Raw genomic sequence first — 56,975 nt, 5'->3', positions numbered from 1 at the left:
CGGCGGGCACGCCGCTCGGACTCGAAGCGCGGGCGCGAATCGACAAGGGCCACCTCGTCAGTGATGAGGTGGTCATCGCCATCGTCGAGGAACGGCTCACTCGACAGGACGTGGCCGCAGGGTTTATCCTTGATGGTTTCCCGCGTACGGTCGGACAGGCTGAGGCGCTGGACGGGATGATGGACGGGCGGTCGCCGTTGACCGTTCTGCACCTGGTGGTACCGGTCGACGTGCTCGTGGGCCGGCTGCACGCGCGCCGCGTGTGCAGCGTCTGCGGCACCCATGCCGATCCCACCAAACCCGACGAGGGCGTGTGCGCCAACTGCGGGGGCGCGCTGGTCACGCGGGCCGACGACGATGAGCAGGTGGTGCGCAACAGGCTGCGGATCTACGAAGAGCGGACCGCGCCGCTGGTGGAGTTCTACCGCGGCAGGCAGACGTTCTTCACGATCGACGGCAACCAGGCGCCCGACGCGGTGGCCGAGGCCATGCACGCGGCATTGACGTCGGCGCTGGCGGTGGCACAGGGAGGGGCACGGTGATCACGTGCCGGTCGGCCGACGAACTCGTGAAGCTGCGGGCGGCCAACCAGCTGGTGGCGCGGATCCTCGGCGAGTTGCGCCGGCTGGTGGTGCCGGGTGCAACGACGGCCGGGATCGACGCCGAGGCCGAGCGGCTCGTCCGCGAGGCGGGCGCGCAGCCGGCGTTCAAGGGGTATCGCGGGTTTCCCGCGACCATCTGCGCGTCGCGCAACGAGGAAGTGGTGCACGGCATCCCCTCGTCGGACGTACTGGTGGAGGGCGACATCCTCTCGATCGACATGGGGGTGAAGCTCGACGGGTACTACGGCGATTCGGCCGTGACGGTAGGAGTGGGGAGCATCGCTCCCGAGGCACAGCAGTTGCTCGACGTGACAGAAGCGTCGCTGTACCAGGGGATCGACGCGGTGAAGCCAGGGGCGCGCGTGTCCGACATCGGGCAGGCGATACAGGCGTACGTGGAGGGCCGCGGGTTCTCGATCGTGCGCGAGTTCGTGGGACACGGCATCGGCACGAAGCTGCACGAGGAGCCGCAGATCCCCAACTACGGTCCTGGCGGACGCGGTCCGCGGCTGGCGGCGGGCATGGTGCTCGCCATCGAGCCGATGGTGAACGCGGGGCGGCCGGGCGTGCGGGTGCTGGGCGATGGCTGGACGGCGGTGACCGTCGACGGCCTGCGGTCGGCGCACTTCGAGCACACGGTCGCGGTGACGGCCGACGGCGTGGAGATTCTCACGCTGAGGCCGGCTCCGGCGGTCGTAGGCGAGTGAGAGGCACCCACGGCGGTTCGCCGTGAGTGAGGCGCCAATGGGCGGCGGACTGCGCGGCACGGTCATCGAGCAACTGCCGCAGGCGCTCTATCGCGTCAGCCTCGATTCGGGGCACGTGATCACGGCGCACGGTACCGGGGATGTCCGCCGCAACTTCGTGCGGATCCTGGTGGGGGATCGAGTGGTCGTGCGGGTGTCGCCAGTCGACGTCACGCGCGGCCGGATCATCGAGCGGCTGGCTCCGGGGGGCCGCCGGCAGAACGACGATGGCGGGTAGGGTCGACGCTTCGAGACCGGCCGCCGGCAGGGCGGCTTTCCGGGGCGATAGACAAGGCCGACTCTCCGAGTCGGCAGGTAGCGCCGGCTCTCCGAGGCCGGCCGAGGACGAGATGAGATGAAGGTCAGAGCATCGGTCAAGCGCATTTGCGTGAAGTGCAAGATCGTCCGGCGGCGTGGTGTCGTCCGGGTGATTTGCGACAACCAGAAGCACAAGCAGCGGCAGGGATAGGGCATGGCACGTATCGCAGGTGTGGATCTCCCGCGGACCAAGCGCGTCGAGATCGGACTGACCTACATCTTCGGCATCGGGCGCAAGCGCTCCGGTGACATCCTCCAGGCGGCGGGCGTGAGCCCAGACGTGCGGGTCAAGGACCTCACGGAAGAGGACGTCCGATCGATTTCGAAGGTCATCGAGGACGTGGGCGGCGTGGAGGGCGACCTCCGCAAGGAGATCTCGCTCAACATCAAGCGCCTGATGGAGATCGGCTGCTATCGCGGCCTGCGGCACCGCCGCAGTCTGCCGGCGCGCGGCCAGCGCACCAAGACCAACGCGCGCACCCGCAAGGGCCCGCGCAAGGGCGCGATCGCCAAGAAGAAGACGGTGTAGGACATGGCAGACGAGAAGAAGTCAGGCGCGGGCCGCAAGAAAGTCTTCAAGAAGCGCGGCGAGAAGAAGGTCATCCCGACCGGCGTGGCCCACATCCAGGCCTCGTTCAACAACACGCTGGTGACGATCACCGACACCGAGGGCAACGTGGTGTCGTGGTCGAGCGCCGGAGCCCTCGGCTTCAAGGGCTCGCGCAAGGGCACGCCGTTTGCCGCCACGCAGGCGGCGATGAACGCGGGCACCGCGGCCAAGGGTGTCGGCATGCGGACCGTGGAAGTGCGGGTCAAGGGACCTGGCGCCGGACGCGAGTCGGCTGTGCGCGCGCTGTCCAACGTCGGACTCGACGTGAAGACGATCCGCGACGTCACGCCGATCCCGCACAACGGCTGTCGTCCGCCGAAGAAGCGCCGCGTCTGACGCGTCGCACGCGTGTGCCGTCGTGGAAGTCGCCGCGAGACGAGGTCTCGCGGCAGGTCGAGCTGCACCGGGTCGGTGCGGGTAACGGCCATCGGGAGGTCCGCCGGACTGGCGGGCGCCCGGGCATCATCTCAGACTGGAAAGGACTACATCGATGCTGTGGAAGGGGTTCCAGCGCCCGAAGCGTCTCGACGTCGACCGCGAAGGCCAGACCGGCCGGTTCGGGCGGTTCACCGCGCAGCCATTCGAGCGCGGGTGGGGTACCACCATCGGCAACGCGATGCGCCGCGTGCTGCTGTCGTCCATCGAGGGCGCGGCCATCACCGCGGTGAAGATCGAGGGCGTCCAGCACGAGTTCTCGCCCGTCGAGGGCGTGGTGGAAGACGCCACCGACATCATCCTCAACCTCAAGCAGGTGCCGTTCAAGCTGCATGGGGATGACACGAAGATGCTGTACGTCCGCGTCGACAAGGCCGGGCCGGTGCTCGCGCGCGACATCGAGGTGGACCAGTCGGTCGAGGTCCTCGATCCCGACGCGCACATCGCCACCGTGTCCGAAGGCGGCAAGCTGTACATGGAGATGCGCCTGCGCAACGGGCGCGGCTACGTGTCGGCCGACCGCAACTTCGACGAGGATCTCGGTATCGGCTGGATCCCGGTGGACTCGGTGCACTCGCCGGTGCGCAAGGTCAACTACCTCGTCGAGTCGGCGCGCGTGGGCCAGAACACGGACTACGACAAGCTGATCCTCGAAGTCTCCACCAACGGCGCCATCTCGCCCACCGACGCGATCGAACTGGCCGCGCAGCTCCTGCGCGATCACCTGTTCATCTTCGGCGGCGACGATGACGACGACGTGGTGATCGGCGAGCCCGGCGACACCACGCCGGCGACGCTCACCGAGGAGAGCAACGAGCACCTCGACAAGAGCATCGAAGAGCTCGAGCTCTCGGTGCGGTCGTACAACTGTCTGAAGAACGCCAACATCCGCACGATCAGGGAGCTGGTGGCCAAGACGGAGAACGACCTGCTCAAGACCAAGAATTTCGGCCGGAAGTCGCTCAACGAGATCCGGGAGATCCTCCAGACGATGGGTCTCAGCCTCGGGATGAGCGTGGAGCAGCCGGCGCAGTAAGAGCCAGGCGAGACGAGTAGACCCATGAGACACGGTGTTGCCCATCGCAAGCTCGGACGCGTGACCGAGCACCGCATCGCCCTCCTGCGCAATCAGGCCCAGGCGCTGCTCCGCCACGAGCGGATCGAGACCACGCTGCCCAAGGCCAAGGAACTGCGTCCGTACGTCGAGCGCATCATCTCGATCGCCAAGCGCAGCCTCGTGGCCACGGGGACTGACGAGGAGAAGCGCGTCCGTCGCCTGACGGCCGAGCGCCTCGTGGCGCGCGACGTTGCCGACAAGAAGGTCGTCACCAAGCTGTTCGACACGCTCGCACCGCGCTTCGTGGAGCGTCCGGGTGGCTACACCCGCCTCCTCAAGCTGGGTCATCGTCGCGGCGACGCGGCGGAAGTGGCACAGATCGAGCTGGTCGGCAGTGAGTACGACCCGAACGCCGGGGCCGAGACGGCTGCCGAGGCGACTCCGGCCGCCACGGGACTCCGCGGCCGTGCCCGCGCTGCGGTGAAGAAGCTGCAGGACGAGGGTGCCGCGCCCGCCGAGGGCGAGGCGAAGCCCCGGCGCGCCCGCAAGTCGGCCAGGAAGACGGACGAGTAGGGCCGGCTCAGAGAGAGCTTACGGGTTCATGACGGCCGCGTCGCACGACGCGGCCGTTGCCGTTTGATGGCTTACGGCTCACGGCTCACGGCTTACGGCTTACGGCTTACGGCGCAAAGGTGCAAGGGAGCAAGGGGCAAGGGGCAAAGGGATGGAGCGAACGGGTTTCAACCCGTTCGGTACGTCTCTGGTACGGCGTTTGACACCCTGACATGGTGCTGCAACCCGCCACATCGCTGTCGACGCGCGTCGTCGGCGGACGCGGGCTCTGGGCCTTGGTCGCCTTCCTCTTTCCCACCCTCGCCGTCGTCAAGGATCAGAGCGTGGTCCTCGCGATGCTGCTGTTCCTGATGGAGACGCTGCTGGCGTCGGCGTTGCTCGGCGTGCGACTCGCCGCGTCCCGGCGAGCGATGAGCGGCGACCATACGGCGCTCCGCCGATTGCACGAAGTCGGCAAGGCGCTGGGGATCTTCGTCCTGCCGTTCAGTCTCGGCTGCGTGGTGCTGCTCGGCGTCGTGACGTTCATCGAAGTGGCCAACGGGAGAGCGTCGCACGACGTGGCGGCGTTTGCCGATCGCGCCGGATGGATGGCGGGCATGCTGCTTGCAACGGCGGTGCTGGACTCGCTCGTCGCGCCCGTGCGAACGGTGACGTGGCTCGAAAGCGCCGTCTCATGGCAGAGCAGCCGTACCGCCGTGATGTTCCTGGCGGTGATGGTCGGCTGGCCGGTGATGCTGTGGACCGGTACGACGCAGGGCCTGTTCTGGGGCTTCTTCGGCCTCCGGCTGCTGAGCGACCTCGGCAGCCTGGCCCCCGGTGAGCGCGAACGCATCAGGGCCACGATGTTCGGCGACGCGTTGTAGGTGTACCCCACGCATGCCAGGGGCTGAAATGACGCCCCTGGCCTCCATCGGCATACCGAATACTGCTGCCCGGTGCCCGGTGCCCGGTGCCCGGCCGTGCCGACCGTTGCCGGTTGCCTGGTTCTTCTACTCGTCGCTCATCGCGTGATCGGGCTTGTGGGCGGCGACGATCTTCGACTGCAGGTGCGCGGGCACTTCCTCGTAGTGCGAGTGGGTCATGCTGTACGACCCGCGACCGCCCGTGGCCGACGTCAGGTGCTGCTCGTACGTCAGCATCTCGGCCATCGGCACCTGCGCCTTGATGATCGTGGCCTGACCGCGCGCGTCCATGCCGCTGATGCGGCCGCGCCTGCCGTTCAGGTCGCCCATGAGATCGCCGGCGAAGTCGCTCGGCGCGTGGACCTCCACGTGCATCACCGGTTCGAGCAGCACGGGCTTCGCGCGTGTCATCGCATCGCGCAGCGCCAGCCCGCCGGCCATCTTGAACGACAACTCGTTGCTGTCGACGGGATGGAACGAGCCGTCGAAGACGGTGGCCTTGAAGTCCACGAGCGGGAAGCCCGCGAGCACGCCGCGCATGCGCGCTTCCTGGATCCCCTTCTCCACGGCCGGTACGAACTGGCGCGGGATCGCGCCGCCGAAGATGTCGTCCTCGAACTGGAAGTCCGCGCCGCGCGGCAGCGGCTCCACGCGAATCTTGCAGTCGCCGAACTGTCCGTGGCCGCCCGTCTGCTTCTTGTGCCGGCCGTGCGCCTCGGTGCTCGCCGTGATCGTCTCGAAGTACGGAATCCGCGGCAGCTTGAGCGTCACGTCCACGCCGAAGCGACGTTTCAGCTTCGCGACGGTCACCTCGATGTGCATCTGCCCCTGGCCCGAGATCAGCAGTTCGTGCGTGCGCGGATCGCGGTCGGTGTGAATCGTGGGGTCTTCCTCCTGCAGGCGATGCAGGGCGGTGCTGATCTTCTCTTCGTCGCCACGCGACTTCGGTTCGAGCGCGTACGCCATCAGCGGCGACGCGAACGCCACGGCCGGCAGCACGATGTCGACGGCCTTGTCGGCGAGCGTGTCGCCTGTCTGGGCTTCCTTGAGCTTGGCGATGGCGCCGAGATCGCCGGCCTGCAGGTCGTGGACCTGTGTCTGCGTCTTGCCCTGCACGGCGAGCAGGTGCGCGATGCGCTCCTGCGATCCGCGCGTGAGGTTGGTGAGCGTGGTGTCGTTGCGCGCCACGCCGCTCACGACGCGGAACAGGGAGATGCGGCCGGCGAACGGATCGGCCACCGTCTTCCATACGAAGATGCGCGTCGGCGCCGCGGCGTCGGCTGCGACAGCCGTCTCGGCGCCGCCGGGTTGCGAGAGCGCCGGCAGCGGACGGTCGGCAGGCGACGGCGCGTACTGCGTGATGGCGTCAAGCAGGCGATCGGCCGCGATGTTCTCGGCGCCGGACGCACAGAACACAGGCACGACGGCGCCCGTGCGGACCGCGGTGCGCAGGCCCGCCGTCAGCTCCTCGTCGGTAAGCGTGCCCTCGTCGAAGAACCGCGCCATCAGCGCATCGTCGGCTTCGGCCACCAGTTCGACGAGCGTTTCTCGCGCGTGCTTCGCCTCGGCGGCGAGATGTTCGGGAATCGCCACGGCCTTGCCGCGACCCGTGCCGCCCTCGTACGTGAAGGCGCGCTGTCCCACCAGATCGACAACGCCTCGGAAGCCCTTCTCCTCGCCGTATGGCAGTTGTACGGGCACCAGCGTGCGGCCGAAGACATTCTGCAGATCGGCAAGCGCGCTCGTGAAGCTGGCGCGCTCGCGGTCGAGCCGATTCACGACAACGAAGCGCGCGAGCCCCTGCTCGCCCGCGAGCGCCCACACCCGCTCGGTCTGGACCTCGACGCCCGACACGGCGTCGACGACAACCACGGCGGCGTCGGTCACGCGCAGCGCGGCGCCCGTCTCGCCGAGGAAGTTGCCGAAGCCCGGTGTGTCGACCACGTTGATCTTCGTGCCCTGCCAGTCGAGCCACGCTGGCGTGGCCGCGAGCGTGTGCTTGCGGGCGATGGCTTCCTCGTCGAAATCGGTCGGGGCTGTCCCGTCATCCACGCGCCCGAGCCGCGTCGTCGCGCCGGCGGTGAAGAGGAGGGCCGAGATCAGTTGGGTCTTGCCGGAGCCGTTGTGTCCGACGACGGCCACGTTGCGAATGGACGCCGCTGCATAGGTAGGCATGAGCACCCTCGGAATTTCAGAACGTCACGATTGCACGACATCTGGATCGCCGGGCGCTCCGAGCGAACGGGCGCTCCCGGATTCCGCACTCTTGAACTTCGAGGGCCCAGAAGTCAATCCCACCCGATCATGCGCCTGCACGCGGGGCTGATCGGCGCTGTTGCGCTGCCAGCCGCATGAATCCGGCGGCTACGTGCAGGTGGTTCCGGTGTCCGGCGCCCGGCGTTCGGTCACCCGGCCGAATTCACTCGTAGCGCAGGGCTTCGATGGGATCGAGCTTGGCGGCTTTGACGGCGGGGAGCATGCCGAAGAGGATGCCGACGGTGGCGGAGAAGCCGACGCCGATCACGAACGACCAGATGGGCAGCGCAACGGGGAAGCCGGCGAAGACGTTCACCGCGTAGCCGATCCCGGCACCGAGCAGGATGCCGATCAGGCCGCCGAGCATCGTGAGGAAGACCGCCTCGATCAGGAACTGCACGAGGATCTCCCGTCGGCGCGCGCCGAGGGCCTTGCGGACGCCGATCTCGCGCGTGCGTTCGGTGACCGAGATGGTCATGATGGCCATCACGCCGATGCCGCCGACCATCAGCGCGATCGACGAGATGACGAACAGCGCCAGCACGACCGCCTGCGTGAACTGACGCAGGAAGTTGACGATGAAGTCGGCCGTCACCGTGTCGAAGTCGTTCTCCTCACCGAGTTTGAGGCGATGCCGCGCGCGCATGATCGACTCGATCTCGGTGCGCAGGTCGTCCACGCCCACGCCGTCGACAGCGGCGACGACGATGGTCAGCGGGCGGAAGAGGATGCCCCTGAATCGCGGCGAGGGGTAGTGCTTCTCGTACGTGGTCCACGGGATGACGGCGAAGCCGTTGGCGTCGCCGAGCGCGCCGGGGCGCTTGTCCATCACGCCCACGACGGTGTAGTTGTCGCGTCCGATGCGGATCAGCTTGCCGATCGGATCGATGCCGCGCGTGAGGAAGAGCGACTCGGCTGGCGAGTAGCCGAGCACGATCACGTTGCGGCGGTTGCGCACCTCGAAGTCGCCGAAGAAGCGGCCCGCGAGGAACGGGATGTAGTTCATCTCGCCGTAGTTGGCCGTGGCGCCGATCACGGGGAACTGCCTGGTGGCCTGGCCCGCGAACGACATTCGCTCCATGGCGGCGAAGGGGCCGCCGCCGCCGAACTGCAGGCCCACTTCCTTGACCAGCGGCGAATCGGCCAGCGCGCGCGCGTCGTCGGTCGTGAGGTTGGGCCGCTTCATCACCTCGAGGAAGTCGCGGCCGCTCGAGAAGCTCTGGAAGCCGAGTTTCTGGATGAAGACGGTGTTGCTGCCGAACGCACGGATCTGGCTCTCGAGCGAGTTGCTGAACCCCGTGATCAGCGCCGTCATCGCGACAACGGACATGACGCCGATCACCACGCCGAGGATCGTCAGCGCCGAGCGCAGCTTGTTGGCGCGCAGCGTGTCGAGCGCGATGCGGAGGATTTCCCAGAGCATGCCGACGCGGATCGCCACGATCTACTCCCGCCTCAGGGCTTCGATGGGATCGAGCTTGGCGGCCCGCGTCGCGGGGTAGAGCCCGAAGAACAGCCCCACCACCGCCGTGATGCCGATGCCGAGCACGACCGACCAGGGTTCGATGCGCGCCGGAATCGGCGTGAAGTACGCCACGAGCGACGCCACGGTGAACCCGAGCAGCGTGCCGACCATGCCGCCCACCACCGACAGCGTCGTCGACTCGGTGAGCACCTGCCAGACGATGTCGCGCCGCCGCGCCCCGAGCGCCTTGCGCAGGCCGATCTCGCGCGTGCGCTCGCTCACCACCATCAGCATGATGTTCATGATCACGATGCCGCCGACGAGCAGCGAGAGCGACACGAGGCCGATCAGCACCGCGAACGCGCCCTGGCTGAAGCTGGTCCAGAGCGCCATGAACGTGTCGGACGTCACGATGCCGAAGTTGTCCTTGTCGCGCGGCCGCAGCTTGCGCGAGGTGCGCAGGGCGACGCGCGCTTCCTCCATCGCCTGCGGGACCAGCGACGGGTCGGTGGGCTTGACGGTGATCTCGAAGCTGCGCCGCGATCCGAACAACTTCTGGAACGCGCCGAGCGGGATCACCACGAAGTCGTCCTGCGAGTTGCCGAACAGGCTGCCCTTCCGTTCGTTCACGCCGGCCACGCGGAAGTGGACACCGTTGACCATGATGATCTGGTCGATCGGATTGCGGCCCTTGAACAGCTTCGTGGCGGTCTCGATGCCCAGATAGGCGAGCGGGCGCGAGCGCTGGATCTCGATGCGGCTGATCGTGCGGCCGCGTTCGGCCTCGTACCCGCCGAACTGGTCGTAATCGGCAGACACGCCGCGCACGCTCACGTTCTCGACGGTCACGTTCCTGAACGAGACGTTCGCGCCGCTCCCGGCCTGCGCCATCACCGCGTCGATCGTGCCCCCCATCGCCTTGATCGCGCGGAGGTCGACGAGCGAGACGTCGGGGTTCCGGCGACGCGCTTCTTCTTCCTCGTCCTCGTTGGTGATGACGCCCACACGCGCGATCTGGAACGTGCCGACGCCGACCTCGGAGATGATCGTCTCGGCCACGTACCCGTTCATGCCCTGGATGAGTGACACGACGGCGATGATCGACGTTACCGCCACCACGTTGCCGAGCACCATCATGAACGACCGGAGCTTGTTGGCCCAGATCGACGACAGCGCGAGGCCGACCGCGTCGAGGAACTTGTTCATGAGGCGACGTTACGATTTCTTCTTCGCCGCGTCGGCGCCGAGCCGCACGGCATCGCCATCCTGCAGGTCGCGCACCGAGTTGAACGGCCCGGTGATCACCTGATCGCCGGCCTTCACGCCGCCCAGGACCTCGAAGTACCGCTCGCCGGCGATTCCGGTCTGCACGGGAACGAACTCGGCGTTCTTGTCGCGGAGCACGAACACGCCTTCGGTCTCCTTGCGCGTCTGGCCTTCCGGCAGGTCGGCTGGCGTTGTCGGCGTCGGGGCCTTCTTCTTGCCGTCCTGCTTCGGCGGCCTCACGATGGAACCCGACGCGTCGTAGATGATGTCGCGCACGGCCATCGCCTGGATGGGCACGGCCACGGCCTTCGACCGGCGCGCCGTCTCGATTTCCGCCGAGCACGTGAAGCCCGGACGCACCTCGTCGATCGTCTCGTCGAGCTGCACGGTGACCTTGAAGTTCGTGGCCGACTGGCCCGCGCTCGACGAGGCGGTGGTCGTCTGGATCGGGCTGTTGCCGATCTCGGTGACCGTGCCCGTGTACGATTTGCCCGGCAGCGCGTCGATCGTGACCTTCGCGACCTGGCCGATGCGCACCGACGGGATGTCGGTCTCGTCCACTTCGACCTCGGCCTCGATGATCGACATGTCGGCGATGGTCAACAGTACCGTCCCGGCGTTGTTCATCGTGCCGATGACGACCGTTTCGCCTTCCTCGATGTTGCGGCGCGACACGATGCCGTCGATGGGCGATTCGATGCGCGCGCGACTCAGGTTGTACTGCGCCTGGTTGAGGGCCGCGCCTTCCTGCCTGATGCGTTGCTCCTGCGTCCGGATGTCCTGCTCACGCTGGCGCAGTTCGGCTTCGCGGACCGTCACCTGGTTGCGCGCCTGATCGAGCGCCTGCCGCGTGGTGAGCTGCTGGGACCACAGTTCCTCCTGCCGCTTCAGCTCCGCGCGGGAGAGATCGAGGTTGTCGCGCGCCGTGAGGATCGCGAGCCGCTGCTGTTCGAGCTGCGATCGTGCGGCCTGCTGGCCGGCCTGTCCCGACTGCACGGCCGACGCGAGGTTGCGCGGGTCGATCTGCATCAGGAACTGGCCGCGCTTCACGCGGTCGCCTTCTTCCACCGACAACTGCGTGACGCGTCCCATGTTGTCGGCGCTGATGTTGACGGTGCGCTTTGCCTGGATCTTGCCGGATGCCGTCACGATGGCCGTCAGGTCGCGCGTCTGCACGCCCTCGACGGTGACTTCCTTGCCGGTGTCCTTGCGGAATGCGAAGTTGGCGTAGGCGAGGCCCGCTGCGATCGCCACCACCACGGCGGCGCCGAGCCACCGCTTGGTCGAACGTGTCATCTTCCCCCCATTACCGCTTTGATGGCCGCGACGGCCAGACCGATGAGGACGTACAGCACGAAGAATCCGCCTGCCACCGATGTCCACTTCCGGCGGTAGGTGGCGGCCACGCCGATGGCGAGGACCACGAGGTACCAGACCCAGAACAGGTCCACGAAGCCCAGTACGGATGCCAGGACCGATCCTTCGGCGAGGTTCGGGAAGAACACGCCGAGGTTGGTCGCGCTGGCCATGGACTGGCGCTGGTAGTTGATCGGAATCGTGAACAGCAGCCCCAGCAGGCTGATGATCCCTGCGTGCGAGACGACCGAGAGCACCGTCGTGTACTTGCTCTCGCCGCCCATCACCGTGAACACGCCATACAGGACGCCCGCGACGACGAGCGTGAAGATGGGGCCCATGACCAGGATCGAGACACCCTGAATCGCCGCCGCATAGTTGGCAAACTGCTGGATGCCGGCGTACTGCTGTTCGGTGACCGTCTGGCCCCAGGTTTCCGACGACGCCACGGCCTGATCCACGTAGGCGGCCTTGCCGACCTCAGTGGAGAGGAAGAGCGCGAAGAGGGCGGCAGACAGGACGGTCGTGAGGGCCAGGACGTCCAGCCACCGCGGCGCCGCGACAATCCGAGCCATCGTCTCGCCGGGCGAGACCACCACGCCGATGACGCGCTGCACGAACGAGAGCGGCTGGGCCGCTGGTGTCGATTCCTGAGTCATGGGAAACCGTTGGGACCAAGTGGATGCACGCCGACGCGACGTGTCCCGTCCAAAGGGGCTTGGCCGTCCACGCGTATAGTACGCAACCCCCGTGCCGGATGTTCGGAAGCGAACACACGCGTCAGGCCAGGACAACGGGGCCCGGCCGCACACTGCGGCGATCGGCAGGGTCGGGGCCCTCCGCTCACCCATCGAGTCGTTCGGCGTTCCTCCTCGCATTCCCGGCATAGCGGCATTCCGGCATTTACACTGTCCGAATGATGTTCCGCGTGGCTGTCGGGCTGGTGATGGGGGGGCTCGTGTGCGTGGGCACGGCCCGGGGGCAGGGGTTCGAGGCGGTCGGGATACGGGCGCTCGGGATGGGCGGGGCGTTCGTGGCCGTGGCAGACGACGCGTCGGCGACGTATTGGAATCCTGCAGGCCTCGTGACGGGCGATCTGGTGTCTGTCGTCATGGAGACAGGTGTCGCACAGGCTGACGCCCTCCCGGCGCCCTCTCGTCTCGGGGGCACGCTGGTGGCGCTTGGCACCTGGCCCGTTGGTGCCACCTTCTATCGACTGTCCTCCACGGCTGCGCGCCACGTGCCTGCCCGCGACCCGGCGGCTCGGTCCACCGCCAGTCTTGGCCGGCTCACCACGACCCACGTCGGCGTCAACGTGCTCCAGACCCTCGCACCGGGACTGCATGTCGGGACGACGCTGAAGTACGTCCACGGCTCGGCGGGCGCGGATGTGGTGTCGCCGTCCCCGGGCGATCTGCTCGACGCGGCAGGGCGTGTCGGCCGTGCGGGCAGTCAGCGCTTCGACATGGACGCCGGGGCGATTGCCGACATCAAGCGCGTGAAACTGGGGCTCACGGTCCGCAACCTGTTCGAGCCGTCGTTCCGCACGGAGCGGGCGGGCGAGTCGCTCGAACTGACGCGCCAGGTCCGCGCGGGCGTTGCCGTTCGCGCCACCGACAGCCTGCTGCTCTCGATGGATGCCGATGTCACGCGAACGCCCGACCTCGCGGGCGACACGCGTGTCCTGGCCGTCGGCGCCGAGCAGCGATTCTGGCAGCAGCGCGCCGCCGTGCGCGGCGGGTTCCGTCTGAACACCGTGGGCGACACGTGCGCGGTGGCCACCCTCGGCGCCAGCATCGCGGTCCGCAACGGCCTCTTCGCGGACGGTTACGTGGCGCTCGGCCTCGACGACACCGCCCGCGACGCCTTCGGCATCGGCCTGCGCGTCGCATTCTAGTTGTGCCCCCAGCGCGCACGCGTGCGCGGTTACCGCACGCCGACAGAAAAGGTCCGGGGGGCTGTCAATTTTTGCCAGCTCCTGCCGATTGACCTCTGCGGATATTGCACTTCGTGTCCGGGGCGCCTCGCCCCGGACGTGCCCGCGGCGTCCCACCGCGGCGGCATCCGTAGTGCATCAGGTCAGCAGGGGAACATGGCGGTCAGAATCGGCGAGCTCCTCCTGAAGGAGAAGAAGATCACCCCGACGCAGCTGCAGGAGGCGCTGGGTTACCAGAAGGCCAACGGCGGCAAGTTGGCGATGAATCTCGTCAAGCTCGGTTTCGTGCGTGATGAAGAGATCACCGCGCTGTTGAGCCGTCAGTATGGCGTCCCGTCGATCGATCTCGGCAGGTTCGAGATCGACGCGGCGGTGGTGAAGCTGATACCGGCCGAGACCGCGCAGAAGTACCAGGTCGTGCCCCTCAGCCGCGCCGGCGCCACGCTCACGCTGGCGATGACCGATCCGACCAACGTGTTCGCCATGGACGACATCAAGTTCATGACGGGCTACAACGTCGAACCCGTCGTGGCGTCCGAACAGGCGGTGGCCGACGCGATCCAGAAGTACTACGCGGCGCCCGTGCGCGCGCAGGCCAACACCGCCAACGCCTTGGACCTGGCCAACCGCGCGCTGGAGGAGCACCAGACCGACGCCTCGAACGAGGCCGTCGAGGTGCTCGACGATCTCGAGGAGATCGATGTCGCGGCGCTCGAGAAGCAGACGGGTGAGGCGCCCGTCATCCGCATGGTGAACATGGTGCTCACCTCGAGCATCCAGCGCGGCGCCAGCGACATCCACATCGAGCCGTACGAGCGCGAGTTCCGCATCAGGTTCCGCATCGACGGCATCCTCTACAACGTGATGCAGCCGCCCATGAAATTCAGGGACGCGATCATCTCGCGCCTGAAGATCATGGCCAAGCTCGACATCGCGGAGAAGCGTCTGCCGCAGGACGGCCGCATCAAGATCCGCATCAACGACCAGGGGCACAGCAAGGAGATCGACTTCCGCGTCTCGTGCCTGCCCACGCTGTTCGGCGAGAAGGTGGTGCTCCGCCTCCTCGACAAGGACAAGCTGATGCTCGACATGACGAAGCTCGGGTTCGAGCCGAGCTCGCTGTCGAAGTTCAAGACGCAGATCGACAAGCCGTGGGGCATGGTGCTGGTCACCGGCCCGACGGGCAGCGGCAAGACCAACACGCTCTACTCGGCGATCTCGTCGCTCAACACGCCCGAGACCAACATCATGACCGCCGATGAACCTGTCGAGTTCAACCTCGCCGGCGTCAACCAGGTGACCGTGCGCGACAGCATCGGCCTCACGTTCGCGGCGGCCCTGCGCTCGTTCCTGCGCCAGGACCCGAACACGATCCTGGTCGGCGAGATTCGTGACTTCGAGACGGCGGAGATCGCGGTGAAGGCCGCGCTCACCGGCCACCTCGTGCTCTCCACGCTGCACACCAACGACGCGCCGAGTACCGTCAGTCGCCTGATGAACATGGGCATCGAGCCCTTCCTGGTGGCGAGCTCCGTGAACCTGATCTGCGCCCAACGTCTCGTGCGCCGCGTGTGCACCAAGTGCAAGGTGCCGCACCCGCTGCCGCCGCAGACGCTCATGGACATCGGCTTCACGGCCGAAGAGGCGCAGACGGTCACCCCGATGCGCGGCACCGGCTGCGACACGTGCAACAACACCGGATACAAGGGCCGCGTGGGCCTCTACGAGGTACTCGAGATCACCGATGAGCTCCGCGAGCTGATCCTTGTCGGCGCCTCGGCCCTCGACATCCGCAAGAAGGGGATCGAGGAGGGGATGATTACCCTCCGCCACAGCGGTCTTCTCAAGGTCAAGGACGGGCTGACCACCACCGAGGAAGTCACGAGGGAGACGGTCAAGTAGACCGGCAACCGGCAACCGGCAACCGGTAACCGGCAACCGGCAACCGCCAACCGCCAACCGGTGGACCGCAGGCTTTGAGGCTTGCGCCGTACGCCCCAAGGCCGCGAGCCCGCCGTGTCCCCGATCGCAGAAATGTCGTTCTTCCGTCACTGGCGGTACGCAAAGACCGCCATCTCCGCGTGTCACCGCCCACGGTCGGCGTGGGACATGTGCGTGCAAGTCCCGGTGATTGAGTCTGTTACGGGCGTGAATCGGCGCGTCGCCGCGGCTGACGATTCTGGCGTCGGGGTTGCACGGCGCAACGGGTACGCGTTCACGTCGCGAGGCGGCCTGCCGATTGGTGGGCTGGCGCGTGAGCGCCGTGCGCGGTCTGCGGCCGGATGTGCCGGGGCCGCACACCGCTCGCGCCGACAGGCTGGCGGGACCTCGACATCATGGCCACACTGCCCGAACTGCTGAAGACGACGGTGGAGCTCAACGGCTCCGACCTCCACCTCACGACAGCCGCGCCACCGACGGTGCGCGTGCACGGCAAGCTCGTGCCGCTCAAGCTCCCGGGCCTCACGGCCCCCGAGACCAAGCAGCTCGCCTACAGCGTCTGCACCGATGCACAGAAGAAGCGCTTCGAGGAGACGCAGGAGCTCGATTTCTCCTTCGGCATCCGGGGCGTGGGCCGCTTCCGCTGCAACATCTTCAACCAGCGCGGCGCCGTGGCCTCCGTCTACCGTCTCATCCCCGAGAAGGTCCGCGGGTTCCAGGAACTGAACCTGCCGCCGATCCTCGCCAAGCTCTCCGAGCGTCCGCGCGGCCTCGTGCTCGTCACCGGACCTACCGGCAGCGGCAAGTCCACGACGCTCGCGGCGATGATCGACAAGATCAACACCGAGCGCAACGAGCACATCCTCACGATCGAGGACCCGATCGAATACGTGCACCAGCACAAGGGGTGTCTCGTGAACCAGCGCGAGGTGCACAGCGACACGCAGGGCTTCGGCCTCGCGCTGCGCGCCGCGCTCCGTGAAGACCCCGACGTCGTGCTCATCGGCGAATTGCGCGACCTCGAGACCATCGAGTCGGCGCTGCGGATCGCGGAGACGGGCCACCTGACCTTCGCGACGCTGCACACCAACTCCGCCGCGCAGACGATCAACCGCATCATCGACGTGTTCCCCGCGCACCAGCAGTCGCAGATCCGCACGCAGCTGAGCCTCGTGATCGAGGGCATCGTGTGTCAGTCGCTGCTGCGCCGATCCAACGGGCAGGGGCGCGTCGTGGCGCTCGAGATCCTCGTGCCCACGCCCGCCATCCGCAACCTGATTCGCGACGACAAGGTGCACCAGATCTACTCGATGATGCAGGCCGGCCAGGAAAAGCTCGGCATGCAGACGATGAACCAGTGTCTGGCGTCGCTGTACATGGCGCGGCAGATCACGCTCGAGACAGCGATGTCGGCCTCGTCGATGAAGGAAGAGCTGCAGGAAATGATTCAGCGCGGCACCGGCGTGGTGCCGGGCGCCGGCATGCACCGGTCGATGGCACCGGGCGTCCCGGTCCGCCGGTAGTGGATTCGATGTTCGAAGGCCAGGGCCCGATGCCCGACGTTCTTGAGAGGTTGACCTGATGCAGGCGTTTGCATTCTCCGGACGCACGAGGGGTGGCGAGACGATCAACGGGCAGCGCGAAGCGGAGTCGCTCGAAGCGGCCGTCGCCTCGCTGCGCCGCGAGCAGATCCTGATCACCCGCATCGATCCCGTGAAGGCGAAGGCCTCGCGCGGGGCGATCCCCAAACCCGGCGGTTCGGTGCCCGCCAAGAGCCTCGCCATCTTCACGCGGCAGTTCAGCGTGATGATCGACGCGGGCCTGCCGCTCGTGCAGTGCCTCGACATCCTGGGGCGCCAGGAACCGCACAAGCGCTTCGCCGCCACGATCCTCAAGACGCGCGAGGACGTCGAGAGCGGCATGTCGCTCGCCGACGCGATGCGCAAGCATCCGCGCACGTTCGACGCACTGTTCACCAACATGATCCAGGCGGGGGAGGCGGGCGGCATCCTCGACACGATCCTGAAGCGCCTCGCGACCTACATCGAGAAGAACGTCAAGCTCATCTCGCAGGTCAAGTCCGCGATGATCTACCCCGTCGCGGTCATCATCATCGCCGCCGTCGTCGTGTCGGTGATCCTGTGGAAGGTCATCCCGACGTTCGCGCAGATGTTCGCCGGCCTCGGTGCCCAGTTGCCGCTGCCCACGCGCATCGTCATCGCGATGAGCAACGGACTGGTGGCGTACGGACCGTTGCTCATCATGGCGCTGGCGGCGATCGCGTTCGCGATCCGGACGTACTACAGGACCAACCAGGGCCGTCACACGATCGACAGGCTCTTGCTGAAGGCGCCGATCCTCGGCCTCATCCTGCGCAAGGTGGCCGTGGCGCGGTTCTGCCGCACGCTGTCCACGCTCATCAGTTCCGGCGTGCCGCTGCTCGACGGCCTCGAGATCACCGCACGCACCGCGGGCAACGCGATCATCGAGGACGCGATCATGGAGACGCGCGCGAGCATCGAGCGCGGCGAGACGGTGTCCAAGCCGCTCCAGGAGACCAAGGTGTTCCCGCCGATGGTCACGCAGATGATCGGCGTGGGCGAGGCGACGGGCGCACTCGACATGATGCTGGCCAAGATCGCCGACTTCTACGAGGACGAAGTCGACACGGCGGTGGCCGGGCTGCTCACGCTGCTCGAGCCCATCATGATCTCGTTCCTTGGCGTCATCGTGGGTGGCATCGTCATCTCGATGTACCTGCCGATCTTCGACCTCATCTCGAAGCTGACCTAGTCATGCAGACGCCGCTGACGGCGATGGCCTTCGACCGACCGTACGCCGCGGCACCTGATGCGCCGCGCGGGACGGCGCTCGCGTGGCTCGCGGGCCTGCGCGCCCTCGTGGCCGTGGCGGTGCTTGCACCCCTGGCCGCGTTCACGGCAGGGCAGGGACTCACGACGCAGGCGGCCTGGCTCGCCGTGCTGCCGCTGATTCCGCTGCTGAGCAGCGGGGTCGGCCTCGCGCTCGGCACGCGGATTGCCCCGGCGGTCCAGGCCGTGCAGATGTGGGCCGACGTGACCGTGGCCATTGTCGTTGTGTGGGTCACGGGCGGACTGCTCAGCCCGTACACGCCGATCCTGCTGCTTCCCGTCCTCGCGTCCAGCGTGGTCCTGGGACGCAACGCCGGGCTGAGAGCGGCAGCGGCGCTGAGTGCCGCGGTGGTCCTGCTGGCGGGCGTGCAGTACGGCTGGGTTCCCGTGCCCGCGCTGTTCATCACGCCGTTGCGGCTGTCGGCGTTGCCGCCCGTCCCGCTGGCGACCTACACCGTGGGCGCCAATGTCGGGGGCTTGTTCGCCACGGCCCTGCTCGTGGGCCACCTCGCCGAATCACTCACACGCACGGGCGCCGACCTCGCGCGTGCCACGACGAGCCTGGCGGACCTCACCGCGTTGAGCCACCGCGTCATCGACAGCATGGCCGGCGGACTCATCGTGACAGACGCGCACGATCAGGTCGTGCTGCTCAATCGCACGGCCGAGACGATCATCGGACACCGGTCCGAGGACGTGCTCGGAATGGCGCTGGAGCACGTGTTGCCACTGCCGTCGCGCGAGGAGAGCGTCCCGGGCGTGCCGGCGCGCATCGAGTGCTCCTTCACCCGCGCCGACGGCAGCGTGATCGAACTCGGTGCGACCGTCGCGCCGCTGCTCGTCGGAGGCGGTCATCGTGCGGGACAGTTGGTGACCTTCCAGGACCTCACGCTGATCAAGCAGCGCGAGTCGGAGCGGCATCGCCAGGAACGGCTCGCCGCCGTGGGCGAGATGGCGGCGGGCATCGCGCACGAGATCCGGAATCCGCTGGCCTCGATGAGCGGGTCGATCCAGCTGCTTCGTCGTGAGCTCGACCTGCGCGACGATCAGGCCACGCTGCTCGACATCGTGATGCGCGAGTCGCAGCGGCTCAACGACATCATCAAGAACTTCCTCTCCTACGCCGGGCCGCAGCGCGTGACGCGCAGCCGCGTGGACGTGGCGCGCCTCGTGCGCGAGGTGGGGGCCCTGCTGCAACAGCAGGAACACGCGCAGCGCGCGGACGCCGCCGTCGAGATTGACGCGCCGGAACCCGTCTACCACGACGTGGACGAGGCGCAGTTCCGTCAGGTGTTGTGGAACCTCGCCACCAATGGCCTGAAGGCGATGCCTGATGGCGGCACGCTCCACCTCGCCGCGCGCGCCGTGTCCACGACGGCCGGACCGGCACTGCGCGTGTCAGTGCGCGACGAGGGCGTCGGCATGGCGCCGGCCGACGTCGAGCGGATGTTCCAGCCGTTCCAGAGCGGTTTCCGTCAGGGCACGGGCCTCGGCCTTGCCATCGTCAGGCGGATCGTCACCGACCATGGCGGCCGCGTGGCCGTGCAGTCGTCGCCCGGGCAGGGCACGGAAGTGACGGTGTCGCTGCCGCCGCCCGTGACGCGCCCGCACGTCGAGTCCGTACCCGTGCTTCGGAGTGCCTGATCATGGCCGCGACGGCATCACAGGCGTCGACACCCGCCCCATCCCGCATCCTCGTCGTCGACGATGAGCGGTCGATGCGGGAGTTCCTGGCCATCCTCCTCGCGCGCGACGGGCACGACGTGATGGCCGCCGAGAACGGGTCGCAGGCGATTGCCGCGCTGCGTCAGCGCTCGTTCGATCTCCTCATCTCCGACATCCGGATGCCCGACTGCAGCGGCATCGACGTGCTGCGTGAGGCCAAGGCGCTCCAGCCGGATCTGCCCGGCATCCTGATGACGGCGTTCTCGTCCACGCAGACGGCCATCGAGGCACTGCGCACCGGCGCCATCGACTACGTCAGCAAGCCGTTCGACGTGGACGAGATGAAGCGCGTGATCGCCCAGGCGATCGAGCGCCGGCACCTGCGCGACCGTGTCACGCCCGCCGACACGCCCGAAGACGATGGGCGGCCGCGTGCGTCGGACACCATGATCGGCAGCGGACCGTCGATGCAGCGCGTGTTCGGCCTGGTCGAGGCGATCGCGGGCACGTCGAGCACCGTGCTCATCACCGGCGAGTCGGGCACGGGCAAGGAGATGGCCGCGCGCGCCATCCATCGCCTGTCGCCGCGATCGGAGCGTCCGTTGGTGGCGCTCAACTGCGGGGCGCTCACCGAGACGCTGCTCGAATCGGAGCTCTTCGGCCACGAAAAGGGCGCGTTCACGGGCGCGCTGCACACCACGCGCGGCCTCATCGAGCAGGCGGAGAAGGGAACGATCTTCCTCGACGAGCTGGGCGAGATGAGTCCGCTGATGCAGGTCAAGCTGCTGCGCGTCCTGCAGGAGCGCCGCTTCCGCCGCGTTGGTGGCCACGAGGAGCTCTCGGCCGACATCCGCATCATCGCCGCGACCAATCGCGACCTCGCGAAGATGGTGGCGGCAGGCACGTTCCGGGAAGACCTCTACTACCGTGTGAACGTGATCCCCATCGCCCTGCCGCCGCTGCGCGACCGGCGCGAGGACATCCCCGTGCTCGCACGACACTTCGTGCAACGCTTCGCGCGCGACATGCGGAGACCCGGGAGCGACCTCACACCCGAGGCGCTCGACGTGCTCGTGCGCCACGCGTGGCCCGGCAACATCCGCGAGCTGGAGAACGTGCTCGAGCGCGCCGTGGCGTTCGAGACGTCTGCCGCGATCGCGCCCGCAAGCCTCCCGGAGCACCTGCTGACAGGCGCCGCGGTGCCGGCGGCCGGGGGCGGTCCGGGTGTCGAACCGCGCATGCCCGGCGCGTCGGCGCAGGACGCCCACGCCGCCACGACGCTGTTTCCCGAGACCGGGTTCGACCTCGAGCGCCACGTCCAGGACATCGAGCGCGAGTATCTCGCCGAAGCGCTCCGCCGCTCCGATGGCGTCAAGATGCGCGCCGCCGACCTGCTGGGTATGAGCTTCCGCAGCTTCCGCTACTACGCGAAGAAGTACAACCTCTGAAGAATTCGGAAATTTCACGATTTCGGCGTTTCACTGGCGCGAGTCCACATATCAGACTGTTTTGGTCGCATTGCAGATGCGTCGCAGGCGGGCTAGCATCTACGCGTTCGAGTCTGGCCGGCGATACGTCGGTGGACGGGCAGCCGGGGCGTCCGTGATGGGCATGTGCGTCGCCGTTTGCGCCAACTTTCACAAGCGCCACCTTTCGCCGCCGGTGCGGCAACACTCACCATGGACGGCTGGCTTCCGATTCTGCTGCTGATGGCCTTCGGCTTCTCCTTTGCCGCGGGCAATGTCTTCCTGTCGCAGTACCTCGGGCCGCGCAACCCGACGGCCGAGAAGCTCGCGCCCTACGAGTGCGGCATGCCGCCCGTCGGCGACGCGCGCGAGCGGATGTCGGTGAAGTTCTATCTGGTGGCGATGATCTTCCTGCTCTTCGACATCGAGGTCGCCTTCCTCTATCCGTGGGCGGTGGCGCTGCGGGATCTGCAGTGGACCGGGTTCGTGCAGATCCTCGTGTTCTTCCTGATTCTGATCACTGGCTACGTCTACGTCTGGCGCAAGGGCGCGCTCGACTGGAACGCGCGCGATTGACGGGCCGCCTCCGTCCGTTTCCGACGCAGGGCCTGCACACTCATGGCTGATATCGAGATTCCCGTCCTCACGACCACCGTGGACAAATTGGTGGGCTGGGCCCGCCGGTCGGCCATCTGGCCTGTTGCCTTCGGACTGGCCTGCTGCGCCATCGAGATGATGGCGATGGCCGCCAACCGGTACGACGTCGCGCGCTTCGGTGCGGAGGTGTTCCGCGGGTCGCCGCGCCAGGCGGACCTGATGATCGTCGCGGGCCGGTTGTCGCGGAAGATGGCGCCGGCGCTGCGCCGCGTCTACGATCAGATGCCCGAACCGAAGTGGGTCATCTCGATGGGCGCGTGCGCGTCGGTCGGGGGCGTGTTCGACAACTACGCCATCGTGCAGGGCGTGGATCAGGTCGTGCCCGTCGACGTCTTCGTCCCCGGGTGTCCGCCGCGTCCCGAATCCCTCATCTACGGCATCGTCCAGTTGCAGCGCAAGATGGCGCGCACGCCGCAGCCGCTCATGAACCGGGGCTGACGACCATGGATTTCCACGCCAGACTCGACGCGCTGCGACAGGCCCTGCCCGATGTGGACATCGCGCTGGTGCCGTCGGTGGATCAGCCGACGCTGGTCGTGCCGGCCGACGCCATGGAGCGCGTGGCCCGCCAGTTGCGCGAGCACCCGTCGCTCCAGTTCCAGGTGCTGGCCGAACTGACGGCCGTGGACGTGTGGCCGCGCGAACCCCGGTTCGAGGTGGTCTACCACTTCGTGTCGATGGGCCCCGGTGCGCTGGGTGAGGGCGTTCCCCCCGCGCAGCGGCTTCGCGTGAAAGTGCGCGTGGCGGGCGACCAGGCCTGCGTGCCGACCATCACGCGGCAGTACCCGAACGCCAACTGGTACGAGCGCGAGGTGTTCGACCTGTTCGGCGTGACGTTCGACGGCCATCCCGACCTTCGTCGCATCCTGATGCCCGACGACTGGGAAGGCCATCCGGCGCGCAAGGACTACCCCGTGCAGATCCACAAGGCCGTGGACGTCGGGGCGGCCCTGCAGGTCACCGAAGAGGAGTTCGTGCGAAACATCGAGCGGCAGAAGCGGACCGCCGGTGCGACCGCGGGCGTCGACGTGCAATGAGTGAGGCTCTCGTCGGGCGATGCCTCGACACCTTCGCGCAGGCCGCCGACGTGCATCGCCGGTCGGGCGAGGCGCTGGTCGAGCCGCTCTGCCGGACGATCGGGCTCCTGAATGACGCCCTCGCGGCAGGACATCGGGTCCTGATCTGCGGCAACGGGGGTAGCGCGGCGGAGAGTCAGCACTTTGCCGCGGAGTTGACGGGGCGATTCCGGCGCGAGCGGGCGGCGCTGCCGGCCATCGCCCTCACGGTGGACACGAGTGCGTTGACGGCGATCGGCAACGATTACGGCTTCGAACGCGTGTTCGCCAGGCAGGTGGACGCGTATGGCCGCAGCGGCGACGTGTTGCTGGCGATCTCGACGAGCGGCCGATCGCCGAACGTGGTGGCTGCGGCAGAGGCCGCTCGCATGCGGGGCATGACCGTTGTCGCGCTGACCGGCGCGTCGAGCGGTACGCTCGGCGACGTATCCGACGTGGTACTGGCAGTACCGGACGCAGACACCGCTCGCGTGCAGGAAGTGCAACTCACCCTGCTGCACGTGCTGTGTGACGAGATTGAACGCGCGGCCACCACCGCGCCCCGTGAGCCGTAAAGCCGCAGATTCTTACCGTATGCCCGAGCTTCGCACCGAAACGATGACGGTCAACATGGGGCCGCAGCACCCCGCCACACACGGCGTGCTGCGTCTTGTCGTCGAGCTCGACGGCGAGGAGGTCGTGAGCGCGCAGCCCACGATCGGCTACCTCCACACCGGGATCGAGAAGACCGCCGAGCAGAAGAAGTGGCAGCAGGTCGTGCCACTCGTCGAGCGGATGGACTACCTCGGGCCGCACTCCAACGCGCTGGCCTACGTGATGTCGGTGGAGAAGCTCCTCGGCATCGAGGTGCCAGAGCGCGTGCAGGACATCCGCGTGCTCATCGCGGAGTTGCAGCGGATCACCAGTCACCTCGTGTGGCTCGGCACGCACGGCATGGAAGTCGGCGCCATCACGATGATGATGTACTGCTTCCGCGAGCGGGAGCTGCTGCTCAACATCAACGAACTGCTCGCCGGTTTCCGCCTCTTCCCGAGCTACATGCGGATCGGCGGCCTGCGCGAAGACCTGCCGTACGGGTTCCATGACGCCGTCAACGCCTTCCTCGATCGCTTCCCCGCGAAGATGGACGAGTACGAGGGCATGCTCACCGAGAACGCGATCTGGATCGGCCGGACGAAGGGCGTGGGCATCCTCACGAAGCAGGACGTGCTCGACTGGGGGCTGCTCGGACCGATCGCGCGCGCCTCGGGCGTCACCTACGACGTGCGCAAGGCGTTCCCGTACCTGACCTACGCCAACTACGACTTCAGGGTCTGTTCGGACGAGGACGGCGACGTGTACGCGCGCTATCGCACGCGCGTGGCCGAGATGCGCGAGAGCTGGAAGATCTGCAAGCAGGCCATCGCGCGTATCTCGCCGACCGGCCCGTGGGGCGTCGACGACCCGCGCATCGTCCCGCCGCCCAAGGACAAGGTCTATTCGGAGATGGAAGCGCTGATCCAGCACTTCCTGATCCATTCACAGGGATTCACGGTGCCCGAAGGCGAGGCCTACGTGCCCATCGAAGGTCCGCGCGGCGAGCAGGGGTTCTACGTCGTGTCCGACGGCGCCAACAGGCCGGTGCGCGTCAAGTCGCGTCCGCCCACGTTCCTGGCGCTCCAGGCCCTGCCCAAGCTGATCGCCGGCGGCCTCATCGCCGACGTGATCGCCGTGATCGGATCGGTGGACGTGGTCATGGGAGATTCGGATCGATGAGTTTCCATCCGCAGATGCCCTATGGCGAGGGCTGGCACAAGAGCGAGCGCTTCATCCCCGAAGAGGGACAGGCGTTCGCGTTCACGCCGGAGCATCGCGCGCAGCTCGAAGAGCTGTGCACGCACTATCCGCCGGAGCGCCGGCGGTCGGCGATCATCTCGGCGCTCTACATGGTGCAGGCGCAGCAGGGCCACATCACCGGCAGCGCGATGCGTCACGTGGCCGAGGTGATCGGCTGCAGTCCGGCTGAAGTCGAGGACGTCGTCACGTACTACGTGATGTTCTTCACCAAACCGGTCGGCACGTACGTGCTCCAGGTGTGCCGTACGCTGTCGTGCGCGCTCAACGGCGCGGAGAAGGTGACGGCGGCGCTCTGCAAGCACCTCCACGTGCAGCCCAACGAGACGACGGCAGACGGCATGTTCACCGTGATGGAGTTCGAGTGCCTGGGTGCCTGCGACAGGGCGCCCGTGATCATGGTCAACAACGAGCACTGGCACGAATGCCAGCAGCCCGAGGACGTGCCGGCGCTCATCGATGGCCTGCGCTCGCGCGGCCTCGCCGCGCTCTCCGGCTGCCACCTCGTGAAGGAGCGTGCCTGAGTCATGTTCGAGCCGGTCCTGACCAAGTACGTCAACGAGCCGAACGGCTACACGCTGGAGTTCTACGTCGAGCACGGCGGCTACCGGGCGATGAAGACGGCGCTCGGGATGACGCCGGACGCCATCGTCGACAGTGTGAAGAAGTCGGGGCTGCGCGGCCGCGGCGGCGCGGGTTTCCCGACTGGGCTGAAGTGGTCTTTCGTGCCCAAGGACAACCCGAAGCCGAAGTACCTGTGCGTCAACGCCGACGAATCGGAGCCGGGCACGTTCAAGGATCACGTGCTGCTCGAGCGCAATCCGCACCTGCTGTTCGAGGGGTGCGTGATCGCGTGCCGGGCCATCGGCGCCAGGACCTGCTACATCTACATCCGCGGTGAGTTCTACCACTTGCAGAAGCAGATGGAAGCCGAACTCGCCAAGGCGCGGGCCGCCGGGTACGTGGGGAAGAACATCCTCGGCACCGGTGAGGACTGCGACATCTGGATCCACCGCGGTGCCGGCGCGTACGAAGCCGGCGAAGAGACGGCGCTCATCGAGTCGCTCGAAGGCAAGCGCGCGCAGCCGCGCCTCAAGCCGCCGTTCCCGGCCGTGGTCGGGCTCTACGGATGTCCGACCGTGGTCAACAACGTCGAGACGATCTGCAACGTGCCCATCATCATCGAGAAGGGCGCGGAGTGGTACGCGGCCATCGGACCCGAGAAGAACACGGGGCCGAAGCTGTTCTGCATCAGCGGCCACGTGAAGAGGCCCGGCGTGTACGAAGGCCCGATGGACACCACGCTGCGGCAGTTGATCTACGACTACGCCGGTGGCATCCGCGGCGATCGGCAGATCAAGGCCGTGATCCCTGGTGGATCCTCGACCCCCGTCCTGCTGCCCGACAAGCTCGACACGCATCTGAGCTTCGACGGCATGGCGGCCGCCGGCTCGATGCTCGGATCGGCCGCCGTCATCGTCATGGACGAGACGACGAGCATGGTGTGGGTCGCCAAGAACCTGATCCACTTCTACAAGCACGAGTCGTGCGGCAAGTGCACGCCGTGCCGCGAGGGCGTGGACTGGCTCTACAAGATCCTCGACAAGATCGAGCGCGGCGACGGTGAGCCGCGTGACGTGGAACTGCTCCTGAGCGTGTGTGACAGCATCGGTGGCAAGACGCTGTGCCCGTTCGGCGATGCCGAGATCGCGCCGGTGCTGAGCACCATCCAGCACTTCCGCGCCGAATACGAGACCTACATCACGACGGGCACCTCGCCCGTGCAGAGCGACTTCCGCGCGGCAGAGCCCGTGGGCGCCCACTAGCGAGAACCGCCCGTGCCGACGATCACTCCCAGTCTCGTCTTCCAGTTCACGCTGCTCCTCGTCGTCTTCTTCGCGCTGCAGATCTCGGCAGCCGTGCTCGTCTACTTCGAGCGGAAGATCTCGGGCTGGGCGCAGCAGCGCGTGGGCCCGAATCGCGTCGGCCCGCTCGGCCTCCTCCAGCCGCTGGCAGACATCGTCAAGCTGATCTTCAAGGAGGAACTGCGCCCGCAGGCCGCCGACAAGTGGCTCTTCTACCTCGCGCCGATCCTCTCGGCCACGACGGCGTTCGCGGCGTTCGCGGTGATCCCGTTCGGCCCGCCGACGACGTTCTTCGGGTTGCTGGAGACGCCGGTGCCGCTGCAGGTCGCGGACCTGAACGTCGCGGTGCTCGTGATCTTCGCCATCACATCGATGGGCGTGTACGGCATCGTGCTCGCGGGCTGGGCGTCCAACAGCAAGTACTCGCTGCTCGGCGGCCTGCGCAGCGCGGCGCAGATGATCAGCTACGAGCTCGCCTACGGCATGGCGCTCGCCTCCGTGCTGGTGATCGCCAATTCGCTCTCGCTGCGCGAGATCGTGGATCAGCAGGCCGGTGCGTGGTGGCTCTTCGGCGTGCTGCCCGTACCCGCGTGGTACGTGTTCCTGGCGCCCGTCGGGTTCTTCATCTTCTTCGTCGCCGGGATCGCGGAGACCAACCGCGCGCCGTTCGACTTCCCTGAAGCCGAACAGGAACTGGTGGCCGGCTATCACACCGAGTACAGCTCGATGTCGTTCGCGCTGTTCTTCCTGGCCGAGTACGTGAACATGGTCGTCGTCTGCGGCGTGACGGTGAGCCTGTTCCTCGGCGGCTTCCATTTTCCGGGCCTGCCCGACTGGCTGGGACCGCTGTGGTTCCTGCTGAAGCTGGCGGTGCTCCTGTTCTTCTACATCTGGATGCGCTGGACCCTGCCGCGCTACCGCTACGACCAGCTGATGGACTTCGGCTGGAAGCGGTTGCTCCCGCTCGCGATCGTCAACCTGCTGGTGACGGCGGCCGGCGTCCTCTACTGGAGCTGACACCGTGGCCCCCTGGCTCTTCTACGTGTTCGCCACCATCGCCGTCGTCGCGTCGCTCGGCGTGGTCGGGCAGCGCAATCCGATGTACAGCGTCCTGCTGCTCATCGGATCGTTTGTCGCGCTCGCCGGTCTCTACGTCGGCCTCGATTCGCCGTTTGTCGCCGTCACGCAGATCGTCGTCTACGCCGGCGCGATCATGGTGCTCTTCCTGTTCGTGGTGATGCTGCTCAACGCGCCGCGCGAGGACGTGGCGCCCGGCGCGCAGATTCCCATTCCCGGTGGCGTCAAGGCGTTCGGCGTCGTCTTGTCGACGTCGATGGCCGGGATGCTGTTCTGGGCGCTCGGGGCGTTGCGCGCGGCGCCGATCGTCGACGATCCGCAGGCCGCCGGACGCGTCGAGTCGGTGCGCGAGATCGGCGTGATGCTGTTCCGCGACCACGCCTTCGCATTCGAAGTCACGTCGCTCCTCATCCTCGTCGCCATGGTCGGGGCCGTCGTCCTGGCCAAGAAGACCGTCTGAGGTCCCACATCCGCCGATGATCACGCTGAACCACTACCTGATCCTCTCCGCGCTGCTCTTCAGCATCGGGACCGCCGGCATCTTCCTGCGCCGGAACGTCATCACGCTGCTGCTGTCGGTGGAGATCATGCTCAACGCCGTGAACCTGACGTTCGTGGCCCTGGGCCGTCACAACGGATCGGTCGAAGGCCAGATCATCACGTTCTTCGTGATGACGGTGGCGGCCGCCGAGGCGGCCGTCGGCCTGGCGATCGTCATCGCCCTGTTCCGGCACCGGGAGACGCTCACGCCCGACGCCTTCACCTCCCTCAAGTGGTAGGGCGACAGACGACGATGCTCGCGCTCATCATCCTCGTTCCGTTCATCGGATTCCTGATCAACGCCTTCCTCGGACGGCGCCTGTCCAAGGCCGTGTCCGGCGGCGTGGCCGTCGGCGCGCTGCTCGTGTCGTTCGGCCTGTCGCTGGCGTCTGCCGCGCAGATCTTCGGCGCGCCTGCCGATCATCGCGTCATCGAGCAGACGCTCTGGACGTGGATGACGTCGGGCGACTTCACCGTCCCCGTCACGCTGCGGCTCGATCCGCTGTCGACGCTGATGATTCTCGTCATCACCGGCATCGGCTCGCTGATCCACATCTACTCGACGAGTTACATGCACGAGGAGCGCGACAGCGAGTACGCGCGCTACTTCTCGTACCTGAACCTCTTCGTGTCGTTCATGCTCACGCTGGTGCTGGGCGCGAGCTTCCCGATCATGTTCGTGGGCTGGGAAGGCGTGGGCCTCTGCTCCTACCTGCTCATCGGGTTCTGGTACACGAAGAAGTCAGCGGGCGACGCCGGCAAGAAGGCGTTCATCGTGAACCGCATCGGCGACTTCGCGTTCATCCTCGGCATGTTCGGCGCCTTCACGGCGTTCGGTACGCTCGACTTCAAGGCCATCGCCGAGCAGGTCGCCGCGATGCCCGTGGAAGTGACGTGGGGCGCGCTGTCGGTGACCACGCTGCTGTTCTTCATCGGCGCGACGGGCAAGTCGGCGCAGATCCCGCTGTACGTCTGGCTGCCCGACGCGATGGAAGGTCCCACGCCCGTGTCGGCGCTCATCCACGCGGCCACGATGGTCACGGCAGGCGTGTACATGATCGGCCGCAACGCGGAACTCTTCGCGCACACGCCCGAGACGCTGCAGGTGGTGGCCGTGATCGGCGCGTTGACGGCGCTGATGGCCGGCACCATCGGCCTCGTGCAGAACGACATCAAGCGCGTGCTCGCGTACTCGACGGTGTCACAGCTCGGGTACATGTTCCTGGCGATGGGCGTCGGCGCGTACTCGGCCGGCGTGTTCCACCTCTACACGCACGCGTTCTTCAAGGCGCTGATGTTCCTCGGATCCGGCTCGGTGATCCACGCGATGGCTGGCGAACAGGACATGCGCAGGATGGGCGGGCTGAAGAAGTACATGCCCGTCACGTACTGGACGTTCGTGATCGGCGCGGCCGCGATCGCCGGCGTGCCGCTGCTCTCGGGCTTCTTCAGCAAGGACGAGATCCTCTTCCAGACGTACTACACGGGCCACACGGGCCTGTGGGTGATCGGCGCGCTGACGGGGCTGCTGACGGCCTGCTACATGTTCCGGTTGATCTTCATGACCTTCCACGGCGAAGAGCGCTTCTCCTCGGCTCCGGAGGATGGACATGACGCCCATGGTGACCACGCGCACTCCTCGCCTTCGCCCGGGGTTGCGGATGGACACGACCATGACCATGACCATGACCATGACCATGGACATGGTCACGGCCATGTCCACCCGCATGAGTCACCCTGGCCGATGGCCATGCCGCTCGTCGTCCTCGCGCTCGGTTCGGTGCTCGCCGGCTACGTCGGCGTTCCCCACGCCCTCGGCGGCAGCAACGCCATCGAAACGTTTCTCCACTCCAGTTTTCATCCATCGTCAGTTGTGAGCGACGTCAGTCACCATGGCGAAGTCCTGAGCGACACCATGGGCCATGGCGAAGCCGCGGCCCATGGTGGAGTCGAAGGGCATGACGATCCCGCGAAGACGCAGACCGAGCTCGCGTTGATGGGCGTGTCGACGGTGCTCGCGTTCGTGGGGATCGGCCTCGCGGCGTTCTTCTTCCTGAAACGACCCGACGCGGCGGACGGCGCGGCAGAGAGCCTGGCGCCGGTCCACAGACTGCTGCTGAACAAGTACTACGTTGACGAGATCTACGACGCCGCGGTCGTCCATCCGCTGCGTGATGGTTCGACGTCCGTGCTCTGGAAGACGATCGACGTCCGCGTGATCGACGGCGTCGTCAACGGTACGGGGTATCTGGTGCGCGAGTCGGCGGGGGCGTTGCGCCTGCTGCAGACCGGCTCGTTGCGCGTCTACGCGGCATCGCTCCTCACGGGCGTGCTGCTGGTCCTGGGCTACTTCCTCGCGCGATGACCTTTCCGCTCCTCACTCTCACCGTCTTCGCCCCGCTCATCGGTGCGCTGTGTCTGCTGGCCATCCCGAACAAGGGTGGTGAGCAGAACGGGCTCGTCCGCAACGTCGCGCTGGGTATCTCGCTGGTGGTGTTCGCTCTCACGCTGGCGGTCTGGGGCGCGTTCGACGGCACGTCGGCCGACTTCCAGTTGGTGGAGCGCGTGCCGTGGATCCCGGCGTTCGGCATCGACTACCACCTGGGCCTCGACGGCATCAGTCTCTGGCTCGTCGTGCTCACGGGCTTCCTGACGCCGCTCGCGCTGCTGTCGTCGTGGCACGGCGTCGATCGCAAGGTGAAGGAGTTCTGCTTCTTCGTACTCGCGCTCGAAGCCGGCATGCTCGGCGTGTTCGTGGCGCTGGACCTGTTCCTCTTCTACGTCTTCTGGGACGCGATGCTCATCCCGATGTACTTCCTCATCGGGATCTGGGGTTACGACCAGCGCGTGTACGCCGCCGTCAAGTTCATCCTCTACACGATGGCCGGCAGCGTGCTCATGTTCATCGCCATCATCGGGCTGGCGGTCATCCACGCGCAGGCGACGGGGCAGTACAGCTTCAACCTCCTGCAGCTCTATCGCCTCTCGATCGATCCGCAGACGCAGTTCTGGTTCTTCCTGGCCTTCGCGCTCGCGTTCCTGATCAAGGTGCCGCTCTTCCCGTTCCACACGTGGCTGCCCGACGCGCACGTGCAGGCGCCCACCGCGGGCTCGGTCATCCTCGCGGGCGTGCTGCTCAAGATGGGCACGTACGGCCTCATCAGGTTCGCGTTCCCGCTGTTCCCCGATGCGGCGCTGCAACTGGCACCCTGGATTGGCACGCTCGCCGCGATCGGTATCGTGTACGGCGCGCTCGTCGCCATGGTGCAGCCCGACATGAAGAAGCTCGTGGCGTACTCGTCGGTGAGCCACATGGGCGTGATCGTGCTGGGCATCTGCGCGTCGAACCAGCAGGGCTTGCAGGGCGCGATCTTCCAGATGCTCGCGCACGGCGTGAGCACGGGCGGCCTCTTCCTCATCGTCGGGATGCTGTCTGACAGGCGCCATACGCGGCAGATCGCCGAATACGGCGGACTGAAGCACGTGACGCCGCGGCTCGTGGCCGTGTTCCTGCTCATCACCCTGGCCTCCATCGGCATGCCGCTCACCAACGGGTTCATCGGCGAATTCTTCTCGCTGCTCGGCACGTACCGCTGGCGGCCCGTGCTGGCCGTTGTCGCGACGACGGGTGTGATCCTGTCGGCGGTCTACATGCTGTGGATGTTCCAGCGTGTGAACTACGGCGCGCTCACCAACCCGAAGAACAAGACGTTGCCCGACCTCGAGCCGCGCGAGTGGGCCGCCATCGGCCCGTGCGTCGTGCTCGCGTTCGTCATGGGCGTGTTCCCCAACATCTTCCTGACGCCGATGGCGCCGGCCGTGGATCGGCTGGTCGAGCGGCTGCACGCGCAGCGCCCCGCCTTCGCCGAGGTGGCAGTGCAGGACTCTTCCGTCTCGGCTCCGGCGGACAGGCCCGCCGCCTACGCCGACGCGACCGAGACGCGAGCACACGACTCCCGAGTCGTGGCGCCCGAATCCCGCGTGGCGGCGGCTGACGCGGAGGTGGCCCGATGATGACCGACCTGCAGGCAATCATGCCGATTCTCATCGTCACGCTCACCGCGATCGTGACGATGCTGGCCGAGGCGTTCCAGCCGCGCGACGAGCGGGTGCCCCTCGGCGGTCTCGGGCTCATCGGCCTGGCGGGCGCGGCGACCGCGTCGGTGCTCCTGTGGGGACGCGACCTCACCGGCTTCGGCGTGATGCGCGCCGACAACTTCGCGCTGTTCTTCAACGTCACGCTCTGCGTCATCGGCGCCCTGACGATCCTGTTCTCGGCGTCTGTCGTGGATCGCGAGCGTGTGCCGGCGGGTGAGTACCACATCCTGATGCTGTTCGGGATCGCCGGCATGATGTTGATGGCCGGCGCCACCGATCTGCTGGTGATCTTCCTTGCGCTGGAAGTCATGTCGCTGGCGGTGTACGTGCTCACGGGCATCAGGCGCAGCAGCGAGGCCGGCGCCGAAGCGGCCTTCAAGTACTTCGTGATGGGCGCGTTCTCGAGCGCATTCTTCCTGTATGGCGTGGCATTCACGTACGGCGTGGTCGGCAGCACGCGTCTCGAACAGGTGGCGGCGACGCTGGCCGGCCAGATGAACGACCCCGGCGTGATGGCGATCCTCGCCGTCGGCCTCCTGCTGGTGGGCTTCGCGTTCAAGGTGTCGGCGGTGCCGTTCCACATGTGGACGCCAGACGCCTACGAAGGCGCGCCGACGCTGGTCACCGGGTTCATGTCCACGGGCGTGAAGGCGGCGGCGTTTGCGGCGTTCATCCGCGTGTTCCTCTCGTCGTTCGAGCCGCTGCACGCCGAATGGGCCCCCATCCTCTCGGCGATTGCCGTGGCGACCATGGTGCTTGGCTCGACGGTGGGCGTGGCGCAGGGCAACGTGAAGCGCATGCTCGCGTACTCGAGCATCGCGCACGGCGGCTACCTGCTCGTTGGGCTCATCGCGGCCAACTCGGTGGGCAAGGCCGGCATGCTGTTCTACCTGCTGGCGTACGCCATCACCAACGTCGCCGCGTTCGGCGTGATCGCGCTCCTGTCGACCGAGGATCACCCGCACGACAACGTCCGCGACTTCGCGGGCCTCTGGCACCGGCGGCCCGGCATGGCGGCCGTGATGACCATCTTCCTGCTGTCGCTCGGTGGCCTGCCGCCGACGGCGGGCTTCGTGGCGAAGTGGTACGTCTTTGCCGCAGCCGTGCAGGAGGGCTACTTCGGGCTCGCGATCGTCGGCTTCCTCACGAGCGTCGTGTCGGTGTACTTCTACCTGCGGATCGTCGTGCTGATGTACATGTCCGAGGACGTGGCCGTGGACCCGGCACCCGTCGTGCCGCGCGGCGCCGCGGCTGGCCTCGCCCTCGCCACGCTCGCGATCTTCTACATGGGCATCGTCCCCAACACCATCATCGACCTCGCCGTCCAGAGCGTACAGGGCCTGTTCTAGGACATTCGTCATTCCCGATGTCTACCATCCTCGTCACGGGCGGTGCCGGCTTCATCGGCGCAAATTTCGTCCATCACCGGATCGCGAACGGCACCGGGCGCATCGTCAACCTGGACAAGCTGACGTATGCCGGCAACCCCGAGAACCTGGCGGGTCTGCAGGGCAGCGATCGACATGAGCTGGTGCGCGGGGATATCGGCGACCGCGAGCTGGTAAGTAAGCTCCTTCGTACGCATGCGCCCGTCGCGGTGATCAACTTCGCCGCCGAAAGTCACGTCGACAGGTCGATCTCGGGGCCGGCGGCGTTCGTCGAGACCAACCTGGTGGGGACGTTCGCCCTCATCGACGAGGTCAAGGCGTACTGGTCGTCGCTCGACGGCGACGCGCGCGGCGCGTTCCGGTTCCTGCACGTGTCGACCGACGAAGTGTACGGATCGCTCGGCGCCGACGATCCGGCGTTCTCCGAGGCGACGCCGTACGCGCCCAACAGCCCGTACTCGGCGTCCAAGGCGGGCTCCGATCATCTGGTGCGCGCGTACCACCACACGTACGGCCTGCCCACGCTCACGACGAACTGTTCGAACAACTACGGGCCGTACCAGTTTCCCGAGAAGCTGATCCCGCTCATCATCCACAACGCGCTCGCGGGCAAGCCGCTGCCGATCTACGGCGATGGCTCCAACGTGCGCGACTGGCTGCACGTGCAGGACCACTGTGCGGCGATCGCACGCGTGCTCGAGGCCGGCCGTCCGGGCGAGACGTACAACGTCGGCGGCAACAGCGAGCGTCCCAACCTCGCGGTGGTCCACACGCTGTGCGGCATCCTCGACGCGCTCGCGCCGCGGGCCGACGGGCAGTACGCCGACCTCATCACGTTCGTGCGCGACAGGCCCGGTCACGACCATCGGTATGCGATCGACCCGACGAAGATCCGCGCGGAGCTGGCGTGGGAACCCTCGCACACCTTCGAGTCGGGCATGCGCCAGACCGTCCAGTGGTATCTCGACCACCAGGACTGGGTGCAGCACGTGACCAGCGGCAGCTACCGCGACTGGATCACCACACAGTACGGCGGGTGAACACGCAGGGGTGGTGACGGGCCGGGCAAGCCCGGGGCCCGACGTCTCTCCGAGTCGGTTGCAGGGGCGGCCCTTGCCTGCCCTCGGTAACTGCGTAGCAACGGAGAGGGTGGCCGCCCGCAGGGCGTCAGTCCCTCGCGTTCACCAGCGCCGCGACCAGGAGCGACTCCTCGGACTCGGCCACCGTTCGCAGGTCCACGCACACGTAGTCGTCCTGGATGCGCGCGATGACAGGTGTGGGCTGTTCGCGCAGGCGGGCGAGGAGCCTGCCTGGCGACGACGACGACAGGCGGACCAACGTGGTCGCAAGCGTTGCGCCTGGCGTCGACCCGCCGCCGATCGTCGACACGCCCGGACCCACCTCACATCGCACCCCGCCATCGGTGAGCCGCGCGGCCAGCGCCGTCGCGCGCGCGGCCAGCGTGCCGGGACTCGCGGCCAGCATGCGCATCACGGGCACCGCCCGCGCGGCGTGACCGCTCGTGAACGCGCGAAGCGTCGCGTCGAGCGCGGCGTACGTCAGCTTGTCGGCACGCACGGCCCGCATCAGCGGGTGACGACCGATCCGATCCACGAGCGCCGAGCGTCCGGCGATGATCCCGGCCTGCGGTCCGCCGAGCAGCTTGTCGCCACTGAACGCCACCAGATCGACGCCGGCTGCGATGCTGGCGCGGACGGCGGGTTCACTCGCGAGCACGCTCCTGGCGCCGGCGGGGAACGCGTCGGCCGCGAACAGATCGAACCCGAGCCAGCCCGAACCCACGTCTTCGATCAGGGGAATCGTGAAGCGTTGCGCGAGCGCGGCGAGTTCGCGGACCTCCGGGCGTTCCGTGAACCCGTCTACGCGGAAGTTGGACGGATGCACGCGCAGGATGGCGGCCGTGCGATGAGAGATGGCGGCCGCGTAGTCGGCGGTACGCGTCCGGTTGGTCGTGCCGACTTCGCGCAGCAGCGCGCCCGACCCGCGGAGGACCTCCGGGACACGGAAGCCTCCGCCGATCTCCACGAGTTCGCCCCGGCTGATGATCACCTCGCGTCCAGCGGCCAGTGCCGCGAGCGTCACCGTGAGGCCTGCTGCCGTGTTGTTGGTGATGAGCCCGGCGTCCGCACCAGTCGCCTCGCGCAGCACCGCGTCGAGGTGCGCGTGCCGAGAACCGCGCTGTCCCGTCGCGACGTCGAACTCGAGCGTGCTGTAGCCCATGCCGACGAGACGCATCGCGGCAAGCGCCTCGTCGGCGAGCGGGGCGCGTCCGAGGTTCGTGTGCAGGATCACGCCCGTGGCGTTGATCGCGGTCCTGAGCGACGGCTCGCGTGACGCAACGAGCGCCGCATCGAGACGTTCGAGCAGAAGGGCCGTGGCCTGGTCACGCGTGGCAACGCCTGGGGCCGTGTCGTCGAGCAGCGACGTCCGCAGGCGGGCGATTTCCGCGTCGATTGCCTGGCGCACGCGCCGGTCGCCGTACTCGGTGGCGAGGCGCTGCACGGCCGGCAGGCCGAGCAGATGGTCAACCGCGGGGATCACGCGCGCTCGCGACACGCGCGAATGCTACCATTCCCCCTCGGGGCGCCTTTTGCCAGGCCCGGACGTCCGCACGACGCCTGCGTGGCCTGCCCGCTCCTCCGCGCATGACCGATACGCCCGCCAAGTCCATCACCCCGGACGCACCGACCCGCGCGCTCCCGGACTACCAGCCACGGGAGCACTTCTGGCCGTATGCGGATCTTGCCGAGCAGCCGACGGTCGAGGAACTGGCGGCGCTCGATCCGGATCTGCGCACGGCGCTCTTCGGCACCGGCGACGTCCCGTTCTCGTTCACGCTGGTGTTCCCGCGGTTCGACGGCGACGACTTCGAGCGCGCGATGACGATCGCGCGTGCGTCGGCGGAGTTCCGCGAGGTGGGCACCGGTGCGGCGTATCGCGTGCGTGCGCGATTCCATCCGTCGAACGTGGTGCGCCTACGCGATCTGTTCACGATCGTCGGTCGCTATCCCGGATGCGAGGTGCTGGTCGACGACAGGCCGGTGCCGTTCGCGCGGGAGCTGTGGTTGCCGCTCACATGGTTCCTGCTGCCGCGCTGACTCCCGACGACCCACCGAGCACGCCCGAGGAGTCAGCCCCCTGCCCAAGTCGCCCGCTCCCGAACGCGAACTGCACGCCCTGTCGGTGCAGCTGAAGAAGGTGGAGTCGGAGTACACGATGTACTTCTCCGGCCGCACCGCGCGTCCGCCCGTCGAGAGTCGCGCGGCGCTGGACCGCGCCTTCAAGCGATTCGATCGCGTGACGTTCGAGAGCGCGATCACCCGCTTCCAGTTCACCACGCTGCAGGCGCGCTACTCGACGTTCTGCGATCTCTGGGATCGCAGCGTGCGCGCGAAGGAGGAAGGCCGGAGCACGCCGTTCGTGAAGCCATCGACGCCGGCAGCGACGCCGTCGTCCGGACAGGTGCTGCACACGGCGGTGTTCCACGATCCCCTGCAGGAGACCGACAAACTGCACGAACTGTATGAAGCCCTCATGCAGGCGCGCAGAGAAGAAGGTCTCGACGTGGTGCCGTTCCACAGGTTCGCGGGACTGGTGCGCGACCAGATGCGGGTGCTGCAGGAGCGGCATCCCGGCGACGAGGTGCGATTCCTGGTGACGCGACACGACGGGAAGGTGGGACTGACGGCGCGTGCGGTGAAGGTCGGAACGGGCAGCGACAGGGAATGACGCGCGTCTGGAGCGTATCGACCGATGTCGTGGGCGGCGAGGTCCCCGCCCACGGGCTCTACCCGAGGTCAGTCGGCTTTGGTGACGTTGCCGGCCTGTGGGCCTTTCGGACCGTCGACGATCTCGAACTCCACAGGTTGCCCCTCGTCCAGCGTCCGGAACCCGGCGCCCTGGATGGCCGAGAAGTGCACGAAGACGTCATTGCCCGATTCGCGCTCGATGAACCCGTACCCCTTGGCGTTGTTGAACCACTTGACCTTGCCCGTGATGCGTTCCATGGTGCTGACCTGCCTTGCGTCGCCGCCGGTGCGAACCGGCAGAAGGTGCGTCCGTCCGGCATGGATCCGGACGCACGGTTACCCCGGAAACCCTGCATGTACCACTCTCTGATTGTCCGGCGGCCGACAGGATAGCGATGCCGGCTCAACAGTGTCAAGCCACGTAATCACCTGCTTTCGAACGCCATGTCATCCCATGCTCTGATCAGTGTGTCCGACAAGACGGGCCTCACGTCATTCGCGCGCGGCCTCGCGGACCTCGGCTATCACCTGCTCTCCACCGGGGGCACCGCCAGGGCGCTCGACGCGGAAGGCCTTGCCGTGACGCAGGTCTCCGACATCACCGGATTCCCGGAGATGCTCGACGGCCGCGTCAAGACGCTGCACCCGCGCGTGCACGGCGGCATCCTCGCGCGCCGCGACAAGGCGGATCACCTCGCGTCGCTCGCCGAGCACGGCATCCCCCTCATCGACATCGTCGTGGTCAACCTGTACCCGTTCGCGAAAGCGGCGGCTGACGCGTCGACGACGGTACCGGGGCTGGTGGAGCAGATCGACATCGGCGGACCTGGGATGGTGCGCGCGGCGGCCAAGAACTTCCGCGACGTGCTCGTGGTGGTGGACCCGGCCGACTACCCGCGCGTGCTGGAGGCGCTGGCGGCCGGTACCGTGCCACAGGCGCTGCGCTTCGAACTCGCGCGCAAGGCCTTCGCGCACACGGGCGCGTACGACCAGATGATCGCGTCAGAGCTATCTTGCGTGAACATGGATGAGGACGGCGGGGTGCGCGTGCCCGTCGCGTCGCGCGGGACGTTCCCGGAGGACGTGACCCGCCGGCACACGCGCATCCGCACGCTGCGGTACGGCGAGAACCCGCACCAGCCCGCGGCGTGGTATGCCGACGGCGCGGCGGGATTCGGCGGCGTCACGATCCATCAGGGCAAGGAACTGAGCTTCACGAATCTGCTCGATCTCGACGCCGCCGCACGCATCGTGCTCGAGTTCATCGAGCCTGCCGCGAGCGTCATCAAGCACACCAATCCGTGCGGCGTGGCCACGGGCCGCGATGCGGCGGACGCTTACGTCCGCGCGCGCGACGCCGACCCCCTCTCGGCGTTCGGCGGCATCATCGGCCTCAATCGCACGCTCGACGCCGCGACGGCAGAGGCCATCGTCTCGACATTCATCGAGGCGGTAGTGGCGCCGGGCGTCGACGCCGACGCGCTGGCCATCCTGGCCAAGAAGGCGAACCTGCGCGTCGTGACCGCCGACTTCGCTGCGTTGGCTGCGGTCGACACCCTCGAATGGCGCTCGATCCTGGGGGCCACCCTGGTGCAGCAGCGAGACCGCGTGACGGAAGCGCGCGACCCGTGGGGTCCCGACACCGACCTGAAGGTGGTGACGCGGCGCCAGCCGACGGCGCAGGAGTGGCAGGCGCTGCGCTTCGCGTGGCGCGTGTGCGCGCACGTGAAGTCGAACACCATCCTCTTTGCTTCCGCCGACAGGACGCTCGGTGTCGGTGCGGGGCAGATGAGCCGCGTGGATGCTGTCAAGGTCGCGATGATGAAGGCGGGCGAGGGTAACCTCACAGGCTCCGTCGTCGCATCAGACGCCTTCTTCCCGTTCAGGGATGGCCTTGACGCCGTGGCGGCCGCCGGCGCGACGGCCAGCGTGCAGCCGGGCGGGTCGGTCCGCGACCAGGAAGTGATCGCCGCCGCCGACGAGCACGGCCTGGCCATGGTCTTCACGGGACGCAGACATTTCAGGCACTGATCGACAGGACAAGAGTCTGCTCGTGAGGGGAATATTCCGCGCCGATCGGCGCGCTGTACGCGCGATCGCCCATGAGTTGGGCTGGCATCGCGTTTGCTTTAATTGAGGCAGGCGGTGGGAAACGCTCCCCTTCCCGCTGGACTCAGACGAGGTTCGGGATGATCAAGCAGACTTTTCGTGCAATCGCAATCGTGGCGGGTCTTTGTGTGGCGGCACCGGCGTCGGCCGACGTGCTGGGCGTGGGCAGTATCGTCGAGTTCGACAAGCCAGGCGACAACACCACCCTGCATGGCGGGGGGCCCTTCGACCTCCGGGTCGTGAGCGGAGTGGGTGCCGGCGACACCTGGAAGACGTTCTGTCTCGAAGTGAGCGAGTACATCAATTATTCGGACCAGTACGAAGTCAAGGCCATCACCGACAGGACGACGTCGAGAAACGTGGCCATCTCGGACGCGACAAAGGCCATCTACCACTGGTACCGCGACGGCGCCAGCGGGTGGTCCGGGGCCGACGTGCAGTATGCGATCTGGTTCCTCGAGAGCCAGGCCAATGGCGTCAACAACGCTGTCGCGCAGTGGGGCGTGAACAATGCCGCGACGTACGGCTTTGGTGGCGGCGATCAGGTCTACGTGGTGCAGTTGATCAGGGCCGACAACAAGCTGGCCGCGCAGGATCAGTTGATGATCCAGAGGGCCGTGCCTGAACCTGGCTCGATGCTGCTCGTCGGCCTCGGCCTCCTCGCATCGGGCGCCGCCGTCCGCCGCCGCCAGCGCGTGCAGTAGTTCCGCTGCCCGGGCCATCGGCGCCAGGGAGGCACCACTGTCTCGGAGGTTTGGCGCCACACAGGGGCATCCGTACGGGTGCCCCTGTTTGTGCATCTGCACCCTGGCAGGGTCGGGGCTTCCCCCGGTCATCCTGGCTTGGGCGGCGGGTCCGCGTCAGTGACGGTTGCGTTGTAGGATGGCGCTCATGCCTGTGGCGCTTCTGGCTGGCGTCGTCGGATTGGTCACGCTTGCGGGAGGGCTTGCCGCGTGCGTCGCTGCGGTGCGACGCCGGCGTTGCGAAAGACGGGCGGCACTCACGCACACCGGCGTCACAGGGCGTGTCGTGGAGCGCTACGTTCCTCCGGGGAGTTCGACCTACGCCAACGGCCCGCGCTACACCATCGAGTTCGCCGGCCCCGAAGGCAACCCGCTTCGATTCACCACCGACTCGGTGGGTTGGCAACCGAAGCATGTCGGCGACACCGTCGATGTCCTGTACGACCCGCGTCACCCTGAACAGGCCATCGTCCGTGGTGGTGAGCGGATCGCGGCGATTCTCTTCGCGATCGCGGGAGTCGTCTTCACGCTGGTCGGTCTTCTGTTTGCGCTGGCGGCGATCCACGCACACGGCCATCAGGCCCCGGGCACGGTCCTCCGAGACGTGGGAGCCGTGCCCGTCTCCTCCGCAGTCGCGACTTCGCTCTCGCTGGAGTCGCCGTCGCTCAATCGATTGGCGTGAGGTTCACCACGAACTGCTGACCGTGCGGCTCGAGCCGCGGCCGCGGGACGACGATCGCCCCCGGCGTCGCGGGTTCGACGCGCCCGCACGCCTACGCGAACGCGTCGCGCAGTTCTGCCTGCGTGACGGCGACCGCGCCGAAGTGGCTGACGGCGATCCCGGCGGCCACTGTCGCGATCTGTGCGGCCTCGACGAGTGACGCCTGCGCGGCTGTGGCGAGCGCGAGCGTGCCGATCACCGTATCGCCGGCCCCCGTGACGTCGGCGACTTCGATGGCGGTGGAGGCGAAGTTGGCCTCGACAGGCGGCGTCGACGTGCCGTCGAGTACCCACATCCCCTGCTCGCCACGCGTGATCACGACGGACGCGCACTGCAGGCGATCCCGCAGCCGACGCGCGGCCTCTCGCGCCTCATCGTCGGTGCGCACGCGCGCGTGCGTGGCCGTCTCGGCTTCGAGCTGGTTGGGGGTCACGAGCGTGACGCCACGATACAGATCGAGGTGCGGGATCTTGGGGTCCACGAGCACGGGCACGTTCTGCGCACCAGCGCTCGTCGTCACCGCCGCCATGATCTCCGCCGTGATGGTGCCCTTGAGGTAGTCGGACACGAGGATCGCATGGGCGCGTGCCGAGCGTTCGGCGATTGCGCGCGCCAGCTGCTGCGCGACGCTGCCGGCGACGTCGATGTCTGCCTCGAAATCCACTCGCGCTACCTGTTGCTGGCGCTGTGTCACGATGCGCAGTTTCCTCGTCGTCGGGCGGGCCGCGTCAGTGATCAGGCCCGTCGCGTCGACGCGGCCCGATGCCAGCCGATCGCGCAACTGCGCGCCGGACTCATCGTCGCCCACGACGCCGACCAACGAGACAGTGGCACCGAGCGCGGCGAGGTTCATCGCGACGTTGGCCGCGCCGCCGGGACGATGGTCGTCGTGGTCGTATTCGACGATGGGCACGGGGGCTTCGGGAGAGAGGCGATGGACGCGCCCGAAGAGGAAGTGGTCGAGCATCACGTCGCCCACCACCAGCACGTCACGTCCCGCGAAGGCGTCGAGAATCGCGCGTGCCCGTGCGGCCGGGAGGATGAGATGTCCGCTCACTGATGCGGGCGGTTCACGGGTGGCCGTGGACCGACTCCGGCCGCTCCGCCGCGAAAGGCAGGGTGAGGATCACCAGCAGGAGCATGAGGAACTCGGAGTCGCCGAAGTTGTACTCGAAGAAACCCGCGCCGAGCATCGCGACAAGGCTTGCCAGCGCGCCGGCGGCGAGCGCCCGCGTCGCCCCCGTGCGGTGCTGGACGCGTCGATAGAGATCGCGCGCCACGGTGATCACGAACCAGAGCCACACGACAAGCGCGGGCAGGCCGCGCTCGGCGGCGATCTGCATCGGCACGTTGTGCAGGTGGACGTTGAGTGGCTGCACGGACTCGGGCACCCGGTACACCTGGTAGACGGCCTTGACCTGGTCCGGACCGACACCCGTGAGCGGATGGTCCTCGACCATCGCCGCGCCCGACTTCAGCATCGCCACGCGATCGCGATTGGTCGGATCCTGGAGATCGAAAATCGAATAGAAGCGGTCGGTGACGCTCGACGGCGCCACGACGATCGCGAGGGCCAGCGCCACGGGAATGCCCGCCACGAGCCGGCGGTCGCGCAGCGAGAGCAGGACGGCCATGCCGATGCAGAGGCCCACCCACGCGCTTCGCGTGAAGGTGAGTCCGAGCGCGACGAGGATCGCCGGCAGCACCAGCATCGGCCACGTCCTGTCGTGGCGTCCGAAGAGCACGCGAGCCCCGGCAACGCACGCCACGAGCATCAAGGCCCCCGAGTACGTCATGTAGTGCGTGAGCATGCCCTCCGGCCGGCGGCCGAGGTTGTCGAACTGGAGGAAGCCGTACTGGAACAGGCCGACGAGCGCGCTCGCGGCGCCCACCGCGATGATCACGGAGGCGAACAGGTGTGCCCGATGCCCGCGTGCCAGACGGTACACCAGCGGCACGATCAGGAAGAGCACCAGTTGCTTGGAGTCCACGATGCTCACGCCCGGATCGACGGAGGCGGTCGACGAGATGAGCGTGACGGCGGCGTATACCGCCAGTGGCCAGAAGAAGCGCGGGACGCCGAACTGCTCCTCCTCGCGCGTCACGAGGAGGGCGACCCAGCAGAGCAGGGTGAGGGCGAGCAGCACCCCGGACGCGGCCACCGATAACTGCAGCGCCGCGACGAAGCACAGGAGCACCGACAGCGAGAGGGTCTCGAGGCGGTCCATGCGTGCGGTGCGCAGTGCCGGCGCTGTCACGTCGTGCTCGACATCCTTCTCAGTCGGCACGGGCGCCTGCGGCTCCGGGCGTCAGTGCCCGTTCTGCTGCCGCGACGACCGCGTCGACGGTGATGTGCGTCAGGCACCGGAAGTCGCCCGGCACACAGACACGTTGTTCGCACGGCCGGCAGGGCAGTTGCCCGGCATCGACCGCCACACTCGGAACCCGCGGGTCACGCCAGGGTGCCGACCGCACCGCCAGCGTGGGCCCGTACAGTCCCACTATCGGCGTCGTGGTGGTGGCGGCCACGTGCAGGGGCCCACTATCTCCGCCGATGTAGAGCGACGCCCGGCCAATCAAGGCATGCAACTCGTCCAACGACATGTCCCCACAGGTTCGAACGGCCTCCGGGGATTCGGGCCGGCGCTCACGCACCAGACGAACCACCTCTGCGGCAGCCGCCGCCTCTGATGGTCCGGACGTCAGGATGATACGACGATTGCGGTCAACTGCCGATAGGCGCTCCGCCAACTCGACAAAGGACGGCAGCGGCCACCGGCGAAAGGCGTTGCCCGCGCTCACATGCACCACGACGAGGTCTTGTCCGTTGGAAAGGCTCTCACGCTGCATCCAGGCGTCCACCGAATCATCGGCGCCAGGCGCGTGCACCATCATCACCGGGTCGCCGGCGGGTGTCGGTGGGGCGAGGTCGGGCAGCAGTGGTGCGAGTAGATCCCACTGGTTCTCCACGGAGTGGCGTGGCCGGATCTCCCGTGGCCGGGCCACCACGTCGGTGTACATCCACTCGCGGCCTTGCACGGCGAACCCGATCCGTCGGGGGGCGCCGCTGAGCCAGGTGAGCCACGAGGCGCGCGGACCGCTGTGAAGATCGAGGACCACGTCGTACCGTCCGCGACGGAGCCGCCGCCCCAGTGCCAGGTCGTCGCACACGCGCTGCCATCCCCGCGTCCGAGGCGCCGGAATCACCTCGTCGAGCGCCGGATGGTGACCGACGACAGGTGCCGCCGCCGGCTCGACGAGATAGGACAGATGCGCATCGGGCATGGCCCGCCGCAGCGCGCCGATGACGGGCGTCGTGAAGACGACGTCGCCGATCAGCCGCAGTCTGACGATGAGCACGCGCACGCGGCATCATCATGGATCAAACGACGAATACCGGGCACCGGGCACCGGGCACCGGGCACCGATCGCCGGGCACCGAAACCGATCAATCAGGTACTCACGGCGCGGAACGGGCTTCATGGAGTCCATTCGCCATTGCAGGTTTGTGCTTCCATCATTCCGGTGCCCGGTGCCCGGTTGTGCTGACCGGTTGCCCGTTGCCGGTTGCCTGTTGCCGGAGATAATCACCTGATGCTGTCTCTTGTCCTGTTGGCCGTGACGCTGGTGGTCCAGCCTGCACCTGCCGGTCCGGGCGGTGGGTCCACGGCGCGTGCCGAGGCGTATCAGGCCTTCCTCGAAGCGCGGCGGCTGGAGTCGACCGGCGACGCCGCGGGTGCCATCGCGGCGCTCGAACGAGCCGCAACGCTCGACGAATCTCCGGGGATCCTCACGGAACTGGGGCAGCTCTACGCCCGACACGATCGGGCCGACGATGCGCGGCGCGTGGCCGGACAGGCCCTGACGCGCGACGCCGACAACGCCGACGCGCACTGGCTGCTCGGGATGCTGGGCGTGCCGGCGTCGGCGATGCAGGGCGACAGGGTGGCCCCGCGCGATCGTGCGGCTGTCGACACGGCGATCGGACACCTCGAGAAGGCCGCGGCCGGCCGTACCTACGACACCAACATCCCGATGGTGCTCGGCCGCCTGTACCTGCAGGTCGGCCGCGCGGCCGATGCCGCCACGGTCCTGCGATCGGTCTACGACGGCGACGGTGGGTCGCTCGAGACGGGGGCCCTGCTGGCGCAGGCCCTCGAGCGGACCGACAGGCGTGACGAGGCCCTCGGCGTACTGGAAGAAGTGCTCGACGCCGAACCGGGCTACTTCAGGGCGCGCGTGCAGCAGGCCGAACTGCTGGAGCGTGCGCGGCGCTGGCGCGAAGCGGCGACGGCGTACGGGTTGGCCGCCGACGAGAACCCGAAGGCCGTCGAGTTGCGGCTTCGGCAGGCGACGGCGCTGCTCGGCGCCGACGATGCCGACCAGGCCAGACGCGTGCTCGAGCAGGCCGTCGAGGCACACCCCACCGATCTGCAGGCGCGGTACCTGCTCGCGCAGGCGCAGCGTCAGTTGGGTGACGGCGAGGGGGCGGAGCGCAACGCGCGCGTCCTTCTGGCGATTGCGCCCACCGATGTGCGCGGACCGCTGGCGTTGTCGCAGGTTCACGCCGACCGCGGCGAGCATCGTCAGGTGGTGGATCTCCTGACGCCGCTTGTCGAACAGGGCCGCATCGCCAACGCGCAGTCAGCGGCCGGCGTGACGATGAGGCTGGCCAATGCGCACATGGCGCTCGGGGAGCGGGATGCCGCGATCGGCGTGATCGAGAAGGCGCGGGCGGCGCGTGCCGACTCCATCCTGGACGCATACCTGCTGCAGACACTCGTGGTGACCAGGCAGTTCGATCGGGCCATCGCGCTCGGTCGCGACTTGCGTACCGCGCGCCCGGGCGACGTCCAGATCGGGCGGTTGCTCGCGCAGGCGTACATCGGCGCGAAGCAGCCCGACGAGGCCGTGGCGCTGCTCGAAGGCGAACGAACGCGGCGTCCTGACGACCCGTCGACGGCGCTCGCACTGGCGAGCACGCTCGCCGATGCCGGCCGTGAGCCGCAGGCGTTGAAGCTGCTCGACGACACCGAGCAGGCCTTCGGCAGTCAGGTGGGCTACTGGTTCCAGCGTGGGGCGATCCTCGAACGGCTCGGGCGACGTGCCGAAGCGAAGATCGCGTTCAGGAAGGGACTGGCCGTCCAACCCGATCACGCGCCGTCGCTCAACTACCTGGGCTACATGCTGGTCGAAGACGGCGTCTCGTTCGACGAGGCCGTGACGATGATCCGGAAGGCCCTCGAGGCCGATCCCGACAATGGCTCCTATCTCGACAGCCTCGGGTGGGCCTACTTCAAGCAGGGCAGGATCAAGGACGCGCGCCAACCGCTCCAGCGGGCCGCGGCGATCGAGACGACCAACTCGGTCATCCAGGACCATCTTGGCGATGTGCTGCTGGCGCTTGGCGACAAACGCGGCGCCGTGGCGGCGTGGGAGCGCGCGCTGGCCGGCGACAACGAGTCGACCGACGCCACCGCCATCAGGAGCAAGATCGAGCGCGCACGTGGGCGTTAGTTGTCGCGCATGCGTGATGCGGGGCGTGGCAGCCATCGCGCTCCTCATTGGCGTGGGGTGTGCCCCCGCCGTGCGCCTCGCACTGCCCGATGGCCCCGGCACGCCGCTGGTCGACCTGCCGGCCATCGAAGCCGACGCCCGTCGATCGTGCCTGCCGCACGCGGCCGTCACCGCGGACCTCCGGCTGTCTGGACGCATCGATGGCGACAGGGTGCGTGGCACGCTGCAGGTTGGCGTCGCACGTGAGGCCATGCGACTCGAAGGGCTTGCGCCGTTCGGGGCACCCGTGTTCGTACTCGCGGCACGGCCCGAGCGCGCGCTGTTGTTCCTGCCTCGTGAGTCGGCTGTCGTGCGGGGGACGTCGGCGTCGGAACTGCTCGATGCGGTGGTGGGCGTTGCACTCACGCCCGCCGATCTTCTGGCCATCGTGACCGGGTGTGGAGTCGCCGACTGGCAGGTGCGCGGCGGGGCGACGTTCGGCGAGGTGTGGGCGCGTCTCGATCTCGATGCCGGCCGCGCGCTCTGGCTGAGGCGCGGCACCGACGGCGTGCCGGTGGTGATGGCTGCCACCGACGCGCACTGGCGGATCGAGTACACGCGCACGGGACTCACGTGGCCGACGGCGATTCGGCTGCAGGGCGTTGGCGCCGCGGCCAGACGGACCGATGCGCGTTTGGTGCTCGATGCGCCTGACGCGCTGCCGGAGTTGCCCGAAGGCGCGCTGCACGTCGAGGTACCGGAAGGCACGCGCGAAGTGGCGGCCAGCGAACTCCGCACGCGCCGCACGCTCGTGGAGCGCTGAACATGGCGTGGACCACACTCGCCCCGGCCAAAGTCAATCTCGACCTGCGCATGCGCGGCCTGCGGAGCGACGGGTATCACCTCGTCCACACGGTCCTGCAGTCGATCGCGATCGCCGATCGCCTCACGCTTGACGTGAGCGAAGGGCCGTTCATGCTGACGTGCGACACGCCTGGCGTGCCGACCGACGACACGAACCTGGCGTGGAGGGGCGCGCTGGCCATGGCTCGCGCGCTCGGGCGCGACATCGACGGCCTGCAGTTGCATCTCGAGAAGCACGTACCCGCTGAAGCGGGGCTTGGCGGCGGTAGCGCGGACGCGTGCGCCGCGGCGCGTCTCGTGGCCGCATGGGCCGGGCACGCGATGCCCGACGCGGACCTGGCCGCCATCGTGCGCCCGCTCGGTGCGGACGTCGCGTACTTCGCGCATGGCGGCACGATGCGCGGCGAAGGCATCGGCGACGAGTTGACCCCCATGCCTGACGAACCGCCCGCGACTGTCGTCCTCGTGCGTCCGCCGTTCGGGGTGTCGACACGCGACGCATACGGATGGTTCGATTCGGGAGCGGGTGTCGCCGAAGAGGACGTGGCCAGCTATGGCAACGACCTGCAGGCACCTGTCGCCGCCCACCATCCCTCCATCACGACCATCGTCACTCGCCTGCGGGACGCCGGCGCTCGCCTCGCCGCCATGTCTGGCAGCGGATCGGCGTGCTTCGGTCTGTTCGACCCTGCGATGGACGTCTCGGCTCTCCTGGCCGGTTGGCCCGCCGGTACGCGCGTGTGGCAGACGCCACTCCTCGGCCGGGCTGAATACGGGAAATGCCGGGAATGCCGGGAATGCTGAGAATGCCGTCCGGCGCCCGGCGCCCGGCGCCCGGCGCCCGGTGCCCGCTGCCCGGTGCCCGCTGCCCGGTTGTCGGTGAGTTGACGACACATCCCCGTCATGAGGTAGGATCAACGGTCGCCTGTCCCGCGTGGGCTCGTCTCAGGCGCGACGGATCACCCGATTGGGGCGTCGCCAAGCGGTAAGGCACGGGACTTTGAATCCCGCATTCGAAGGTTCGAATCCTTCCGCCCCAGCCAATCCCTTTCGGGATGGGCCGGTCCGGAAGGCTTCCGGGCAGGCTGGCCGCGGAAGCGGCGATGGATGTAGTGCGTTTCCACGGACGGCGATGGCGCGATCGAACTTGAAGGTGTTCTCGGGCAGTGCCCACCCGGAACTGGCGCAGGAAATCTCCGAGTTCCTGTGCGTGGCGCCCGGGCAGGCGCGCCTGATGCGGTTTCCGGACACCGAGGTCTCGTTCCAGATCGACGAGAACATTCGCGGGACCGACGTGTTCATCGTGCAGCCGACGTCGCGGCCGGTGGACGCCAACATCATGGAACTGTGCGTGATGATCGACGCGTTCCGGCGCTCGTCGGCATCGCGCATCACGGCGGTGATGCCGTACTACGGCTACGCCCGGCAGGACCGCAAGGACAAGCCGCGCGTGCCGATCTCGGCCAAGCTGGTGGCCAACCTGCTGAGTGCGGCGGGTGCCCACCGCATCCTGACGATGGACCTGCACAAGGCCCAGATTCAGGGGTTCTTCGACATCCCGGTGGACCACCTGTTCGCGGCGCCGGTGATCATCGATTACCTGACGCGCCAGCGGTTCCCGAATGTCACGGTGGTGTCGCCTGACGCGGGAGGTGCGGAACGCGCCAGGGCCTACGCCAAGCGGATCGGCGCAGACCTGGCGATCATCGACAAGCGTCGCAGCTCTGAGACGGGAGCGGCCGAGGTGATGAACGTGATCGGTGACGTCCGCGGGCGCACGTGCGTGCTGCAGGACGACATCATCGACACGGCAGGCACGATCGTGAAGGCGGCGCAGGCGCTGCAGGCCAACGGCGCCGAACGCATCATCGCCTGTGCGGTACACGGCGTCCTGTCCGGTCCGGCCATCGAGCGGATCGAGCAGTCGCCCATCGAGAAGCTGGTGGTGACCAACACGATCCCGCAGGGCGAGGCGCTGCGGGGCTCGTCGAAAATCGAATGCCTGTCTGTGGCGCGGCTCCTGGGCCAGGCCATCCGCAGCATTCATGAAGAAACGTCGGTTTCTTCGCTGTTCGTATAGGCGCGTGAACCCCATGGTAGGTCTGCCGTCGCCCCCTGGCGTCGGCTCGACTGAGAGTAGGAGCTGAGTGTGGATACAACCCTCGATGCCGTTGTCCGCGAGTCGCGCGGCAAGAACGAAGCCCGTCGTCTGCGCGTGGCAGGCCGGATTCCCGCAGTGGTGTACGGTGGCGGCAAGGAGCCGCAGGCGGTCGCCGTCGATCCCAGGACCCTGTCCAAGCTGCTGCACTCGGAAGCAGGCCTGAACACGCTCATCGATCTCACGATCGCCGGCGCGGCGACCAAGGTCATCGTGAAGGAGTACCTGCTGCAGCCGGTCACGCACCAGTTGCTGCACGCGGACTTCTATCGCGTCGACCTCACGCGCAAGGTGCACGTGAAGGTCGCCGTCCGCCTGCACGGTGAGCCGCGCGGCGTGAAGGTGCAGGGCGGCGTGCTCGACTTCGTCCACCGCGACGTGGTGGTCGAGACCCTGCCGGCCGAGATCCCGGAGCACATCGACATCGACGTGGCGGGCATGATGATCGGCGACGGCGTGTACGTGCGCGACGTGGCGAAGGATCAGTCGTGGACGCCGGTGAGCCCGGCCGACATGCTGCTCGTGCACGTGGTGGCCGCACGCACGTCCACCGACGATGCCGCCGCCGCACCGGCCGAGCCCGAGGTCGCCAAGAAGGGCAAGCCGGAGGCCAAGGACAAGTAGGGCACCCGTGGGGCGTTGCGCGTGAAGCTGATCGTGGGGCTCGGCAATCCCGGCCCGAGGTACAGGGACACGCTTCACAACGTCGGCTTCATGGCGATGGACGTGTTGGCGGCACGGCATGGCGTGCGGTTCGAAGCCGCGCCGGCCGATGCGGTGATGGCACGGGCGAGAGGCACGGACGGCGGACTGCTGCTCGTCAAGCCGCTCACGTACATGAACCTCAGTGGCGGCGCCGTGGGCGACCTGCTGCGGTATTACAAGATCCCCGTCGAGGACCTGCTGGTGGTGCTCGACGAGGTGGCCCTGCCCGCCGGACAGTTGCGGGCACGGCCAGCCGGATCGGCGGGAGGCCACAACGGCCTGAAGTCGATCATCGGCGTGCTCGGGACGGAGCAGTTCGCCCGGCTCCGGATCGGGGTCGGGCGCGGGGATCCGCGCCGCGATCTCGCCGATCACGTCCTGTCCGCGATACCGCCCGACGTCCGGGCTGTCGTGGACGATGCGGTCGTGACGGCCGCTGATGCCGTCGAGTGCTTCGCACGCGACGGGATCGAGAAGACCATGCAGGTCTTCAACGCGCCACCAAAGGGGTGACGCGTCCTCCTTGCCCCGAGTCGAGGGGACGTTCAGGCCAGAAGGAGGCCGAATGGCAGCAGTGAAGCAGTACGAACTCGTTTACATCGCCTCGCCCGACGCGACAGAGGAGCAGCTCACCGAGCTGCAGGCGCTCGTCGAGGGCATCATCACGAAGGCGAACGGCACGATCGACAAGGCAGACGTGTGGGGCCGCCGGCGCCTCGCGTATCAGATCGGTCGCCACAAGGAAGGCCACTACGTCGTCCTGCTCTTCAGCAGCGAGGGCGAGCTCGTGAAGGAGCTCGATCGCCGCCTGAAGGTGAACGACGCGATCATCCGCCACCTCATCGTTCGCGTGGACGAGGAACTCCAGAAGGCCGCGCGCGCCAAGGCCCGTCGCGACGAGGAGACCCGCCGTCGCCGCGTGGCCCGCGGATTGCCGCCGGAGCCCACGCCCGAGGAACTGATGGCCAAGCAGGCGGCGCTCGACAACCAGGACGACGGGGAGATCTGAGTCATGAGTAGCGACAACCCGATGCAGGAAGAGCGCGGCGGCCGCGGTGGCCGCGGCGGCGGGCGCGGCGAGCGCAGCGGTGGCGGCGGTGGTGGACGGCGCGGCGGGTTCCGCCGCAAGCGCGTCTGCAAGTTCCGCACCGAGAAGATCGACTACGTCGACTACAAGGACGTGCGTCTCCTCTCGCAGTTCGTGCCCGAGCGCGGCAAGATCCAGCCGCGCCGACTGACGGGCACCAGCGCGAAGTACCAGCGCAAGCTGCAGGTTGCCATCAAGCGGGCGCGCTTCCTGGCGTTGCTCCCGTACGCCACTGACTAGGAAGGACGAGTGCGATGATCGAAGTGATCCTGAAGGAACACGTCGAGCACCTCGGTGAGCGTGGCGACGTGGTGAAGGTGGCGCCGGGCTACGCGCGCAACTACCTGTTGCCGCGCAAGCTCGCCCTGGCTGTCACGGCAGGCAACAAGAAGCAGATCGAGCACGAGAAGAAGGTGGCGGCGCTCAAGGCGGCCGAGGAGCGCGCGGTGGCCCAGGCGATCGCGACGCGCTTTGCGCAGACCGAGCTGTCGTTCACCCGTCGTGCAGGCGACAACGAGCACCTGTTCGGCTCGGTGACGTCGGCCGACATCGCCGAAGCACTGGCCGCGCAAGGGTTCGAAGTGGACCGCCGCCGCATCCAGCTCGCCGAGGCGATCAAGGCGGTTGGCGAGTACACCGTGCCGGTGCGCCTGCACCGCGAGGTGACGGCGCAGGTGAAGGTCGTGGTGGCCGCCGAAGGCGCGGCCGCTGCCGACGCGCCCGCAGAGGCGTAGTCGATTCCCCATCGAGCGCGGTCACGCAGTCGAGCCGAGTGCACACGAGAGCCCGCCACGCTGTCTGTGGCGGGCTTTCTGTTTTCACGACGTGCGCCTGAAACAGTCGCCGTCGATCGGGTAGTCTTGTACCCCCCCATGTCCGATCGCACGCTCCCGCACAACCTCGACGCCGAGCGTTCGGTGCTCGGCGCCATCCTGCTGCGCAACGACGCGATCAACGCGGCCGTGGAGGTCGTCAAGCCCGAAGACTTCTATCGCGAGGCGCACAAGCTCCTGCTGGAGCACATGATCCAGCTGAGCGAGCGCAACGTCGCCATCGACCTCGTGACGCTGACCGAATCGCTCGCGCGCGCCACCGCGCTCGAGACGGTAGGCGGCCCCGCCTACATCACGCGGCTCGTCGACGGCGTCCCGCGCACGACCAACGTCGAGCACTACGCGCAGATCGTCAAGGAGAAGGCCACGCTGCGTCGCCTCATCGAGGAGGCGACCCGCATCGCGGCGGAGGCCTACGATGCCGAGCGAGACGCCGGCGAGATCCTCGACGCGGCCGAGGCAGGGATCTTCAGCATCGCCGACGCGCGACTGAGCCAGGGGTTCACGCCGCTGTCGGCACTCGTCGACGAGACGCTCGACCGCGTCGAGAAGCTGCAGCAGTTCAAGAGTCTCGTCACGGGCGTGCCCACGGGCTTCTACGACCTGGACCACAAGACGTCGGGCATGCAGGCGGGCGACCTCGTGATCATCGCGGCGCGCCCGTCGATGGGCAAGACGTCGTTCGTGATCAACATCGCGCAGAACGCGGCCCTGGAGCACGGCAAGGTCGTCGGCGTGTTCAGCCTCGAGATGTCCAAGGAGCAGCTGTTCATGCGCATGCTCACGGGCGAGGCGCGCGTGGACGCCCAGCGCATCAGGCAGGGCATGCTCCTCGAACGTGATCTGCCCGCGATCGCCCAGGCGGCGGAGAAGCTGCAGGTCGCGCCGATCTACATCGACGACAGTGCGTCGATCGGCGTGCTCGAGATGCGCGCCAAGGCGAGGCGGCTCAAGGCCGAGCACGGCCGCCTCGACATGCTGATCATCGACTACGTACAGCTGATGCAGGGACGTGGCCGCTTCGAGAACCGTCAGCAGGAGCTGACGAGTATCTCGCGTTCCCTCAAGGCGCTCGCCAAGGAACTGGGAGTACCCGTCGTGATCCTGTCGCAGCTCTCGCGCGCGCCGGACTCACGGTCGGACCACAGGCCGCAGCTCTCGGACCTGCGCGAATCGGGCGCCCTCGAACAGGACGCCGACGTGGTGATGTTCATCTACCGCGAGGATCGCTACAAGGAGCCCGAGGCCGAGGAGACCGGCGAGGCCGAGATCATCATCGCCAAGCAGCGCAACGGCCCCGTGGGGACGGTCAAGCTCGCGTTCCTCAACGAATACACGCGCTTCGAGAACCTCGAACGCGGCGGCAGCGACTACTGACGTGCGGCATACGGTGGCGCGCGTCGACCTCGGTGCCCTGCGCGGCAACGTGCGCGCGATCCGCGGCATCCTGGAAGACGGTGCGCTCGCCTCGGGGCGCACTGCGCCTGGCATCATCGGCGTGGTCAAGGCCAACGCCTACGGGCACGGTGCCGTGCCCGTGGCGCGTGCGCTCGAGGACGAGGGCGTGGCGATGCTCGCGTGCGCCGACGTCGACGAGGGCATCACGCTGCGCGAAGGCGGTGTGCGCACACCGATCCTGATCTTCGGCGCACTCGGCGTCTCCGATCTGGACGGCATTTTCACGCACCGCCTCACGCCGACCATCTCGTCGCCGCGGGCCGGGCGGGCGTTGGCCGACGCGGCAGCGGCGCGCGACAGCGTGCTCGGCTGTCACGTGAAGATCGACACGGGCATGAATCGTCTCGGCCTGCGGCACGACAACCTGCGGCGCACGCTTCCGGCGATCCTCGGGGCATCGTCCCTGCGCGTCGACGCCCTGTACACGCACTTCGCGACGGCGGACGAACCCGAGAACGATCACCTCGCGCGTCAGCAGCAACACTTCAGCGAGGCGCGTGAGACGGCAGCGGCGCTCGGCCTGCGCACCACGCAGGCTCATGCCGCCAACAGCGCGGCGCTCCTGCGCGACGAGCGCGTGTGGCTCGACGCCGTGCGTCCGGGGCTGCTGCTCTACGGCGTGGTGCCGCCGCCGCTCATGTCCACGCTCGCGCTCGAACCCGTCCTCTCGCTGCACAGTCGCATCGTTGCCGTGAAGGGCGTGCGTGACGGGGAGTCGGCGGGGTACGGACAGGCGTATTACGCCGAGGGACCTCGCACGGTGGCCGTGGTGCCGGCGGGCTATGCCGATGGCGTCGACTGGCGTCTCGGCGGCCGTGGCGTTGTTCTCGTTCGCGGGCGACGCGTGCCGATCGTCGGCAGGGTGTCGATGGACATGCTGTCGATCGACGTGACGGGCATGGACGTGTCGCCTGGCGACGAGGTCGTTCTGCTCGGCCGCCAGGGCGACGAGCGCCTCGACGCGCGGGAAGTCGCCGCCACGATCGGCGCGATCCCGTGGGAGATCCTCTGCCGCCTCGGCGCGAGAATCGACCGCGAGTTCCAGCAGGCGTAGGGGCCGCCCTCCCAATGTGAGCTGCCGCACTTGCGCCTTCGCCCTTCGGGCTACGGCGGACAATCCGGCGGCTACACCTCGGAGAGCTCCTGTCATCAGTTCCGTATCGCGCGAGCCGTGGTGGCGGCGAGGACGAGGGCGCCGCCAATGCTGCCGAGGATGCCAGGCGTTTCGCCATGGACGAGAAACGTCCACAGCGGATTGAGCGCGGGTTCCAGGAGGAGCAGGAGCGACGCTTCGAGCGCGGACAGCGTCCGCACGCCGCGCGTCAGCAGGACGTAAGCCAGCGCGAGCTGGAAGCAGCCAAGGTACGCAATCACCGTCCAGTCGACGGCTGTCGCACCAACGACAGGGAAGGCGAGCGGGGCGCACAAGAGGAACGCAAAGACGTTGCCGTAGAACGTGGCGGTCATCGCGCCGTCCACTCCATACTCGCGCGTGAGGTGTCGCACGCTGGCGAGCACGATCGCCCACGTGACGCCGCTCGCCGCCCCGATGATGTTCCCGAGCACGGGATTCGGGGCCGTCGACGATGGCGTGACGGTGCCGGCAAACAGCAGCACGAGTCCCACGAACACGACGCCGAGGAACGGGATGTCGCGCGCGTGCACCGACTCTTTCAGCAGCCAGGGACCGAGCAGCACGAGATAGAGCGGTGCCGCCGCCTGCAGGAACACCGCGTGCGCCGACGTCGTGAGCTTGTTGGCCACGATGAAGCTGATGAACGTGACGGCGATGACCAGGCCGACACCGAGCGTCCGCCACGAGGCCCGCAGTGGCGCGCGCACCACGAGCAGCAGGAACAACGCCGCCACGGCGGACCTGAAACCCGCCACCTGCCACGACGACAATGTCGTCGTCTTGACCACCACGCCGGCGGTCGAGAACAACATCGCCGCCAGCAGCACCTGTACGCGCCCGCTCATCCATACAAGCGTATCCGCAGATGCAGGACGACAGGATGGCGGACACAGGACAGGGGATGAAGGGCGGAGGATGTGGAGCCGCATGTGATTGAATGTCCTCCATGTCTCGTTCTTCATCGCGGCACGCGTGATCGCGCGCGGCCCGGTGTACCCGATGAGAACCGGATCGAGGAGATCGATATGTCGATACTGCGAACGATCGTGATGACCGCCGCCTGTCTTGGCGCCGCCGGCCCGCTGATGGCGCAATCGGTACCCGACGTGAAACTACCGCCGTCGCCGGCGGGCCAGGCGGCCATCCAGGTGGGTGGGACGTGGACGAAGACAGACAACGGGCCGCGCTACGAGGGCGGCAAGTGGATGGTCGTCGACTACAGTCGTCCGCTGCTGCGGGGGCGCAAGGACATCTTCGGCAGTGGCGCCACCTACGGTGAAGCGGTGCGCGACGGATCGCCGATATGGCGTGCCGGTGCGAACGCGACGACCACGCTCACGACGCAGACCCCGATCGTCGTCGGCGGCAAGGCACTCGGCCCTGGCGTCTACAACGTGTTCGTCGATCTGAAGGCGGGCGAGTGGACGCTGATTGTCAACAACCAGCCGCGCCAGCCGAAGTACGACCCGAACGACAAGGTCAACCTGTACGGCACGTACAACTACGACGCGAAGTTCGATGTGGCGCGCGTCAGGATGGTGCTCGACGTCGCGAGTGCGTCGAAGCCTCCTGTCGAACAGTTCACCATCGGCTTCGTTCCCGTGAGTGCGTCGAGCGTGCTGCTCCGGATGGAGTGGGATCACACGGTGGCCACCGCACCCATCGAGATCGGAAAGTAGGGAATCGCCCTGCTGACGGTCGTGGTCGTCAGCGGGGCGCCGTTGCTTCGACGTAGAGGCTGTACACCGACTGCGAGGCGACCATGAACAATCGGTTACCCTTCCGGCCGCCGAAGCACAGGTTGCCGCAGATCTCGGGCAGATCGATCTGTCCGATCGCCGTGCCGTCCGGCGCGATCACGCGCACGCCGTCGTAGCCCGCGCCCGCCCAGCCGGCGG

58 protein-coding genes and 1 tRNA gene (2 of these 59 cut by a window edge) are annotated in these 56,975 nt (G+C 67.7%); 47 read left to right on the top strand and 12 right to left on the bottom strand.

Annotation, left to right across the window (positions count from 1 at the left end; translation table 11 throughout):
• The 9 genes from IT182_07300 to IT182_07260 all read left to right on the top strand — a co-directional run.
• On the top strand, positions 1-542 hold the 3' portion of the coding sequence (locus IT182_07300) for an adenylate kinase (protein ID MCC6163140.1). 106 nt of this gene lie to the left of the window's left edge; only the last 542 of its 648 coding nucleotides appear in the window; its start codon lies off the left edge, out of view; the stop codon is at positions 540-542.
• Positions 539-1,309: a type I methionyl aminopeptidase gene (gene map / locus IT182_07295; protein ID MCC6163139.1), complete on the top strand. Its 771-nt coding sequence runs from the start codon at positions 539-541 to the stop codon at positions 1,307-1,309. The genes IT182_07300 and map overlap by 4 nt, the downstream gene beginning before the upstream one ends.
• A 37-nt stretch (positions 1,310-1,346) precedes the next feature.
• Positions 1,347-1,586 carry a translation initiation factor IF-1 gene (gene infA, locus IT182_07290; GenBank protein MCC6163138.1) on the top strand — a complete coding sequence of 80 codons (240 nt, stop codon included), beginning with the start codon at positions 1,347-1,349 and terminating at the stop codon, positions 1,584-1,586.
• A gap of 117 nt (positions 1,587-1,703) precedes the next feature.
• On the top strand, positions 1,704-1,817 hold the full coding sequence (rpmJ, locus tag IT182_07285; GenBank protein ID MCC6163137.1) for a 50S ribosomal protein L36: 114 nt from the start codon (positions 1,704-1,706) through the stop codon (positions 1,815-1,817).
• A 3-nt stretch (positions 1,818-1,820) separates the two neighbouring features.
• Positions 1,821-2,195: a 30S ribosomal protein S13 gene (rpsM, locus tag IT182_07280; GenBank protein MCC6163136.1), complete on the top strand. Its 375-nt coding sequence runs from the start codon at positions 1,821-1,823 to the stop codon at positions 2,193-2,195.
• A 3-nt stretch (positions 2,196-2,198) separates the two neighbouring features.
• A complete protein-coding gene (gene rpsK / locus IT182_07275) occupies positions 2,199-2,612 on the top strand; it encodes a 30S ribosomal protein S11 (protein ID MCC6163135.1) in 414 nt (137 codons plus the stop codon).
• A gap of 154 nt (positions 2,613-2,766) precedes the next feature.
• Positions 2,767-3,747 (top strand): DNA-directed RNA polymerase subunit alpha, encoded by a 981-nt coding sequence (locus IT182_07270; GenBank protein ID MCC6163134.1) that lies wholly within the window; start codon positions 2,767-2,769, stop codon positions 3,745-3,747.
• 24 nt (positions 3,748-3,771) lie between these two features.
• Positions 3,772-4,341: a 50S ribosomal protein L17 gene (gene rplQ / locus IT182_07265; GenBank protein ID MCC6163133.1), complete on the top strand. Its 570-nt coding sequence runs from the start codon at positions 3,772-3,774 to the stop codon at positions 4,339-4,341.
• 212 nt (positions 4,342-4,553) lie between these two features.
• A complete protein-coding gene (locus IT182_07260; GenBank protein ID MCC6163132.1) occupies positions 4,554-5,204 on the top strand; it encodes a hypothetical protein in 651 nt (216 codons plus the stop codon).
• A gap of 126 nt (positions 5,205-5,330) precedes the next feature.
• Here the strand turns inward: IT182_07260 and IT182_07255 are convergent, their stop codons facing one another.
• The 5 genes from IT182_07255 to IT182_07235 all read right to left on the bottom strand — a co-directional run bounded on the left by IT182_07255 (position 5,331) and on the right by IT182_07235 (position 12,245).
• Positions 5,331-7,418, bottom strand: coding sequence for an elongation factor G (locus IT182_07255; protein MCC6163131.1), 2,088 nt, complete (start codon positions 7,416-7,418; stop codon positions 5,331-5,333).
• A 244-nt stretch (positions 7,419-7,662) separates the two neighbouring features.
• Entirely contained in the window at positions 7,663-8,940 is a 1,278-nt protein-coding gene (locus IT182_07250) for an ABC transporter permease (protein ID MCC6163130.1), read from the bottom strand.
• Between the two features lie 3 nt (positions 8,941-8,943).
• Entirely contained in the window at positions 8,944-10,170 is a 1,227-nt protein-coding gene (locus tag IT182_07245) for an ABC transporter permease (GenBank protein ID MCC6163129.1), read from the bottom strand.
• 9 nt (positions 10,171-10,179) lie between these two features.
• Positions 10,180-11,526: an efflux RND transporter periplasmic adaptor subunit gene (locus tag IT182_07240; GenBank protein ID MCC6163128.1), complete on the bottom strand. Its 1,347-nt coding sequence runs from the start codon at positions 11,524-11,526 to the stop codon at positions 10,180-10,182.
• A complete protein-coding gene (locus tag IT182_07235; protein ID MCC6163127.1) occupies positions 11,523-12,245 on the bottom strand; it encodes a YIP1 family protein in 723 nt (240 codons plus the stop codon). The genes IT182_07240 and IT182_07235 overlap by 4 nt, the downstream gene beginning before the upstream one ends.
• Before the next feature lie 269 nt (positions 12,246-12,514).
• Here IT182_07235 and traF point away from each other — a divergent pair, with 269 nt between their 5' ends.
• The 20 genes from traF (at position 12,515) to rfbB (ending at position 35,038) form a co-directional block, all read left to right on the top strand.
• On the top strand, positions 12,515-13,483 hold the full coding sequence (gene traF / locus IT182_07230) for a conjugal transfer protein TraF (GenBank protein MCC6163126.1): 969 nt from the start codon (positions 12,515-12,517) through the stop codon (positions 13,481-13,483).
• A gap of 195 nt (positions 13,484-13,678) precedes the next feature.
• Positions 13,679-15,424 carry a type IV-A pilus assembly ATPase PilB gene (gene pilB, locus IT182_07225; GenBank protein ID MCC6163125.1) on the top strand — a complete coding sequence of 582 codons (1,746 nt, stop codon included), beginning with the start codon at positions 13,679-13,681 and terminating at the stop codon, positions 15,422-15,424.
• 434 nt (positions 15,425-15,858) lie between these two features.
• Positions 15,859-16,986, top strand: coding sequence for a type IV pilus twitching motility protein PilT (locus IT182_07220; protein MCC6163124.1), 1,128 nt, complete (start codon positions 15,859-15,861; stop codon positions 16,984-16,986).
• 58 nt (positions 16,987-17,044) lie between these two features.
• Complete coding sequence (locus IT182_07215) at positions 17,045-18,256, top strand: type II secretion system F family protein (protein ID MCC6163123.1); 1,212 nt, start codon at positions 17,045-17,047, stop codon at positions 18,254-18,256.
• A gap of 2 nt (positions 18,257-18,258) precedes the next feature.
• The gene (locus tag IT182_07210; GenBank protein ID MCC6163122.1) at positions 18,259-19,977 is read left to right on the top strand and encodes a PAS domain S-box protein; all 1,719 of its coding nucleotides are present in this window, start codon (positions 18,259-18,261) and stop codon (positions 19,975-19,977) included.
• 2 nt (positions 19,978-19,979) lie between these two features.
• Complete coding sequence (locus IT182_07205; GenBank protein MCC6163121.1) at positions 19,980-21,446, top strand: sigma-54-dependent Fis family transcriptional regulator; 1,467 nt, start codon at positions 19,980-19,982, stop codon at positions 21,444-21,446.
• A 231-nt stretch (positions 21,447-21,677) separates the two neighbouring features.
• Positions 21,678-22,040 carry an NADH-quinone oxidoreductase subunit A gene (locus IT182_07200; GenBank protein ID MCC6163120.1) on the top strand — a complete coding sequence of 121 codons (363 nt, stop codon included), beginning with the start codon at positions 21,678-21,680 and terminating at the stop codon, positions 22,038-22,040.
• Positions 22,041-22,082: 42 nt separating this feature from the next.
• A complete protein-coding gene (locus tag IT182_07195) occupies positions 22,083-22,559 on the top strand; it encodes an NADH-quinone oxidoreductase subunit B (GenBank protein MCC6163119.1) in 477 nt (158 codons plus the stop codon).
• Between the two features lie 5 nt (positions 22,560-22,564).
• On the top strand, positions 22,565-23,158 hold the full coding sequence (locus IT182_07190) for an NADH-quinone oxidoreductase subunit C (protein MCC6163118.1): 594 nt from the start codon (positions 22,565-22,567) through the stop codon (positions 23,156-23,158).
• Positions 23,155-23,751, top strand: coding sequence for a D-sedoheptulose 7-phosphate isomerase (locus tag IT182_07185; protein MCC6163117.1), 597 nt, complete (start codon positions 23,155-23,157; stop codon positions 23,749-23,751). The genes IT182_07190 and IT182_07185 overlap by 4 nt, the downstream gene beginning before the upstream one ends.
• Positions 23,752-23,770: 19 nt before the next feature.
• Complete coding sequence (nuoD, locus tag IT182_07180; protein ID MCC6163116.1) at positions 23,771-24,952, top strand: NADH dehydrogenase (quinone) subunit D; 1,182 nt, start codon at positions 23,771-23,773, stop codon at positions 24,950-24,952.
• Positions 24,949-25,554 carry an NADH-quinone oxidoreductase subunit NuoE gene (nuoE, locus tag IT182_07175; GenBank protein ID MCC6163115.1) on the top strand — a complete coding sequence of 202 codons (606 nt, stop codon included), beginning with the start codon at positions 24,949-24,951 and terminating at the stop codon, positions 25,552-25,554. The genes nuoD and nuoE overlap by 4 nt, the downstream gene beginning before the upstream one ends.
• A gap of 3 nt (positions 25,555-25,557) precedes the next feature.
• Positions 25,558-26,856 carry an NADH-quinone oxidoreductase subunit NuoF gene (gene nuoF, locus IT182_07170; protein MCC6163114.1) on the top strand — a complete coding sequence of 433 codons (1,299 nt, stop codon included), beginning with the start codon at positions 25,558-25,560 and terminating at the stop codon, positions 26,854-26,856.
• 12 nt (positions 26,857-26,868) lie between these two features.
• Positions 26,869-27,912, top strand: coding sequence for an NADH-quinone oxidoreductase subunit NuoH (gene nuoH, locus IT182_07165; protein MCC6163113.1), 1,044 nt, complete (start codon positions 26,869-26,871; stop codon positions 27,910-27,912).
• A gap of 4 nt (positions 27,913-27,916) precedes the next feature.
• A complete protein-coding gene (locus IT182_07160; protein MCC6163112.1) occupies positions 27,917-28,432 on the top strand; it encodes an NADH-quinone oxidoreductase subunit J in 516 nt (171 codons plus the stop codon).
• A 16-nt stretch (positions 28,433-28,448) separates the two neighbouring features.
• Complete coding sequence (gene nuoK / locus IT182_07155; GenBank protein ID MCC6163111.1) at positions 28,449-28,751, top strand: NADH-quinone oxidoreductase subunit NuoK; 303 nt, start codon at positions 28,449-28,451, stop codon at positions 28,749-28,751.
• A 14-nt stretch (positions 28,752-28,765) separates the two neighbouring features.
• Entirely contained in the window at positions 28,766-30,877 is a 2,112-nt protein-coding gene (nuoL, locus tag IT182_07150) for an NADH-quinone oxidoreductase subunit L (protein ID MCC6163110.1), read from the top strand.
• Complete coding sequence (locus tag IT182_07145; GenBank protein ID MCC6163109.1) at positions 30,874-32,526, top strand: NADH-quinone oxidoreductase subunit M; 1,653 nt, start codon at positions 30,874-30,876, stop codon at positions 32,524-32,526. Before nuoL ends, IT182_07145 begins: the two co-directional genes overlap by 4 nt.
• Positions 32,523-33,959, top strand: a complete 1,437-nt coding sequence (locus IT182_07140) for an NADH-quinone oxidoreductase subunit N (protein MCC6163108.1) — start codon at positions 32,523-32,525, stop codon at positions 33,957-33,959. Before IT182_07145 ends, IT182_07140 begins: the two co-directional genes overlap by 4 nt.
• 17 nt (positions 33,960-33,976) lie before the next feature.
• On the top strand, positions 33,977-35,038 hold the full coding sequence (rfbB, locus tag IT182_07135; protein MCC6163107.1) for a dTDP-glucose 4,6-dehydratase: 1,062 nt from the start codon (positions 33,977-33,979) through the stop codon (positions 35,036-35,038).
• Positions 35,039-35,165: 127 nt separating this feature from the next.
• On the opposite strand, the gene IT182_07130 is transcribed toward rfbB, so the two are convergent.
• The gene (locus IT182_07130) at positions 35,166-36,575 is read right to left on the bottom strand and encodes an L-seryl-tRNA(Sec) selenium transferase (GenBank protein ID MCC6163106.1); all 1,410 of its coding nucleotides are present in this window, start codon (positions 36,573-36,575) and stop codon (positions 35,166-35,168) included.
• An 89-nt stretch (positions 36,576-36,664) separates the two neighbouring features.
• Here IT182_07130 and IT182_07125 point away from each other — a divergent pair, with 89 nt between their 5' ends.
• A complete protein-coding gene (locus tag IT182_07125; GenBank protein MCC6163105.1) occupies positions 36,665-37,117 on the top strand; it encodes a hypothetical protein in 453 nt (150 codons plus the stop codon).
• An 85-nt stretch (positions 37,118-37,202) separates the two neighbouring features.
• Positions 37,203-37,748 carry a hypothetical protein gene (locus IT182_07120; GenBank protein ID MCC6163104.1) on the top strand — a complete coding sequence of 182 codons (546 nt, stop codon included), beginning with the start codon at positions 37,203-37,205 and terminating at the stop codon, positions 37,746-37,748.
• Between the two features lie 68 nt (positions 37,749-37,816).
• On the opposite strand, the gene IT182_07115 is transcribed toward IT182_07120, so the two are convergent.
• On the bottom strand, positions 37,817-38,026 hold the full coding sequence (locus IT182_07115; protein MCC6163103.1) for a cold-shock protein: 210 nt from the start codon (positions 38,024-38,026) through the stop codon (positions 37,817-37,819).
• A gap of 186 nt (positions 38,027-38,212) precedes the next feature.
• Between IT182_07115 and purH the strand changes: the two genes are divergently transcribed.
• From purH to IT182_07100, 3 genes are all read left to right on the top strand, one after another.
• Complete coding sequence (purH, locus tag IT182_07110) at positions 38,213-39,799, top strand: bifunctional phosphoribosylaminoimidazolecarboxamide formyltransferase/IMP cyclohydrolase (GenBank protein MCC6163102.1); 1,587 nt, start codon at positions 38,213-38,215, stop codon at positions 39,797-39,799.
• A gap of 158 nt (positions 39,800-39,957) precedes the next feature.
• On the top strand, positions 39,958-40,581 hold the full coding sequence (locus IT182_07105; protein ID MCC6163101.1) for a PEP-CTERM sorting domain-containing protein: 624 nt from the start codon (positions 39,958-39,960) through the stop codon (positions 40,579-40,581).
• 187 nt (positions 40,582-40,768) lie between these two features.
• The gene (locus IT182_07100; GenBank protein MCC6163100.1) at positions 40,769-41,302 is read left to right on the top strand and encodes a DUF3592 domain-containing protein; all 534 of its coding nucleotides are present in this window, start codon (positions 40,769-40,771) and stop codon (positions 41,300-41,302) included.
• Positions 41,303-41,393: 91 nt separating this feature from the next.
• On the opposite strand, the gene IT182_07095 is transcribed toward IT182_07100, so the two are convergent.
• The 3 genes from IT182_07095 to IT182_07085 are packed head-to-tail and all read right to left on the bottom strand — an operon-like array spanning position 41,394 to position 44,707.
• Positions 41,394-42,398: a bifunctional hydroxymethylpyrimidine kinase/phosphomethylpyrimidine kinase gene (locus IT182_07095; protein ID MCC6163099.1), complete on the bottom strand. Its 1,005-nt coding sequence runs from the start codon at positions 42,396-42,398 to the stop codon at positions 41,394-41,396.
• A gap of 13 nt (positions 42,399-42,411) precedes the next feature.
• Entirely contained in the window at positions 42,412-43,629 is a 1,218-nt protein-coding gene (locus IT182_07090; GenBank protein ID MCC6163098.1) for an O-antigen ligase family protein, read from the bottom strand.
• Positions 43,619-44,707, bottom strand: a complete 1,089-nt coding sequence (locus IT182_07085) for a glycosyltransferase family 9 protein (protein MCC6163097.1) — start codon at positions 44,705-44,707, stop codon at positions 43,619-43,621. Before IT182_07085 ends, IT182_07090 begins: the two co-directional genes overlap by 11 nt.
• A gap of 228 nt (positions 44,708-44,935) precedes the next feature.
• Between IT182_07085 and IT182_07080 the strand changes: the two genes are divergently transcribed.
• The 12 genes from IT182_07080 to alr all read left to right on the top strand — a co-directional run bounded on the left by IT182_07080 (position 44,936) and on the right by alr (position 54,996).
• Positions 44,936-46,858: a tetratricopeptide repeat protein gene (locus IT182_07080; GenBank protein MCC6163096.1), complete on the top strand. Its 1,923-nt coding sequence runs from the start codon at positions 44,936-44,938 to the stop codon at positions 46,856-46,858.
• Between the two features lie 25 nt (positions 46,859-46,883).
• On the top strand, positions 46,884-47,660 hold the full coding sequence (locus IT182_07075) for a hypothetical protein (protein MCC6163095.1): 777 nt from the start codon (positions 46,884-46,886) through the stop codon (positions 47,658-47,660).
• 2 nt (positions 47,661-47,662) lie between these two features.
• The gene (gene ispE / locus IT182_07070) at positions 47,663-48,505 is read left to right on the top strand and encodes a 4-(cytidine 5'-diphospho)-2-C-methyl-D-erythritol kinase (GenBank protein MCC6163094.1); all 843 of its coding nucleotides are present in this window, start codon (positions 47,663-47,665) and stop codon (positions 48,503-48,505) included.
• A 164-nt stretch (positions 48,506-48,669) separates the two neighbouring features.
• A tRNA-Gln gene (locus IT182_07065) sits at positions 48,670-48,744 on the top strand.
• A gap of 89 nt (positions 48,745-48,833) precedes the next feature.
• On the top strand, positions 48,834-49,781 hold the full coding sequence (locus tag IT182_07060) for a ribose-phosphate pyrophosphokinase (protein ID MCC6163093.1): 948 nt from the start codon (positions 48,834-48,836) through the stop codon (positions 49,779-49,781).
• Between the two features lie 63 nt (positions 49,782-49,844).
• Complete coding sequence (locus tag IT182_07055; GenBank protein ID MCC6163092.1) at positions 49,845-50,483, top strand: 50S ribosomal protein L25; 639 nt, start codon at positions 49,845-49,847, stop codon at positions 50,481-50,483.
• Between the two features lie 21 nt (positions 50,484-50,504).
• Positions 50,505-51,077, top strand: coding sequence for an aminoacyl-tRNA hydrolase (locus IT182_07050; protein ID MCC6163091.1), 573 nt, complete (start codon positions 50,505-50,507; stop codon positions 51,075-51,077).
• Positions 51,078-51,129: 52 nt separating this feature from the next.
• Positions 51,130-51,573, top strand: coding sequence for a 30S ribosomal protein S6 (gene rpsF, locus IT182_07045; GenBank protein ID MCC6163090.1), 444 nt, complete (start codon positions 51,130-51,132; stop codon positions 51,571-51,573).
• A 3-nt stretch (positions 51,574-51,576) separates the two neighbouring features.
• Positions 51,577-51,891, top strand: a complete 315-nt coding sequence (locus tag IT182_07040; GenBank protein ID MCC6163089.1) for a 30S ribosomal protein S18 — start codon at positions 51,577-51,579, stop codon at positions 51,889-51,891.
• 17 nt (positions 51,892-51,908) lie between these two features.
• Complete coding sequence (locus tag IT182_07035; GenBank protein ID MCC6163088.1) at positions 51,909-52,385, top strand: 50S ribosomal protein L9; 477 nt, start codon at positions 51,909-51,911, stop codon at positions 52,383-52,385.
• 138 nt (positions 52,386-52,523) lie between these two features.
• Positions 52,524-53,861 (top strand): replicative DNA helicase, encoded by a 1,338-nt coding sequence (gene dnaB / locus IT182_07030; protein ID MCC6163087.1) that lies wholly within the window; start codon positions 52,524-52,526, stop codon positions 53,859-53,861.
• A gap of 1 nt (position 53,862) precedes the next feature.
• Positions 53,863-54,996 carry an alanine racemase gene (alr, locus tag IT182_07025; protein ID MCC6163086.1) on the top strand — a complete coding sequence of 378 codons (1,134 nt, stop codon included), beginning with the start codon at positions 53,863-53,865 and terminating at the stop codon, positions 54,994-54,996.
• Between the two features lie 95 nt (positions 54,997-55,091).
• Here alr and IT182_07020 read toward each other — a convergent pair whose 3' ends face one another.
• Positions 55,092-55,922: an EamA family transporter gene (locus IT182_07020; protein MCC6163085.1), complete on the bottom strand. Its 831-nt coding sequence runs from the start codon at positions 55,920-55,922 to the stop codon at positions 55,092-55,094.
• Between the two features lie 180 nt (positions 55,923-56,102).
• Between IT182_07020 and IT182_07015 the strand changes: the two genes are divergently transcribed.
• On the top strand, positions 56,103-56,756 hold the full coding sequence (locus tag IT182_07015) for a DUF2911 domain-containing protein (GenBank protein MCC6163084.1): 654 nt from the start codon (positions 56,103-56,105) through the stop codon (positions 56,754-56,756).
• 28 nt (positions 56,757-56,784) lie between these two features.
• On the opposite strand, the gene IT182_07010 is transcribed toward IT182_07015, so the two are convergent.
• Positions 56,785-56,975 carry the end of an SMP-30/gluconolactonase/LRE family protein gene (locus IT182_07010; protein ID MCC6163083.1) on the bottom strand. It continues 787 nt past the right edge of the window, so only the last 191 of its 978 coding nucleotides appear in the window; its start codon lies beyond the right edge, outside the window; its stop codon occupies positions 56,785-56,787.

It is taken from the genome of Acidobacteriota bacterium, from assembly GCA_020845575.1.
GTDB lineage: Bacteria > Acidobacteriota > Vicinamibacteria > Vicinamibacterales > Vicinamibacteraceae > Luteitalea.
The sequence above is the reverse complement of the archived record's forward strand: the minus strand, read 5'-3'. Positions and strand labels throughout refer to the sequence as shown.

Coding starts and splice junctions, on each gene's coding strand:
- IT182_07210 (MCC6163122.1), top strand. CDS start 18,259: ATGCAGACGCCGCTGACGGCGATGGCCTTCGACCGACCGTACGCCGCG.
- IT182_07270 (MCC6163134.1), top strand. CDS start 2,767: ATGCTGTGGAAGGGGTTCCAGCGCCCGAAGCGTCTCGACGTCGACCGC.
- nuoK (MCC6163111.1), top strand. CDS start 28,449: ATGATCACGCTGAACCACTACCTGATCCTCTCCGCGCTGCTCTTCAGC.
- IT182_07145 (MCC6163109.1), top strand. CDS start 30,874: ATGACCTTTCCGCTCCTCACTCTCACCGTCTTCGCCCCGCTCATCGGT.
- IT182_07115 (MCC6163103.1), bottom strand. CDS start 38,026: ATGGAACGCATCACGGGCAAGGTCAAGTGGTTCAACAACGCCAAGGGG.
- ispE (MCC6163094.1), top strand. CDS start 47,663: ATGGCGTGGACCACACTCGCCCCGGCCAAAGTCAATCTCGACCTGCGC.
- IT182_07240 (MCC6163128.1), bottom strand. CDS start 11,526: ATGACACGTTCGACCAAGCGGTGGCTCGGCGCCGCCGTGGTGGTGGCG.
- pilB (MCC6163125.1), top strand. CDS start 13,679: ATGGCGGTCAGAATCGGCGAGCTCCTCCTGAAGGAGAAGAAGATCACC.
- rpmJ (MCC6163137.1), top strand. CDS start 1,704: ATGAAGGTCAGAGCATCGGTCAAGCGCATTTGCGTGAAGTGCAAGATC.
- nuoD (MCC6163116.1), top strand. CDS start 23,771: ATGCCCGAGCTTCGCACCGAAACGATGACGGTCAACATGGGGCCGCAG.
- IT182_07220 (MCC6163124.1), top strand. CDS start 15,859: ATGGCCACACTGCCCGAACTGCTGAAGACGACGGTGGAGCTCAACGGC.
- rplQ (MCC6163133.1), top strand. CDS start 3,772: ATGAGACACGGTGTTGCCCATCGCAAGCTCGGACGCGTGACCGAGCAC.
- nuoE (MCC6163115.1), top strand. CDS start 24,949: ATGAGTTTCCATCCGCAGATGCCCTATGGCGAGGGCTGGCACAAGAGC.
- nuoF (MCC6163114.1), top strand. CDS start 25,558: ATGTTCGAGCCGGTCCTGACCAAGTACGTCAACGAGCCGAACGGCTAC.
- rpsM (MCC6163136.1), top strand. CDS start 1,821: ATGGCACGTATCGCAGGTGTGGATCTCCCGCGGACCAAGCGCGTCGAG.
- rfbB (MCC6163107.1), top strand. CDS start 33,977: ATGTCTACCATCCTCGTCACGGGCGGTGCCGGCTTCATCGGCGCAAAT.
- IT182_07260 (MCC6163132.1), top strand. CDS start 4,554: ATGGTGCTGCAACCCGCCACATCGCTGTCGACGCGCGTCGTCGGCGGA.
- rpsK (MCC6163135.1), top strand. CDS start 2,199: ATGGCAGACGAGAAGAAGTCAGGCGCGGGCCGCAAGAAAGTCTTCAAG.
- IT182_07235 (MCC6163127.1), bottom strand. CDS start 12,245: ATGACTCAGGAATCGACACCAGCGGCCCAGCCGCTCTCGTTCGTGCAG.
- IT182_07255 (MCC6163131.1), bottom strand. CDS start 7,418: ATGCCTACCTATGCAGCGGCGTCCATTCGCAACGTGGCCGTCGTCGGA.
- IT182_07200 (MCC6163120.1), top strand. CDS start 21,678: ATGGACGGCTGGCTTCCGATTCTGCTGCTGATGGCCTTCGGCTTCTCC.
- IT182_07080 (MCC6163096.1), top strand. CDS start 44,936: ATGCTGTCTCTTGTCCTGTTGGCCGTGACGCTGGTGGTCCAGCCTGCA.
- IT182_07185 (MCC6163117.1), top strand. CDS start 23,155: ATGAGTGAGGCTCTCGTCGGGCGATGCCTCGACACCTTCGCGCAGGCC.
- IT182_07245 (MCC6163129.1), bottom strand. CDS start 10,170: ATGAACAAGTTCCTCGACGCGGTCGGCCTCGCGCTGTCGTCGATCTGG.
- IT182_07205 (MCC6163121.1), top strand. CDS start 19,980: ATGGCCGCGACGGCATCACAGGCGTCGACACCCGCCCCATCCCGCATC.
- IT182_07125 (MCC6163105.1), top strand. CDS start 36,665: ATGACCGATACGCCCGCCAAGTCCATCACCCCGGACGCACCGACCCGC.
- IT182_07060 (MCC6163093.1), top strand. CDS start 48,834: ATGGCGCGATCGAACTTGAAGGTGTTCTCGGGCAGTGCCCACCCGGAA.
- IT182_07105 (MCC6163101.1), top strand. CDS start 39,958: ATGATCAAGCAGACTTTTCGTGCAATCGCAATCGTGGCGGGTCTTTGT.
- rpsF (MCC6163090.1), top strand. CDS start 51,130: ATGGCAGCAGTGAAGCAGTACGAACTCGTTTACATCGCCTCGCCCGAC.
- IT182_07140 (MCC6163108.1), top strand. CDS start 32,523: ATGATGACCGACCTGCAGGCAATCATGCCGATTCTCATCGTCACGCTC.
- infA (MCC6163138.1), top strand. CDS start 1,347: ATGGGCGGCGGACTGCGCGGCACGGTCATCGAGCAACTGCCGCAGGCG.
- nuoL (MCC6163110.1), top strand. CDS start 28,766: ATGCTCGCGCTCATCATCCTCGTTCCGTTCATCGGATTCCTGATCAAC.
- IT182_07040 (MCC6163089.1), top strand. CDS start 51,577: ATGAGTAGCGACAACCCGATGCAGGAAGAGCGCGGCGGCCGCGGTGGC.
- IT182_07020 (MCC6163085.1), bottom strand. CDS start 55,922: ATGAGCGGGCGCGTACAGGTGCTGCTGGCGGCGATGTTGTTCTCGACC.
- purH (MCC6163102.1), top strand. CDS start 38,213: ATGTCATCCCATGCTCTGATCAGTGTGTCCGACAAGACGGGCCTCACG.
- IT182_07215 (MCC6163123.1), top strand. CDS start 17,045: ATGCAGGCGTTTGCATTCTCCGGACGCACGAGGGGTGGCGAGACGATC.
- dnaB (MCC6163087.1), top strand. CDS start 52,524: ATGTCCGATCGCACGCTCCCGCACAACCTCGACGCCGAGCGTTCGGTG.
- IT182_07100 (MCC6163100.1), top strand. CDS start 40,769: ATGCCTGTGGCGCTTCTGGCTGGCGTCGTCGGATTGGTCACGCTTGCG.
- IT182_07190 (MCC6163118.1), top strand. CDS start 22,565: ATGGATTTCCACGCCAGACTCGACGCGCTGCGACAGGCCCTGCCCGAT.
- IT182_07195 (MCC6163119.1), top strand. CDS start 22,083: ATGGCTGATATCGAGATTCCCGTCCTCACGACCACCGTGGACAAATTG.
- IT182_07015 (MCC6163084.1), top strand. CDS start 56,103: ATGTCGATACTGCGAACGATCGTGATGACCGCCGCCTGTCTTGGCGCC.